Annotated in this window: 52 protein-coding genes, 1 tRNA gene and 3 rRNA genes (2 of these 56 only partly in view); 43 read left to right on the forward strand and 13 right to left on the reverse strand. The window is 66.6% G+C overall.

What is annotated here, in order from left to right; translation table 11 throughout:
- Together CLV29_RS03255 and CLV29_RS03260 are read right to left on the reverse strand one after the other, a co-directional pair.
- On the reverse strand, positions 1 to 671 hold the 5' portion of the coding sequence (locus CLV29_RS03255; protein WP_133753624.1) for a sensor histidine kinase. 553 nt of this gene lie to the left of the window's left edge; only the first 671 of its 1,224 coding nucleotides appear in the window; its start codon is at positions 669 to 671; its stop codon lies off the left edge, out of view.
- Positions 672 to 767: 96 nt separating this feature from the next.
- Positions 768 to 1,361, reverse strand: a complete 594-nt coding sequence (locus CLV29_RS03260) for a PaaI family thioesterase (RefSeq protein WP_133753625.1) — start codon at positions 1,359 to 1,361, stop codon at positions 768 to 770.
- A gap of 98 nt (positions 1,362 to 1,459) precedes the next feature.
- On the opposite strand from CLV29_RS03260, the gene CLV29_RS03265 reads away from it, so the two are divergent.
- Positions 1,460 to 2,197, forward strand: coding sequence for a YaaA family protein (locus tag CLV29_RS03265; protein WP_133753626.1), 738 nt, complete (start codon positions 1,460 to 1,462; stop codon positions 2,195 to 2,197).
- Positions 2,198 to 2,207: 10 nt separating this feature from the next.
- On the opposite strand, the gene CLV29_RS03270 is transcribed toward CLV29_RS03265, so the two are convergent.
- Positions 2,208 to 3,833 (reverse strand): acyl-CoA dehydrogenase family protein, encoded by a 1,626-nt coding sequence (locus CLV29_RS03270; RefSeq protein WP_133753627.1) that lies wholly within the window; start codon positions 3,831 to 3,833, stop codon positions 2,208 to 2,210.
- Positions 3,834 to 3,895: 62 nt separating this feature from the next.
- Between CLV29_RS03270 and CLV29_RS03275 the strand changes: the two genes are divergently transcribed.
- Entirely contained in the window at positions 3,896 to 4,603 is a 708-nt protein-coding gene (locus tag CLV29_RS03275; RefSeq protein ID WP_133753628.1) for a PaaX family transcriptional regulator C-terminal domain-containing protein, read from the forward strand.
- Positions 4,604 to 4,755: 152 nt separating this feature from the next.
- Here CLV29_RS03275 and CLV29_RS03280 read toward each other — a convergent pair.
- Positions 4,756 to 4,840: transfer RNA gene (locus CLV29_RS03280), tRNA-Leu, on the reverse strand.
- 661 nt (positions 4,841 to 5,501) lie between these two features.
- Here CLV29_RS03280 and CLV29_RS03285 point away from each other — a divergent pair.
- Positions 5,502 to 6,008, forward strand: a complete 507-nt coding sequence (locus CLV29_RS03285) for a hypothetical protein (RefSeq protein ID WP_133753629.1) — start codon at positions 5,502 to 5,504, stop codon at positions 6,006 to 6,008.
- A gap of 62 nt (positions 6,009 to 6,070) precedes the next feature.
- Positions 6,071 to 6,271, forward strand: coding sequence for a DUF5703 family protein (locus CLV29_RS03290; RefSeq protein ID WP_133753630.1), 201 nt, complete (start codon positions 6,071 to 6,073; stop codon positions 6,269 to 6,271).
- A gap of 195 nt (positions 6,272 to 6,466) precedes the next feature.
- On the opposite strand, the gene CLV29_RS03295 is transcribed toward CLV29_RS03290, so the two are convergent.
- Positions 6,467 to 7,432 (reverse strand): aldo/keto reductase, encoded by a 966-nt coding sequence (locus CLV29_RS03295; RefSeq protein ID WP_133753631.1) that lies wholly within the window; start codon positions 7,430 to 7,432, stop codon positions 6,467 to 6,469.
- A gap of 99 nt (positions 7,433 to 7,531) precedes the next feature.
- Here CLV29_RS03295 and CLV29_RS03300 point away from each other — a divergent pair, with 99 nt between their 5' ends.
- Positions 7,532 to 8,587 (forward strand): LLM class F420-dependent oxidoreductase, encoded by a 1,056-nt coding sequence (locus tag CLV29_RS03300; RefSeq protein WP_133753632.1) that lies wholly within the window; start codon positions 7,532 to 7,534, stop codon positions 8,585 to 8,587.
- Between the two features lie 21 nt (positions 8,588 to 8,608).
- Here the strand turns inward: CLV29_RS03300 and CLV29_RS03305 are convergent, their stop codons facing one another.
- The gene (locus CLV29_RS03305; RefSeq protein WP_133753633.1) at positions 8,609 to 9,436 is read right to left on the reverse strand and encodes an undecaprenyl-diphosphate phosphatase; all 828 of its coding nucleotides are present in this window, start codon (positions 9,434 to 9,436) and stop codon (positions 8,609 to 8,611) included.
- Between the two features lie 312 nt (positions 9,437 to 9,748).
- On the opposite strand from CLV29_RS03305, the gene CLV29_RS03310 reads away from it, so the two are divergent.
- The 8 genes from CLV29_RS03310 (at position 9,749) to CLV29_RS03345 (ending at position 15,534) form a co-directional block, all read left to right on the forward strand.
- Positions 9,749 to 10,267 (forward strand): flavin reductase family protein, encoded by a 519-nt coding sequence (locus CLV29_RS03310; RefSeq protein ID WP_133753634.1) that lies wholly within the window; start codon positions 9,749 to 9,751, stop codon positions 10,265 to 10,267.
- A gap of 9 nt (positions 10,268 to 10,276) precedes the next feature.
- Positions 10,277 to 11,029, forward strand: a complete 753-nt coding sequence (locus tag CLV29_RS03315) for an MSMEG_4193 family putative phosphomutase (protein ID WP_133753635.1) — start codon at positions 10,277 to 10,279, stop codon at positions 11,027 to 11,029.
- A 10-nt stretch (positions 11,030 to 11,039) separates the two neighbouring features.
- Positions 11,040 to 11,618 carry a DUF3090 domain-containing protein gene (locus CLV29_RS03320; RefSeq protein WP_133753636.1) on the forward strand — a complete coding sequence of 193 codons (579 nt, stop codon included), beginning with the start codon at positions 11,040 to 11,042 and terminating at the stop codon, positions 11,616 to 11,618.
- A gap of 28 nt (positions 11,619 to 11,646) precedes the next feature.
- A complete protein-coding gene (locus CLV29_RS03325) occupies positions 11,647 to 12,432 on the forward strand; it encodes an SCO1664 family protein (protein WP_133753637.1) in 786 nt (261 codons plus the stop codon).
- 124 nt (positions 12,433 to 12,556) lie between these two features.
- On the forward strand, positions 12,557 to 13,795 hold the full coding sequence (gene mshC, locus CLV29_RS03330; RefSeq protein WP_133753638.1) for a cysteine--1-D-myo-inosityl 2-amino-2-deoxy-alpha-D-glucopyranoside ligase: 1,239 nt from the start codon (positions 12,557 to 12,559) through the stop codon (positions 13,793 to 13,795).
- A 19-nt stretch (positions 13,796 to 13,814) separates the two neighbouring features.
- The gene (locus CLV29_RS03335) at positions 13,815 to 14,123 is read left to right on the forward strand and encodes a phosphoribosyl-ATP diphosphatase (protein ID WP_133753639.1); all 309 of its coding nucleotides are present in this window, start codon (positions 13,815 to 13,817) and stop codon (positions 14,121 to 14,123) included.
- Positions 14,124 to 14,200: 77 nt separating this feature from the next.
- On the forward strand, positions 14,201 to 15,088 hold the full coding sequence (gene hisG, locus CLV29_RS03340; protein ID WP_133754994.1) for an ATP phosphoribosyltransferase: 888 nt from the start codon (positions 14,201 to 14,203) through the stop codon (positions 15,086 to 15,088).
- Between the two features lie 8 nt (positions 15,089 to 15,096).
- Positions 15,097 to 15,534 (forward strand): PH domain-containing protein, encoded by a 438-nt coding sequence (locus CLV29_RS03345; RefSeq protein ID WP_166649114.1) that lies wholly within the window; start codon positions 15,097 to 15,099, stop codon positions 15,532 to 15,534.
- Between the two features lie 29 nt (positions 15,535 to 15,563).
- Here CLV29_RS03345 and CLV29_RS03350 read toward each other — a convergent pair whose 3' ends face one another.
- Positions 15,564 to 16,811, reverse strand: coding sequence for an SLC13 family permease (locus tag CLV29_RS03350; protein ID WP_133753641.1), 1,248 nt, complete (start codon positions 16,809 to 16,811; stop codon positions 15,564 to 15,566).
- A gap of 153 nt (positions 16,812 to 16,964) precedes the next feature.
- On the opposite strand from CLV29_RS03350, the gene CLV29_RS03355 reads away from it, so the two are divergent.
- The 9 genes from CLV29_RS03355 (at position 16,965) to pheT (ending at position 26,170) form a co-directional block, all read left to right on the forward strand.
- The gene (locus CLV29_RS03355) at positions 16,965 to 17,441 is read left to right on the forward strand and encodes a hypothetical protein (RefSeq protein WP_133753642.1); all 477 of its coding nucleotides are present in this window, start codon (positions 16,965 to 16,967) and stop codon (positions 17,439 to 17,441) included.
- The gene (locus CLV29_RS03360; RefSeq protein WP_133753643.1) at positions 17,438 to 17,929 is read left to right on the forward strand and encodes an SseB family protein; all 492 of its coding nucleotides are present in this window, start codon (positions 17,438 to 17,440) and stop codon (positions 17,927 to 17,929) included. The genes CLV29_RS03355 and CLV29_RS03360 overlap by 4 nt, the downstream gene beginning before the upstream one ends.
- A 318-nt stretch (positions 17,930 to 18,247) precedes the next feature.
- Positions 18,248 to 18,919: a translation initiation factor IF-3 gene (infC, locus tag CLV29_RS03365; protein ID WP_279586476.1), complete on the forward strand. Its 672-nt coding sequence runs from the start codon at positions 18,248 to 18,250 to the stop codon at positions 18,917 to 18,919.
- 145 nt (positions 18,920 to 19,064) lie between these two features.
- Entirely contained in the window at positions 19,065 to 19,259 is a 195-nt protein-coding gene (gene rpmI, locus CLV29_RS03370; protein ID WP_133753645.1) for a 50S ribosomal protein L35, read from the forward strand.
- 129 nt (positions 19,260 to 19,388) lie between these two features.
- Entirely contained in the window at positions 19,389 to 19,757 is a 369-nt protein-coding gene (gene rplT, locus CLV29_RS03375) for a 50S ribosomal protein L20 (RefSeq protein WP_133753646.1), read from the forward strand.
- Positions 19,750 to 20,574, forward strand: a complete 825-nt coding sequence (locus CLV29_RS03380) for a TrmH family RNA methyltransferase (RefSeq protein ID WP_133753647.1) — start codon at positions 19,750 to 19,752, stop codon at positions 20,572 to 20,574. The genes rplT and CLV29_RS03380 overlap by 8 nt, the downstream gene beginning before the upstream one ends.
- Positions 20,575 to 21,086: 512 nt before the next feature.
- A complete protein-coding gene (locus CLV29_RS03385) occupies positions 21,087 to 22,178 on the forward strand; it encodes a mechanosensitive ion channel family protein (protein WP_208292737.1) in 1,092 nt (363 codons plus the stop codon).
- A gap of 342 nt (positions 22,179 to 22,520) precedes the next feature.
- Positions 22,521 to 23,663 carry a phenylalanine--tRNA ligase subunit alpha gene (gene pheS / locus CLV29_RS03390; RefSeq protein ID WP_133754996.1) on the forward strand — a complete coding sequence of 381 codons (1,143 nt, stop codon included), beginning with the start codon at positions 22,521 to 22,523 and terminating at the stop codon, positions 23,661 to 23,663.
- On the forward strand, positions 23,660 to 26,170 hold the full coding sequence (pheT, locus tag CLV29_RS03395) for a phenylalanine--tRNA ligase subunit beta (protein ID WP_133753648.1): 2,511 nt from the start codon (positions 23,660 to 23,662) through the stop codon (positions 26,168 to 26,170). The genes pheS and pheT overlap by 4 nt, the downstream gene beginning before the upstream one ends.
- Here the strand turns inward: pheT and CLV29_RS03400 are convergent, their stop codons facing one another.
- Entirely contained in the window at positions 26,171 to 27,061 is an 891-nt protein-coding gene (locus CLV29_RS03400) for an amidohydrolase family protein (protein WP_243831698.1), read from the reverse strand.
- Positions 27,062 to 27,114: 53 nt separating this feature from the next.
- Here CLV29_RS03400 and argC point away from each other — a divergent pair, with 53 nt between their 5' ends.
- From argC to CLV29_RS03480, 16 genes are all read left to right on the forward strand, one after another.
- Positions 27,115 to 28,146: an N-acetyl-gamma-glutamyl-phosphate reductase gene (gene argC, locus CLV29_RS03405; RefSeq protein WP_133753650.1), complete on the forward strand. Its 1,032-nt coding sequence runs from the start codon at positions 27,115 to 27,117 to the stop codon at positions 28,144 to 28,146.
- Positions 28,143 to 29,294 (forward strand): bifunctional glutamate N-acetyltransferase/amino-acid acetyltransferase ArgJ, encoded by a 1,152-nt coding sequence (argJ, locus tag CLV29_RS03410; RefSeq protein WP_133753651.1) that lies wholly within the window; start codon positions 28,143 to 28,145, stop codon positions 29,292 to 29,294. Before argC ends, argJ begins: the two co-directional genes overlap by 4 nt.
- Complete coding sequence (gene argB / locus CLV29_RS03415) at positions 29,291 to 30,250, forward strand: acetylglutamate kinase (protein WP_133753652.1); 960 nt, start codon at positions 29,291 to 29,293, stop codon at positions 30,248 to 30,250. Before argJ ends, argB begins: the two co-directional genes overlap by 4 nt.
- On the forward strand, positions 30,247 to 31,467 hold the full coding sequence (locus tag CLV29_RS03420) for an acetylornithine transaminase (RefSeq protein ID WP_133753653.1): 1,221 nt from the start codon (positions 30,247 to 30,249) through the stop codon (positions 31,465 to 31,467). The genes argB and CLV29_RS03420 overlap by 4 nt, the downstream gene beginning before the upstream one ends.
- Positions 31,464 to 32,408 carry an ornithine carbamoyltransferase gene (gene argF / locus CLV29_RS03425; protein ID WP_133753654.1) on the forward strand — a complete coding sequence of 315 codons (945 nt, stop codon included), beginning with the start codon at positions 31,464 to 31,466 and terminating at the stop codon, positions 32,406 to 32,408. The genes CLV29_RS03420 and argF overlap by 4 nt, the downstream gene beginning before the upstream one ends.
- Positions 32,405 to 32,896: an arginine repressor gene (locus tag CLV29_RS03430; RefSeq protein WP_133753655.1), complete on the forward strand. Its 492-nt coding sequence runs from the start codon at positions 32,405 to 32,407 to the stop codon at positions 32,894 to 32,896. Before argF ends, CLV29_RS03430 begins: the two co-directional genes overlap by 4 nt.
- 10 nt (positions 32,897 to 32,906) lie before the next feature.
- Positions 32,907 to 33,695 (forward strand): GNAT family N-acetyltransferase, encoded by a 789-nt coding sequence (locus tag CLV29_RS03435; protein ID WP_133753656.1) that lies wholly within the window; start codon positions 32,907 to 32,909, stop codon positions 33,693 to 33,695.
- 123 nt (positions 33,696 to 33,818) lie between these two features.
- Complete coding sequence (argH, locus tag CLV29_RS03440) at positions 33,819 to 35,294, forward strand: argininosuccinate lyase (protein ID WP_133753657.1); 1,476 nt, start codon at positions 33,819 to 33,821, stop codon at positions 35,292 to 35,294.
- A gap of 27 nt (positions 35,295 to 35,321) precedes the next feature.
- Complete coding sequence (tyrS, locus tag CLV29_RS03445) at positions 35,322 to 36,593, forward strand: tyrosine--tRNA ligase (RefSeq protein WP_133753658.1); 1,272 nt, start codon at positions 35,322 to 35,324, stop codon at positions 36,591 to 36,593.
- 838 nt (positions 36,594 to 37,431) lie between these two features.
- Positions 37,432 to 38,950, forward strand: a 16S ribosomal RNA gene (locus CLV29_RS03450).
- A 327-nt stretch (positions 38,951 to 39,277) separates the two neighbouring features.
- A 23S ribosomal RNA gene (locus tag CLV29_RS03455) occupies positions 39,278 to 42,389 on the forward strand.
- 75 nt (positions 42,390 to 42,464) lie between these two features.
- A 5S ribosomal RNA gene (rrf, locus tag CLV29_RS03460) occupies positions 42,465 to 42,581 on the forward strand.
- Together the 16S, 23S and 5S rRNA genes form the textbook arrangement of a ribosomal RNA operon.
- A 923-nt stretch (positions 42,582 to 43,504) precedes the next feature.
- Positions 43,505 to 44,194 carry a hypothetical protein gene (locus tag CLV29_RS03465; RefSeq protein WP_133753659.1) on the forward strand — a complete coding sequence of 230 codons (690 nt, stop codon included), beginning with the start codon at positions 43,505 to 43,507 and terminating at the stop codon, positions 44,192 to 44,194.
- Positions 44,191 to 45,249, forward strand: a complete 1,059-nt coding sequence (locus CLV29_RS03470) for an HAD-IIA family hydrolase (RefSeq protein WP_208292739.1) — start codon at positions 44,191 to 44,193, stop codon at positions 45,247 to 45,249. The genes CLV29_RS03465 and CLV29_RS03470 overlap by 4 nt, the downstream gene beginning before the upstream one ends.
- Before the next feature lie 105 nt (positions 45,250 to 45,354).
- Positions 45,355 to 45,693, forward strand: a complete 339-nt coding sequence (locus CLV29_RS03475) for a hypothetical protein (RefSeq protein WP_133753660.1) — start codon at positions 45,355 to 45,357, stop codon at positions 45,691 to 45,693.
- A gap of 8 nt (positions 45,694 to 45,701) precedes the next feature.
- Positions 45,702 to 46,433 carry a TlyA family RNA methyltransferase gene (locus tag CLV29_RS03480; protein ID WP_133753661.1) on the forward strand — a complete coding sequence of 244 codons (732 nt, stop codon included), beginning with the start codon at positions 45,702 to 45,704 and terminating at the stop codon, positions 46,431 to 46,433.
- Positions 46,434 to 46,566: 133 nt separating this feature from the next.
- Here the strand turns inward: CLV29_RS03480 and CLV29_RS03485 are convergent, their stop codons facing one another.
- Positions 46,567 to 48,114: an amino acid permease gene (locus tag CLV29_RS03485; protein ID WP_133753662.1), complete on the reverse strand. Its 1,548-nt coding sequence runs from the start codon at positions 48,112 to 48,114 to the stop codon at positions 46,567 to 46,569.
- 189 nt (positions 48,115 to 48,303) lie between these two features.
- Between CLV29_RS03485 and CLV29_RS03490 the strand changes: the two genes are divergently transcribed.
- The 4 genes from CLV29_RS03490 to CLV29_RS03505 are packed head-to-tail and all read left to right on the forward strand — an operon-like array spanning position 48,304 to position 52,637.
- Complete coding sequence (locus CLV29_RS03490) at positions 48,304 to 49,620, forward strand: glutamine synthetase family protein (protein ID WP_279586448.1); 1,317 nt, start codon at positions 48,304 to 48,306, stop codon at positions 49,618 to 49,620.
- A 3-nt stretch (positions 49,621 to 49,623) separates the two neighbouring features.
- Entirely contained in the window at positions 49,624 to 50,397 is a 774-nt protein-coding gene (locus CLV29_RS03495) for a gamma-glutamyl-gamma-aminobutyrate hydrolase family protein (RefSeq protein WP_243831699.1), read from the forward strand.
- Between the two features lie 31 nt (positions 50,398 to 50,428).
- On the forward strand, positions 50,429 to 51,790 hold the full coding sequence (locus CLV29_RS03500; RefSeq protein ID WP_133753664.1) for an aldehyde dehydrogenase family protein: 1,362 nt from the start codon (positions 50,429 to 50,431) through the stop codon (positions 51,788 to 51,790).
- Between the two features lie 43 nt (positions 51,791 to 51,833).
- Positions 51,834 to 52,637, forward strand: coding sequence for a 3-oxoacyl-ACP reductase (locus CLV29_RS03505; RefSeq protein ID WP_243831700.1), 804 nt, complete (start codon positions 51,834 to 51,836; stop codon positions 52,635 to 52,637).
- A 255-nt stretch (positions 52,638 to 52,892) separates the two neighbouring features.
- Here CLV29_RS03505 and CLV29_RS03510 read toward each other — a convergent pair whose 3' ends face one another.
- Genes CLV29_RS03510 through CLV29_RS03525 form a run of 4 tightly spaced genes read right to left on the reverse strand, consistent with a single transcriptional unit; the run spans position 52,893 to position 57,254 of the window.
- Complete coding sequence (locus CLV29_RS03510) at positions 52,893 to 54,092, reverse strand: bifunctional 2-methylcitrate synthase/citrate synthase (RefSeq protein ID WP_133753665.1); 1,200 nt, start codon at positions 54,090 to 54,092, stop codon at positions 52,893 to 52,895.
- Positions 54,093 to 54,125: 33 nt separating this feature from the next.
- Complete coding sequence (prpB, locus tag CLV29_RS03515) at positions 54,126 to 55,025, reverse strand: methylisocitrate lyase (protein ID WP_133753666.1); 900 nt, start codon at positions 55,023 to 55,025, stop codon at positions 54,126 to 54,128.
- A 34-nt stretch (positions 55,026 to 55,059) separates the two neighbouring features.
- Positions 55,060 to 56,562 (reverse strand): MmgE/PrpD family protein, encoded by a 1,503-nt coding sequence (locus CLV29_RS03520; RefSeq protein WP_243831701.1) that lies wholly within the window; start codon positions 56,560 to 56,562, stop codon positions 55,060 to 55,062.
- Positions 56,563 to 56,582: 20 nt separating this feature from the next.
- A complete protein-coding gene (locus tag CLV29_RS03525; protein WP_133753668.1) occupies positions 56,583 to 57,254 on the reverse strand; it encodes a GntR family transcriptional regulator in 672 nt (223 codons plus the stop codon).
- A gap of 227 nt (positions 57,255 to 57,481) precedes the next feature.
- Between CLV29_RS03525 and CLV29_RS03530 the strand changes: the two genes are divergently transcribed.
- On the forward strand, positions 57,482 to 57,536 hold the beginning of the coding sequence (locus CLV29_RS03530; protein WP_133753669.1) for an NAD kinase. The gene runs 875 nt beyond the window's last position; 55 of the gene's 930 nt are visible here — the first part of the coding sequence; its start codon is at positions 57,482 to 57,484; the stop codon falls past the right edge of the window.

Consider the following 57,536-nt stretch of genomic DNA (forward strand, 5'->3'; position numbering starts at 1 on the left):
GCCAGTCCGGCAGCCAGTTCGCTCTTCACCGCCACCGAGGACAGGACGCGACCGAAGACATCGTGCAGGTCCCGGGAGAAGCGCAACCGTTCCTCGGCGACCGCCAATCGGGCCGCGGTCTGCCGGGCCGAATCGAGAGACCACACGACGCGCAAGGTCCACGCGCACAGCCAGACCGTGGAGATCATGACCACCACCATGAAGAGGATCGCGAACCGCGAAGCGGGTTCCAGTCCGGCGGTGCAGGCAACCGTCACCACCAGTGCGATGATCTGGATGCCGAGTGCCACCCGGAAGGTCGCGATCAGCACCAGCGGCGAGACGGTCATGATCAGGATCGCCGGGGCGGTCGACGGGGTGACCAGGACACCGCTGAGTGTGGTGGTGGTCACGGTGAAACCGGTCCAGACGGCCACCTGTTTCCCGTGCGCACGCATCGTCTGTTCCTCGAGCACGCTCAGTGCCCGGATCAGCGCCAGCAGCGAGGCCACACCGGCGAGGACGAACAGTACCCACAAGACCACCTGCTGCCACGGCGCAAGCGCGATCAGGTCGCGGATCACGAAGGCCAGGACCGCCAGACCGCCCAGTGGTACCGGGTAGAGCGACCACCGGAAGTACTGGTCGAGGCGCCGCGTGTTGGTGTGCAGCCAGCTCTGCGTGTCGCTCATGGGCCGATCCTGCCATCCACCGCGCGGTGGGGGTCGGTACCCGGTTCACCGGAAGCCGGTGACATCTGTCAGATCGACCCTCCGGTCGTGGACCGGTCAGTCGAGGTCGGGATCACGCGGGCCGACCCACAGCCCGCGGGCCCTGGCTGTGACCTGGCCGTCGACGGTGATCTCCCCGTTGAGCCACACCTTCCGGCCGGACGTCTCCTCGGCGCGGGCGGTGACCACCAGATTGGTGTAGAGGGGAGTGCCGGCCAGGTAGTCGATGGTCAGGGTACGGGTGAACCGCGCCCGGTCCCGCGGCTGGGCCCCGCCAAGGGTGTGGTCGAGCAGGGCCGCCAGCATCCCGCCGTGCACCCGGCCGGGTGGTCCTTGGTAGGCCAGGCCCAGGTTGGCCCGGGCCTCGGCGCTGCCATTGTGCTCGGCCTTCCGGACCGGGGGAGCGATCGGGTTCGCCGTGCCGGTGAGCATCGATCGGTCGTGATCCATCGTCTCCACGCTCTGCATGGTGGCTTCGTCCTCGGCGATCACCTCCTCTGCGGGGGCGGCCAGCGGGCGCAGCAACTCCTTCGCCTGCTCCAGCAGGCCCCGCAGCTCCGGCGGCGGTGCGGATTTCCCGGCCCGGACCACCAGGTCGGTCAGGTCACGCAGTTGCTGTGCGGGTTCGTCCCACGTCGTCGTCGGTTTCACGGCATGGACCTTAGCGCTCGTTCAGAGCCGCCGCGGCGGGTGTCCCATCGGGCCGGTGTGAGGCAGCTGGATCGGCCAGTGGTCGCTAGCCTGCACGGGTGCAGATCTTGTTGCCCCCCTCGGAAGGAAAACGTCGACCCGGTCGTGGTCGGCGGTTGGAACTCGAGGACCTGTCCTTCCCCGAGCTCGGTGCGAAGCGGGAGGAACTGATCGATGCCGTGGTCGCCGCGGCAGGATCACCGGAGGCGGCGACGACGTTCGGGGTGAGCGTCGGTCAGCTGGCGGCGGTCGCGGGGAACGCCGACCTGCCCAGCCTGCCGACCGCCCGGGCGGGCGAGATCTACGACGGTGTCCTCTACCAGGCACTGGACCTTCCGGGACTGGACGCCGGCGGCAAACGCCGCGCCGGCCGTAGCGTGTTGATCAGCTCGGCCCTGTTCGGGGTGCTTCGGCTGGGCGACCGGATCCCGCCGTACAAGCTGTCGATGGGAGCGAAGCTTCCCGGTGTCGGACCGCTGGCCAAGTACTGGCGCGCAGCGTTGGCCACGGCGTTGTCCGGTCGCGAGTTCGCCGGTCTGTTGGTCGATTGCCGTTCCGGCAGCTACGCCGCGGCCTGGCGGCCGGACTCGCCCGCCTGGGTGCAGGTGCTGGTCCCCGGCGCCACGCATCAGGCGAAGCACACCCGAGGGTTGGTCGCCCATGCGCTCTGCGCAGCCGCGCAGCAGCCGAGGAAACCCGCCGATCTCGCCGATCTGCTGACCGGTGACTTCGATGTCGACCTGCAACTGCCGGAGCGTCCCGGTGCTCCGTGGCGGTTGTCGGTCACCGCCCCTTGAGCGAGCGTTCTCAGGCCGCGACGGCGCGGTCGACGATGGCGCCGAAGTCGGTCCGGGCGGGCATGGTGCCGAAGGCGCCACCCCAGTCGCGGTCCAGCCGGGTGGCACAGAAGGCATCGGCCACGGCCGGGCTGGAGTACTGCAGCAACAACGATCCCTGGAAGACCAGGGCGAGTTGTTCCACGACGCGGCGGGCGCGGACCTCCAGGTCGGCGGGATCGGCGAACTCCTTCTTCAACCGCTGCAGGGCATCGTCGAAGCGCGGATCGGCACCGGTGGCGGCCTCCATCTCGGTGAAGTAGACCTCCAGCGGCTCGGGATCGCGGGCCAGGGCCCGCAGGGCGTCGAGGGCGGCGACATTGCCCGAGCCCTCCCAGATCGACAGCAACGGCTGTTCTCGGTAGATCTGCGGCATTCCGGAGTCCTCGATGTATCCGTTGCCACCCAGGCATTCCAGGGCCTCGGCGGCGTGGATCGGGCCCCGTTTGCAGATGTAGTACTTCGACGCCGCCAACGCCAGCCGGCGCAGTGCGGCCTCGGTCGGGTCACCGTTGACCGCCCGGTCGTGGGCCTCGGCCAGTCGCATCGCCGCCAGCGTGGATGCCTCGGCCTCCACCGCCAGGTCGGCGATCACCTGACGCATCAGCGGCTGGTCGATCAGGGCCTTGCCGAAGGTGTGTCGGTGGCGCACATGGTGGCCGGCCAGTTTCAGGGCGGTACGCATCCCGCCGGTGGAGCCCAGGACGCAGTCCAGCCGGGTCAGGTTGACCATTTCGACGATGGTCCGGACTCCGCGCCCCTGCTCACCGATCAGCCAGCCGATGGCGTGCTCGTACTCGATCTCGGAGGAGGCATTGGCCTTGTTGCCGAGTTTGTCCTTCAGTCGCATCAGCCGGATCTGGTTGCGCTCGCCTCCCGGCAGTACCCGGGGTACGAGGAAGCAGGACAGGCCGCGCGGAGCCTGGGCCAGGGTGAGGAAGAAGTCGCTCATTGGCGCCGAGGTGAACCACTTGTGCCCGGTCAGCGCGAAGCTTCCGTCGGCCAGTGGCTCGGCCCTGGTGGTGTTGGTCCGGACGTCGGAGCCGCCCTGCTTCTCGGTCATCGACATACCGGCGATCAGGCCCGGTTTCGTGGCGGGGTCGCGCAGTTCGGGGTCGTAGACGCGGCTGCTGAGCCTGGGCTCGAGGGAGGAGGCGATGCCGGGTGACATCCGCAGCGCGGGGACCACGGCATAGGACATGGAGATCGGGCAGGTGTGGCCGGGTTCGGGTGTCCAGACCAGCAGCTTGGCCGCCCGGGCGAGATGGACGCCGCGACGGTTCTCCGCCCACGGCGCGGCGGCGATGCCGTGCTCGACGGCGGTGGTCATCAACTGGTGGTACGCCGGGTCGTACTCCACCTCGTCGATCCGGTTGCCGTACCGATCGTGGGTGTGCAGCTGCGGCGGATGCGCCTGGGCCAGTTGGCCGAGCTTCCGCATGTGTTCGGAACCGGCCAGCCGGCCGACCGCGGAGACCTCGTCGACGGCCCATTCGGCGCCGCCCCGCACGAGGCTGTCGAGGAGTACCGGGTCGGCACTGGTGTCGTAATCGCCCAGCGGGGGCGCCTGATTGAGAACCTGATGCGTCGTTGCCACGATCACACGTTACGACGGCAGGTACGGATGTGTACACAAACGTAACCTGAGAAGATGATGACATGCAGGACCTGCTCCGCCCGCTCTCGGCCCGTTCGGTGGTCCTGAGCCTGTTGCTCGGGGCTCATCCGGATCCACTGCCACCGGCATCGTTCGCCCGGGTGGCCGAGCGGTTCGGTCTGTCGGGAGTGTCGATCCGGGTGGCGCTGACCCGGGCGGTCGCCGCCGGGGATGTCGTGCGTACCGAGGAGGGTTACCTGCCGGCACCGTCGCTGCTCGAGCGGCACATCGAACTGCTGGCGACCGAACAGGTGGGGGTGTGGGACCACGCCTGGGAGCTGGTCTCGGTGGTCACCACCGGTAGACCGAGTGCGGAACGCTCGCAGCTGCGTACCGAGTTGCGTCATGCGCGGCTGGCCGAACTCCGGGAGGGCTTCTGGCTCCGGCCGGCGAACCTGCATCGACCGGTCCCGGCACGGACCGAGCTGGAGCATTTCCGAGGCCGGCCGGCGAGTGATCCGTGCGTGCTCGTGAACAGATTGTGGGATCTCGAGGCGTGGCAGCGGCAGGGGAGCGGACTGCTGGAGCGGGTCCGGGCCGAACAGGAGCCGATGGCGCAACTGACAGTGGCGGCCGCACTGGCACGCCATCTGGGCACCGACCCGATGCTGCCGGCGGAGTTGCTGCCCGCGACCTGGGTGGGCCCTCGCCTGCGGGAGGGATACGACGACTACACCCGGGCGCTGCGTGGCGTACTGGCAGTCGGGTGAGTGGCGAGATCAACTCGCCATGACCGCTGCGGGGCTACTGTCGCGGCATGTCCAAGAGTGGAGCGGGCCTTGGCCCATGAAACGGCCCATGAAATGGAAATCCGCCTCTGACATCAGGTCGTTCGACCTGGTCAGAGACGGTTTCGTCGTTGTGTCCGAGGGGGGACTTGAACCCCCACGCCCTAAATCGGGCACTAGCACCTCAAGCTAGCGCGTCTACCATTCCGCCACCCGGACCGGGATCTCGGCGGCCAGCGCCGAAGCGGGAGCCAGCATAGCAAGCAGATGCCCCAGGCGCACTTCGTGCAGAAACCCGGGTAGACCGGGTCGGATCGGACGTCTGCAGAGCCCCCGTCGTCGGTGCCGGTCGCCGCAGACGCGCTCGATCGCGCATACGCCGGAGATGGAGACGGTTTCCCGACCCCGGCACCATCGACCCCAGCATCATCGACGAGACCGACTAGTTGACCGTCGGGGACTCCGAGCCCTGATGGATCGACGAGCGCTGCTTCTCCGGGGGTCTTCCTCAACGGGTTCATCGTCGACGTCTTCCTCGCCGTCGACTGAGTCGTCACCTGATCCGTCGAGCTCGGCGAGCCCGGGTGGCGAACTTCGCAGGAACAACAAAGATCGGGTTGCTCTCGGACTCAGGAAGCAGGCTGCATGGGTCGGTAAGAATCCTCCGGCGACGTTCAAGCTTGGGTTTGTGATCCATCTCCCCCTCACGGTATCGGGGTGAGTTTGTACCGCCGCTATGGCGCGGAAGGCGTCTCTGATGCACAGCTCGCTGCCGGGATCCGGGAGAATCTGACCCACCCCGACTGGAGCGACGTTGACCGCAATACGAGCAAAGTGAGGCCGTGGAATGACTTGGCGTAGGGCAGTTGCGGCTTCGAGCGTGGCACTTCTTGTCAGTGGCGTGATACTGACGGTATTGCCGCGGGGTTCTCCCCGTGGGGTTCCGACCGAGCAGGTGCTCGATCAGCTGATCAGTCAGGACCCGGACTATGACGGTATCCGTCGCTCAGAGCCCGGGTACAGGCAGTACTCGTCACGCCAGGAGGGTGTGATGAATATAGGTTTTCATGGGCCTTACAAAAATCCGATCCAGACCTGGAGTGCACTCCAAGCGATTGCCAGCGAGGGCCCGAACGGACCAGAGGTGAGCGAGTTCTCTGTCGTGAATGGTGTCGCTGGGTCAAGGGTCATCGGAGAATTTTGCAAGGACGGCCAGTGCGACACGTGGTTGATCTACAGCTCATTCGATGACGTGGTGTTTGATACCAACTACGTGACCTCCCCTGAACGGACATCGGCGGATGAGGCGGCGCAGCGGGTATGTGCTACGTGGCGGGCGTTGGAGCTGGTGCAGGAGTGTGACGATCTGGAGTTCGTGCCGAAGTAGGTCTTCCCTGTCAGGGAGCGAGAATCCACCCGGTCGGGGAAGGTGCTGAGTAGCCTGACCCCATGGAGGGCACAACCATCGAGTACGAGGTGCAGCGAGTCCGCCTCGATCGAACCCTGTCCCGCCGCGCGGTCAGCCGACTGTTGATCGACGAGGCCGAGTACAAGGGTTGGGAACTGCACCGGCTGCGTCGCTACCGTGACGGCACCAGGGATGCCTGGATGCGCCGCAAGATCATCAAGGCACGACGCACGATGCCATGAGCAGTCACGACTGCCGAAGCTCTGAACTGCCGAAGCTCTGAACTGCCGAAGCACTGAACTGCCGAAGCACTGACCCGTCACGACCGACTGGCGGGCCGGGTTTTTCCCGGTACGCCGCCTCGCGTTGCGGAGCCCACAGGGGGCGCCTCCCAACCGGCGCCCGATGGCACCGGTGCACCAGCGCCCCCCGATCGATCAGGGGCGTCCCTGCACCGGCCCGCCGGAGACGTCGTCCAGGGCGGCGGTGATCTCCGGCGGCAGGGTCAACTCCTCGGTCTGCAGACAGCAGGTCAACTGTTCGACCGTGCGCGCCCCGAGCAAGGGGGCGGTCACCCCCGGTGAGTCCCGGGTCCACAACAACGCCACCTGCGCTGGCTGCAGTTCCATTCCCTCGGCCGCCCGGGCGACCGCCTCCACCACACCGCGATAGCGATTGTCCAGGTACGGTTCGACGAACCAGGAGAAATGATCACTGGCGCCCCGCGAATCCCGCGGGGTCCCGTGCCGGTACTTGCCGCTCAGCACGCCCCGGCCCAACGGCGACCAGGGGAAGAACCCGGCACCCAGGCCGCGGACGGCCGGCAGTACCTCCATCTCAGCCCGCCGGGCCAGCAACGAGTACTCGACCTGCGCACTGGCCAGCGGGGTGCGTTGCGGGATCGCGCGTTGCCAGGCGGAGGCATAGGCGGTCTGCCAGCCGACGAAGTTCGAGACCCCGATGTAACGGACCCGGCCGGAGCTGACCGCGTAGTCCATCGCGGCCAGGGTCTCCTCGATCGGTGCATCACCCCAGGCGTGCACCTGCCACAGGTCGATCCAGTCCGTACCCAGTCGCTCCAGGGACTGGTCCAGGTCCCGCAACATGGCGGTACGGGAGGTGTCCACCACCCGGTGACCGTCACGCACCCCGAATCCGGCCTTGGTGGCGATGATCATGTCGTCGCGCGGTACCACCGAGTCGAGCAGCGTGCCCAGCAGCTGCTCGGCACCGCCACGGCCATAGGCGGCCGCGGTGTCGATCAGGGTGCCACCGGCACGGTGGAAGGTGAGCAACAGATCACGGGCGTCGGCTGCGGAGATGTTGCTGCCGCCCCATCCCATCGTGCCCAGACCGAGCCTGGAGACCTGCAGACCGGTGTGGCCGACGTGACGACGGATCATGGAGATGACCATACAATCGGCACCCGGAGAGCGCGCCAATCGGCGACTCCCGGCACGGTCGTGATCGACCGGCACCTGCTCGACCGACCGGAGGATCCAATGAAGTTGTCCGTCGCCATCGGCTACATGACCGCCCGCGACCGGCCGGCCGATGCCGCCACGCTGACCCAGCACGCCGAGGCCCTGGGATTCGACACGGTCTGGGCCTCCGAGGCCTACGGCTCGGACGCGGTCAGTGTGCTCGGTTATCTCGCCGGACGGACCGAGAAGATCAACATCGGTTCGGCGGTGCTGCAGATCCCCGGTCGTACGCCGGCGATGACGGCCATGACCGCGAGTGGCCTGGATGCGGTCAGCGACGGCCGATTCCGGCTCGGGTTGGGGGTGTCCGGTCCGCAGGTGGTGGAGGGATGGCACGGCCAGCCGTTCGCCAAACCGCTCGCGCGTACCCGCGAGTACGTCGGCCTGGTACGCCAGGCGCTGTCGGGTGAGATCGTCCGCAGCGACGGCCCGCACTATCCGCTGCCGTTGCCCGGAGGTGCCGGGAAGCCGTTGAAGCTGATGGCCCGTCCGGTCGCCGATCGGGTGCCGATCTATCTGGCCGCGGTCGGTCCGAAGAACCTCGAACTCACCGGTGAGATCGCCGACGGCTGGCAGGGACTGTTCTATGCCCCGGACCAGTCGGCGGAGACCACCGAGGCGCTGGCCCGCGGACGGGAGAAGTCAGGGCGCAGTGCCGATGATTTCGATGCCATGGTGTCGGTCGGTCTCGCCGCCGGTGACGACCTGACCACCTGTGCCGACGCCCTGCGCCCCTGGGTGGCGCTCTACATCGGCGGCATGGGCAGCCGGAAGCACAACTTCTACAACGCCCTGGCGGTCCGCATGGGTTATGCCGACGAGGCTGCCGAGATCCAGGACCTCTATCTCGCCGGCGATCAGCGGGCGGCTGCCAGGGCCGTACCGTCGGAGCTGATCGAGCGGGTCTCCCTGCTCGGCGACCAGACACGGCTACGGGATCAGCTGACCGCCTTCGCCGACAGCGGGATCACTCAGGTCGCGGTGATGCCGCAGGCCCGGAGCCTGCCGGCCAAGCTGGAGCAGCTGGACGCGATCGCCGCAGCACATGCCGAGACGAGCGCGCCGGGGGTCTGAGTCCGGGGTCTGAGTCCGGGCTCAGGCGCTGGTGTAGGGCGGCAGCAGTCCGGCCAGCAGCAGGATCGCCAGGCCGGCTGCCAGCACCACCCGGTAGATCACGAACGGCAGGAAGCTGTTGTGCGAGATGTAGCGCATCAGCCAATGGGTGACGGCCAGCCCGATCACGAAGGCGATCACCGTGGCGACCAGGATCATCGTCCAGTTCGGGTCGGGTTCCTCGGCGATGTTGGTGAGGCTGTAGAAACCGGATCCGAAGACCGCCGGGATCGCCAGCAGGAACGAGTACTCGGCGGCGTCCTTGCGCTTGTAGCCCATGAACAGGCCGGCGGTGATCGTGCCGCCGGAGCGGGAGACCCCGGGCACCAGCGCACATGCCTGGGCGAGTCCGAAGATGATGCCGTCGCGCCAGCCGATGTCATCCAGGGTCTTGGTGCCGGAGCTGAACCTGTCGCCGATGCCGATCAGCACACCGACGCCGGCAAGCATCGCGATCGTCACCCACAGGTTGCGGAACGGGCCCTCGATCAGCGGTTCCAGCACCAACCCCAGCACCACGATCGGGATCGAACCGACGATCACCAGCCAGCCCAGACGAACATCGGGGTCGGCCTGCGGGATCTTGCCGAACAGCGCCAGACACCACCGGCTGAGGATCCGCCAGATCTTCTTCCGGAAGTAGACGACCACGGCGGTCTCGGTGCCGATCTGCATGATCGCGGTGAAGGCGGCGCCCGGGTCGGCGCCGAAGACCTGACCGACGATCGAGACATGGGCACTGGAGGAGACCGGGAGGAACTCGGTGAGTCCCTGGACGATGCCCAGAATGATCGCTTCCAGCCAACTCATGGGTTCCCTCTCGGCGCGTCGACGATCCCGACCGCGGTGTTGCGTCCTGTTCGTACCGGCCCGCTCGGCTCCCGGTGTGGGCGAGCGAGCCCCGGCAACCATAGACGCGATCCCGGGGTACCCGCAGCATTCGCGCCTCGGTCCGCGGTCGTCGGTGGTTCGGACCGTGGTCCCCGCCGACGTCGAGCAGGTGGGCCGCGCCCTCGGTCCCGTGCCTTCGGGCCTCACCCTGGGGTATCAGCGGTCGGCGCCTCCCCGAAGGTACGAGCGGTCGCCGCGTCCCCCACCTGCCGGGACCGGCAAGATGGACCCGTGAGCATTCATCCCGAGCATCCCTTCGCCACCCCGGAGGGACTTCGCGACCCGATCCGGCGACTCCGTGGACGATTGGCCCAGCCGGTCAGCATCTGGTCGGTCGGTGAGCTCGGGGCCAGGCCGGAGGGATGGACCATCTCCTCAATGCTGGTCGCCGAGGGTGACCCGCCGGAGGTGATCGGCCTGCTGGACCCCGATTCGGACCTGGCCGACCTGCTCGGTGACGCCGATTCCGAGGTACGGGTGTGTGTCACTCTGCTCGCCGAGCCACAGGCGACCGTCGCCGAGGTCTTCGCCCGCCTCGCGCCTTCGCCCGGCGGCCCCTTCCGTACCGGCGACTGGACCGATTCACCCCACGGGCCACGGTTGGACGGGGCGGCCGGCTGGTTGGGTGTGCGGCTGCGGCGCGATGCGGTCACGGCCGGTTGGTCCCTGCTGCTGCGGGGAACGGTGGAAAGCGCCGAACTGGGCCCGGGGGTACCGCTGTTCCACCTGCGGGGTGCCTATCGGAGCTAGGGTGAGGCCATGACCACGGTGTTGCTGGTACGACATGGACGTTCCACCGCCAACACCGCTCGGGTGTTGGCCGGGCGCAGTCCCGGGGTGCATCTGGATGATCATGGACGGGCCCAGGCAGAAGCGCTCGGTGAGGCCCTGATCGGCATCGACCTGGCCGCAGCGGTCAGCTCGCCGATGGAGCGTTGCCGGGAGACCACCGAGTTGCTGTTGCGCGGCCGCGACGTCGAGCTGAGCATCGATGAGGACCTGACCGAATGCGACTACGGGCAGTGGACGAACCGGCTGCTGTCGGAGTTGAGCGGGGAACCGCTGTGGAAACGGGTGCAGTCGGCACCCTCGTCGGTCACCTTCCCCGAGGGGGAGGCGATGCAGGCCATGGCGGCGCGTGGGGTGCAGGCACTGCGGCGCCACGACCGGCGGATCGCCGCCGCCCACGGTGACCATGCGATCTGGCTGGCGGTCAGCCACGGTGACGTGATCAAGGCGATCCTGGCCGACGCGCTTGGGATGCATCTGGACCACTTCCAACGGATCTCGGTCGCACCGGCCGCGCTGTCGATCCTGGCGATCAACGACGGCAGCCTGCGAGTGCTGACCCTGAATGCCGGTACCGACCTGGCAGCCCTCGTACCCCGGGCGCCGGTCACCGAGGGAACACCCGGTGGCGATGTCGGTGCGGAAGCCGCCGGCGACACCCGGGCCCAGCCGTCGAGTTCACCGGCAGCGCAATCGGCCGATGCGGATCGGCCCCGGGCCTAGACTGGAACCCATGTCGATAGTCGAGCACCGTTACGACTCGCCCGACCGGTTCGTCGTCGGCACCGTCGGGGAGCCCGGTGACCGGGCGTTCTTCCTGCAGGCACGCCAGGGCAACCGGATCACCTCGGTCGGTTGCGAGAAGCAGCAGGTCTCGGTGCTGGCCGAGCACTTGAACCGGATCCTGGACGAGATCGTCAGCGCGCGGGCACCGATCCCCGCCGCCTACAGCCAACCCCGCGACACCCAGCCGCTCGATGCCCCGATCGACGAGGAATTCAAGGTCGGCACCATGACACTGGCCTGGGACCCCGAACAGCTGCGGGTGGTGATCGAGATGTTCCCGCAGTCCGACGAGACCGAGATGCCCGAACCGGATGCGCCCGCCGACGAGGTCTCGGCCGCCGAGGCCGCCCGGGCCAGTGAGGTCTTCGTCGTCCGGATCACCCCGGACGAGTGCCGCGAGTTCGCCGCCCGGGCCGAGGCGGTCGTCTCCGCCGGACGGCCGGCCTGCCCGTTCTGCGCTCAGCCGGTGGATCCCGAGGGGCACATCTGCCCACGCGCCAACGGCTACCGGCGCCCCCTGTTCTGATGCCGGCCGATCCGCTGGACCGTTCCTGATGGAGTTCTCGGGCGGGGACCCCGATCTGGTCCTGGATCCCGACTTCGACGGTGACTGGGACCTCAAGGGACGGCTCAGTGGCGCCTCCAATGCCACCTTCCTCGCCCAGGTGGGGGAGCGTCTGGGCGTCTACAAACCGGTACGCGGTGAGCGACCGCTGGGCGATTTCCCCGACGGCACCCTGGCCTGCCGGGAGGTGGCGGCCTACCGACTGTCGGCGGCGGCGGGCTACGACCTGGTCCCGGCCACGGTCCTGATCGACGGTCCGTTCGGCACCGGATCGCTGCAGGCCTGGGTCGACCCGGCCGAGGAGGATCCGGTGCAGGTGGTCGGTGACGGCGACGACCTGAGGGATCGGATCCCGGTGATCGAGGCCTACGGTCGTTTCGACGAACCGCTGTGGGTGGTCCACGACAACTCCGACCGGCTGCGGGAGCTGGCGCTGTTCGACCTGGTGGCCAACAATGCCGACCGCAAGGGCGGCCATGTGCTGGCCCAGGCCCGGCCGGACGGCCCGACCCGGATCTTCGGCATCGACCACGGCATCTGCTTCCACGCACTGGACAAGGTACGTACCGTGCTCTGGGGATTCGCCGAGGAGAAGTTCAGCGATCATCACCGTGAGCTGTTGCAGCGCAGCGGCGAGGTCGCCGGTGAGTTGTCCGAACTGCTCAGCATCACCGAGGTGATCGCCATCGAGCAGCGGGTGGAGAACCTGCTACGGCTGGGCAGATTCCCCGAACCGGTCGAGGATCGCTACCCGTTCCCCTGGCCGCCGCTGTGAGCCCGCGGCGCCCAGCGCGGTACGCCGACGGCCCTACCCGGGTGCCGACCGGTGAGGCTGCACGGTCGGGTGCCCGGCGTGGACCGTTAACGCCTTCGGCGACAACTGCCCTAGCATCGCGACCATGCAGGCGTGGCCCCATCCAGCGATCCCCTCGTTGTTGCCCGATCCGACGGCAGGGCCGGTCCGGATCTTCGACTCCCTCACCGATCAGGTGACCGAGGTCGGACCCAGCAGCGGTACAGCCCGGCTCTACGTCTGCGGGATCACTCCCTACGACGCCACCCATCTGGGTCACGCCGCGACCTATGTCGCCTTCGACCTGTTGCAACGGCAGTGGCGCGATGTCGGGCTGAACGTCAACTACGTGCAGAACATCACCGACGTCGACGACCCGCTGCTGGAGCGCGCCCGGGCGACGGGGGAGGACTGGCAGGAGCTGGCCGCCCGGGAGGTGCAGCTGTTCCGTACCGACATGGCGGCGCTGAACGTCATCCCGCCCGCCGATTACGTCGGTGTGGTCGAGGCGATCCCGCTGATCACCGAGTTGTTGGCGACCTACGGCGAGGACGCGATCTACCAGCTCGACGACGAGTACCCCGACTGGTACTTCCGGGCCGACCGGGCACCGCACCTGGGCGAGTTGTCCAAACTCGGCCCCGAGGAGTCGCTGCGACTGTTCGGAGAGCGTGGCGGTGATCCCGACCGGGCCGGCAAACAGAACCCGCTCGACTGGCTGGTCTGGCGTGCGGCCCGGCCGGACGAACCCGCCTGGGATTCCCCACTGGGACCGGGCCGGCCCGGATGGCACATCGAGTGCACCGCCATCGCGAATCGCTTCCTGGGACAGACCTTCGACGTCGAGGGCGGTGGATCGGATCTGATCTTCCCGCATCACGAGATGTCGGCCGCCGAGGCCGAGGTGGCCTTCGGTGTCCCCTTCGCGAAGGTCTATGCCCACGCCGGGATGGTCGGGTACGAGGGCGAGAAGATGAGCAAGTCGCTGGGCAATCTGGTGCTGGTCAGCAAGCTGCGGGAGGCCGGTGAGGATCCGATGGCGGTACGACTGGTACTGCTCTCCCACCACTGGCACGAGGACTGGAGCTACGACGACGCCCAGCTGCAGGCCGCGACCGAGCGGCTGACCCGCTGGCGGGAGGCCGCCGGCCGGGAGACCGTACCGGAGGTGAGCTCGGTGATCGCCGCGGTCCGCACCGCGATGCGGGACAACCTGGACAGCCCCAGCGCCCTGGCGGCGATCGACGAGTGGGCGGCGAGCGACGGTGAGGAACCCGGTGCCGGTGCCGCCGATCTGGTCGACGCCATCGATGCGCTGCTCGGCGTCCGCCTGGGCAACCGGTGAGCCGGTCTCATCCGACCCGATGACCATCGGTGCCGATGGGCACCAGACACAGGAGGAACCCGTGGCCAAGGACTTCGCCGCGCTCTACGCCGAGCTGGTCGACAAGGCCCGTACCCGTCCCGAAGGCTCGGGTACGGTCGCCCGTCTGGACGCCGGTGCGCACGAGATCGGCAAGAAGATCGTGGAGGAGGCGGCCGAGGTCTGGATGGCCGCCGAACACGAGGGCCGGGAGCGGGCAGCCGAGGAGATCAGCCAGTTGATCTACCACCTGCAGGTGATGATGCTGGCGCTCGACCTGGAACCGAAGGACATCTGGGAGCACCTGTGATCGATCGGATCGAGCGGGCCCGGGGCCTGCTGAACGCCGACCGGGAGGCTGTGGTCGAGGCAGTAGGCTCTTCGCCCGTGGACAACGCGCAGACGAACCCGCAGACCGATCGGCCCCGATTCCTCAAGGTGGCGGTGCCGAACAAGGGATCGTTGTCCGATGCCGCGATCCAGATGTTGCGGGAGGCGGGCTATCGCCAGCGGACCGACTCCAAGGAACTGACCCTCAGCGATCCGGCGACCCGTACCGAGTTCTACTACCTGCGGCCCCGCGACATCGCCGTCTATGTCGGCGAGGGGATCCTCGATGTCGGGATCACCGGCCGCGACATGTTGTTGGATTCGGCAGCCGAGGCCGATGAGGTGAAGGCGCTCGGATTCGGTGGCACCCGGTTCCGCTTCGCCGCACCGGCCGGACAGGACTGGACGATCGAGCGGCTCGACGGGGCGCGGATCGCCACCTCCTACCCGGGTCTGGTCGATGCCTGGCTGGCCGACCGTGGCGTGAAGGCACGCCTGATCAAACTCGACGGCGCGGTGGAGTCGGCGATCCGGCTCGGCGTGGCCGATGCCGTCGCCGACGTGGTGGAGACCGGGACCACCTTGCAGCGGGCCGGTCTGGAACTGTTCGGTGACCCGATCCTGGAATCGGAATCGGTGCTGATCACCCGCCGGGGTGGTCCCGAGCCCGAGGGTTTCGGCCACTTCGCACGTCGCCTGGACGGTGTCCTGGTCGCGCGCAACTGGGTGATGATGGACTACGACATCGACACCGCCTATGTCGAGCAGGCCTCCGCGCTCACCCCCGGTTTCGAGTCGCCGACGGTCTCACCGTTGGCCCGCGAAGGCTGGGTGGCGGTACGGGTGATGGTGCCGCGGGCCGATGCGCAGTTGCTGATGGACCGGCTCTACGACTTGGGTGCCCGGGCCATCCTGGTTACCGACATCGCCGCCTGCCGGATCTGAGGTCATCCGTGCCTGTCGTGTACCGCTCCCGGGTCTCGATCCTCTGGGCGCTGATCGGTACGATCACTGTCACCGCGGCCGCGATCTTCGGCTGGCTGGTCCTGCCGGAGGTCAACCGGGTGGCGTTCACCGTGCCGCAGGCGCTGACCCTGCTGCTGATCATCCTGGCGCTGGATGCGATCATCCTGGGTCTGGCCTTCTCCAGCGTCCGGGCCGACAGAGAAGGTGTGACCATCCGCAACGGTCTGCGCAAGCGGCACTACCCGTGGTCGGAGATATCGGCGATCAGCTACCGCCGCTCCGATCCGTGGGCGCATCTGGTGCCGAAGTCGATCGGCGAGACCGAACGGACCCGCCGCCCGATGGTCGGCATCCAGCGGGTCGACGGCGACCGGGCCGTGTCGGCGGTGGCGACTCTGCGGCAGCTGCTGCGCGAGGCCGCCTGACCGTCGGCAGGTGAGCCCGTCCCGGCGGTTCAGGCGAGCACGGTCGGTACGGCGGTGATCAGCCAGGCCAGGCCCGGTCCGATCAGGCACATCAGTCCGGCGTAGATCAACATCTGGCGGTAGTAGCGCTCGCGTACCCGTTCATCGACATTGGCCAGCAGCATCGCACCATTGGTGGAGAAGGGACTGATGTCGACGATCGTGGCTGCGATCGCCAACGCCACCACGAAACCGATCACGTTCACCTCACCGGAGGCCAGGAAGGGTCCAGCGAGCGCGATCACGAGACCGATGATCCCCAGCGACGAGGCCAGCGCGGAGACGAGACCGGCGACGTAGAACAACAACAAGGCAGCCACCAACGGCACACCGAGACCGGCGATGCCGGCCGAGACCCAGTCGACCGTGCCTGCCTCCTGGAGCATCGTGATGTAACACAGGACACCGCAGATCAGCACCACCACCGGCCAGGAGACCTTCGACAGCGCAGCGCGTCCCTCCTTGGGTTTCCACGCAGCCAGCACGATCGCCACAGCCAGCGCCGTGACGCCGATGTCGGCCCCGAACCCGATCACCGCCACCGCCATCACCAGCAGACCGATCAGGGTCAGGATCTGGTAGCGGTCCAGTGGGGTCCGGGTCGGTCCCGACTCGGCAAGCGCGACATCCTCGGCGACCTGCGGGCCCGGGCGGTTCCGGAGCACCAGCCAGACCACCGCGGCGAAGACCAGGTTGAAGATCAGCGGGATCACGAACAGCGCCGCGGCCGAGGTCGCGAAGCCGTTGCTGGTCAGGTAGTCGTTGATGAAGATGCCGTACACGCTGATCGGCGAGAACGCACCGGCAAGGGCACCGTGGACCACCAACAGACCGGTCATGAAGGAGTTCAACCGGTTGCGCCGGGCGAAGCGCAATGCCAATGGCGCGACGATCGCCACGGCGAACAGCGCACCGGCGGCGATCAACGCTGCCGTCAGCCAGAAGAAGATCCACGGGGCCAGGCCGACGCGCCCGCGCAGGGCCCGCAGGCACCAACCGACGATCACATCGATCACACCGTTGTTCTGCGCGAACCCGAACAGATAGGTCAGGCCGACCAGGGCGACGAAGAGGTCGACGGGGAAGCCGGCCAGGGAGTCCTCGATGTCGAGTCCGAGACCGAACATGCCGAAGCGCGCCGCCGCAACGAATCCGAGCAATCCCATGTTCACACCCCGCCAGGTGGCGAGAACGAACATGGCGGCCAGGATGATGATGCTGACGACTTGCAAGGTCATGGGCTCTCCCGCCTCGGCGTTGGGGACCGGGTGAGCTAGCACCCCCACCGCGGCGCTGGCACTCCCGTCCCCCTTGCGGGCAGTCCCCGAACGTACCCGTAGGTCGTGTGGGTTCGGGCCGGGTCGGCTGCGGGGTGTGGCAGCCTTGACCGCATGGATCCTCAGGCGTACCTGCTGCCACTGTGTGTCGGTCTGACCCTGCTCGGGGTGTTCGCGACCATCCTCACCTGGCAGTTCAGCAAGCGACGCGGCAAGGTCGTCCAGGTGATCGGGCTGACCCTGCTGCCGGTAGGCCTCTACCTCAGCGGCCTGTTGCTGATCGTCTGGAACTTCGTCGCCGCCGTGGTCGGCTGGGTCACCTCGGTGGCCTTCACCCCGATGATCTGGGCCGGTGTCGGTTTCCTCGGCCTGGCGGTCCTGCTGTGGGTGATCGGTGGGATCCTGGTGGCCCGGCGCACCAACCGGGCGCTGAAGGCGACCTCACCGGCAGCCGCCGGACGCCCGGCCAAGGAAGCCACACCGAAGTCGGTCAGCGGGCCGGGACAGCAGGCGGCGCCGAAGGGGGCGGCCACCGGCGATCCCGAGATGGATGAGATCGAGGAACTGTTGCGCCGACGGGGGATCGAATGAGTCTCGGCGGGTACGACGAACGCTTCGCCGACGATTCCGGTGAGGCCGATGCCCAGGTACGGTCCCGGGTCGCGGCGGCCGCTGACGGTACGCCGGAGAACTACCTGACCGCAGTGGTCGCGCTGTGCGGCAGCCGGCTGCTGGTGCCGGTACTGGCCGGTGGGGACGACTCGCTGACCGCCGACCCCGAACGGGCCGGCGAGGTCTCGGCGGTGCTGTTGCAACGCCCCGACGGGGCACGTGCTCTGCCCGTCTTCACCGGTGTCGACTCCGCCCACGAGTGGCATCCGGCCGCCCGGCCGATTCCGGCGACCCTGGACCGGGTGGCGCAGACCGCCCGGGCCGAGGGCGCCGACACGGTGCTGATCGACATCGCCGGCCCGAGCCCGCTGACCATCGAGGGGGAGTTGTTGGCACAACTCGCCCAAGGGCACCGACTCGTCCGATTGCCCGACGGGTTCGGCTGGATCGCCACCGGGACGTCCTGACCGTCCCTCGTCCCGGCCGCCTACACCGTCGATGTGATATTCGGTGCCGAAGCGGCTATCATGGACGGCGTTCATCCAGCGGCGACAGTCGCTGGAGACAGATTCCGAACAAGTGGGGACCTGATCTCCCACCCGTACGGCGCCCATCGAGGCAGCTGTCGGGTCAGCAACGGATACGGTCCACCGTATCCGGATCAGGCCTTCGCTCGTGCGGAGGCCTTCTTGTTGTTCCCGGCCCCGTCGGCCGACGGCGAGTGGGCACACAGAAGGCCGCAGACACATCGTCCATGAGGAGGACACATCAGCAGCGAACCGCGCATCAACGACCGCATCCGCGTACCCGAGGTCCGACTGGTCGGACCTGGCGGTGAGCAGGTGGGGATCGTACGTATTGAAGACGCCCTCCGGCTCGCCCGGGAGGCCGATCTCGATCTCGTCGAGGTTGCCGCCATGGCCAGGCCGCCAGTGGCCCGGTTGATGGACTACGGCAAGTTCAAGTACGAGAGTGCGCAGAAAGATCGCAACAGCCGCCGGAACCAGACGAACACGGTCATCAAGGAGATGAAGCTCCGACCGAAGATCGACAACCATGACTACGAGACCAAGAAGGGTCACGTGGTCCGGTTCCTGAAAGCCGGCGACAAGGTCAAGATCACCATCATGTTCCGTGGCCGCGAGCAGTCGCGTCCCGAGCTCGGTTTCAACCTGTTGAAGCGACTGGCCGACGATGTCGAGGAGTTCGGTTTCGTCGAGGCCAGCCCGAAGCAGGACGGTCGGAACATGTTGATGGTTCTCGGGCCGCACCGCAAGAAGTCCGAGGCGAAGGCGGATGTCGACGCCGAGCGCGACGCCAAGGCAGCTGCGCGTACCTCGGATGCCGAGGCCGAACAGGCCGAGCGTCGAGAGATGGCCGCAGCCAGCGCCGCGGCACCGAAGAAAAAGAAGAAGAAGGGTCCGGCCGACAACATGGACCCTGATATCGACCTGTGAGAACGGGTATCGACTTGTGAGAGCAGGCATCGACCTGTCCATCATGGATCGATCCGAGCAATCGGAACCGATCTGACCACCAGTGCTGATCAGCCGATCGGCGCAAGGCCGGGACCACCGGTCGAGCAAGCTTGAGGAGGGGCCAATGCCCAAGATGAAGACGCACTCCGGTGCGAAGAAGCGGTTCCGGATCACCGGTTCGGGCAAGGTCATGCACCGCAAGGCCGGCAAGATGCACCTGAACGAGCACAAGCCCAGCACCCGCACCCGCCGTCTGGACGGCGATGCCGTGCTGACCAAGGGCGATGCGAAGACCGCCAAGAAGTTGCTCGGCAAGTGAGCCCCGTCCCGGCCACCCGGTCGGGTCCCGGACCTGCCAGCCAGGTCGCGCGCCCTCGCGGCGCACACCACCACCGTTTCGGTGCTCATCGGGTGTGAGCGAGCACCACATCGCAAGGAGAAGATCGACATGGCACGCGTCAAGCGTTCCGTCAACGCGCACAAGAAGCGCCGGGAAATTCTGGATCAGGCATCGGGCTACCGCGGTCAGCGTTCGCGTCTGTACCGCAAGGCCAAGGAGCAGATCCTCCACTCCAACGTCTACGCCTACCGGGACCGCCGGGCCAAGAAGGGCGACTTCCGCAAGCTGTGGATCCAGCGGATCAACGCTGCGGTTCGCGCCGAGGGACTGACCTACAACCGGTTCATCGCCGGTCTGAAGGCCGCCGAGGTCGAGGTCGACCGGAAGATCCTGGCCGATCTGGCCGTCACCGACCCGAAGGCGTTCTCCGCCCTGGTCGCGGTCGCCAAGGCCAACCAGCAGGTGTCTGCTGCCTGAGCGCGCGCGCTCCGACAACTCCTCCGGGCCGATCCGGGCTGCCAGCACTGGTCAGCTCCGGTCGGCCCGGAAGTTGTTGCAGCGCAAACAACGCCTGGCCCGTGGGCAGTTCCTGGTGGAGGGACCGCAGGCGGTACGCGAAGCACTGGCCGCCGGACTGGTCGACACGGTCTTCGTCACCGAGGCCGCCGCGCAGCGCCATCCCGAACTCGTGGTCGACGACAGTTACCTGCTCGCCGCCGAACAGTTGCAGACGCTGGCCGACACCGACAGCCCGCAGGGCATCGTGGCGATCGCCAGGGCCGACGAGGTGAGCCTGGACCGGGCACTGGGGGAGGCGCCGCAGTTGGTCGTCATCTGCGCCCAGATCCGCGATCCGGGCAATGCGGGTACGGTCATCCGCTGCGCCGACGCCTTCGGGGCCGACGCGGTCGTGCTGACCGAATCTTCGGTGGAGCTGACCAATCCGAAGGTCGTCCGGGCCAGTGTGGGCAGCCTCTTCCATCTGCCGATCGTCACCGGCATCGACCTGGCCCGGGCCGTCGACGCCTGCCGTACCCGTGGGATGCAGATCCTCGCCGCCGACGGCGGATCGGCCGACCGGCTGGACCTGCTGCAGGCCAGCGGTGAGCTCGCCGCCCCGACCGCCTGGATCCTCGGCAACGAGGCCTGGGGGTTGCGGGCCGAGGCCGCGGCCCTGGCCGACAGATCCGTCGGCATCCCGATCTGGGGCCGCGCCGAGAGCCTGAACCTCGCGACCGCGGCCTCGGTCTGTCTCTACCAGAGTGCGGCTGCCCAGCGAGCCGCTCACGACTGACCTCCTGCGCCGGGCCCCGCGGTCTGAACCGGGCCCCGCGGTTTGCGCCGGGCCCCCGCGGTCTGAGCCGACCTTCACGGGGGCGCGCCTTCACGGCGGCGGACTTCCACGGCGGCGGACCTCCTTCTCCCTCGTCCGTACCCCTCCGTCTCTGTTCCGCAGCATTTGCGCTCATCCGGGTCGGATGGGTGCGTTTGCTGCGGAACGGATGGGGCGTGTGGGCGTACCTGTGGTCGTTCTTCGTCCGTACCCCTTCGCGTCTGTTCCGCAGGATTTGCGCTCATCCGGGTCGAATGGGTGCGTTTGCTGCGGAACGGATGAGGCGCGCAGCGTCGTCGCCCTGATGGTGAACCCGGTCCTGTGCCGAACCTGTGGGTGACATAGCTGACACCACTCGATCCTTCGGTGCGGCCGATCCGACACCTACGGTCGGAGACCGGGCCTGCTCGCGCCGGATCGGTCGATTCCGGCGCCGTGCCCTTCCCTGAAGATCGAAAGGAGCACACCACACCTTGGACGAGATCCTCGCTGTCGCACTGCCGATCGGCATTACCGTGCTGGTCGGCGCGCTCGGAGCCGTTGCCGTCACCCTGCTCTCCGGAGCGGTGATCAAGATGGCCAGTCGCCGGCCGAGAATCCAACAGGTGTTGCGGCGCCAACTGCGCTGGCCGGGCGCGACCTTCGCCTTCACCGTGGCCGCCACCATCGCCGGTACGGCCAGTGGTGCGATCTCCCTCGCCGGGGATCTCGGGCCGGGCATCCGGCAGACCTTGATCATCTGCTGCATCGCCGCCGGGGCCTGGTTGCTGACCAGGATCATCGCCGTCATCGGTGACAGCCTGGCCAGTGAGTTCACCACGACCACCAGCAGCGGACAGACCCGGCGGATCCGGACCCAGGTGATCCTGCTCCGACGGGTGGCGATCGCGGTGGTGGTGATCATCGCCATCGGTGCCGCACTGTTCACCTTCCCCGGTGCCCGGGCCATCGGCACCTCCCTGCTCGCCTCGGCCGGCCTGGCCTCGGTGATCGCCGGTCTGGCCGCACAATCGGTGCTCGGCAACGTGTTCGCCGGGATGCAACTCGCCTTCTCCGACGCCATCCGGGTCGACGATGTGGTCGTCGTGGAGGAGGAATGGGGAACCATCGAGGAGATCACCCTCACCTACGTCGTCGTCCGGATCTGGGACGACCGCCGGCTGGTGCTGCCGTCCACCTACTTCACCCAGACCCCGTTCACCAACTGGAGCCGGCGTACCCCGATGATCCTCGGCACCGTCGAGTTCGACCTCGACTGGGGTGTCGACATCGACCGGATGCGCGACGAACTCGACCGGATCCTGGCCGCCTCGAAGCTGTGGGACGGCCGCTCGCAGGGCCTGAACATCACCGAGGCGACCGGTGGTTGTCTGCGGGTACGGGTGGTGCTCAGCACCGACTCGACCGACAAGGTCTTCGACCTGCGCTGTGAGGTACGCGAGGCGCTCACCAAGTGGCTGCAGACCGAGCACGCCGACGCCCTGCCGGTGAACCGGCTCACCTTCGCCGATGCCGATCCGCTACGGGTACGCACCAGCGAGCGCGCCGACGTGAGCGTGGGCTGACCGTCTGCCCCGGCCCTGCCGCCTCAACCCATCCGGTCCCGGAAACAGATGGACGGCGCCCGCGGCACGCTGGGTATGCTGATCGGGTGAACCTCATGCGGCGATTCATCCGCCCCCGGCCGGAACAGGGCCGTGGGGGCTGGGTGATGCACGTGGCGGCACCTCTGTCCTGACGGTCCGGACCCGGCCGGGGGAGCGCCCACCGCCCCATCCCGAGAGCCGAGGAATTCATGAACCCCCACCCGTCAGCGCCGAACAGGCACAGCAACCGATCTGTCCCTAGACTGTCCCGCGCGGGTCGTCCGACCCGCAGCAACACCCCGTCGCCGAACGGGGTCGATGATGCAGGGAAGTGAGAAGATCGTGGCCGCCGAAACGGACGAGTCCAACGACGCACAGGCGATCCCGGCCGCGCCGGCGCTGGATGAGACGACCGTCAGCGGACTGGTCGAAGCAGCTCTGGCCGCCGTCGCCGAGGCCGCCGACAGTGCCTCGCTGAAACAGGTACGGATCGACCACACCGGTGAGCGGTCACCGCTCGCCCTGGCCAACCGTGCCATCGGTGGCCTGCCCGGTGCCGAGCGCAAGGACGCCGGCAAACGGATCGGCCAGGCCCGCGGCCGGGTCAACCAGGCACTGAAGGCGCGCGAGGGCGAGCTGGGCGAGGCCGAACTCGCCCATCGGCTGACCGAGGAGACCGTCGACGTCACCTTGCCGGTGAGCTTCGGCCCGGTCGGCGCACCGCATCCGATCACGGCCATGATCGAGCTGATGAGCGACACCTTCCTCTCCATGGGCTGGGCCGTCGCCGAGGGCCCGGAGGTGGAGACCGAATGGATGAACTTCGACGCCTTGAATCTGCACCCCGATCACCCCGCCCGGGCGGAGTCGGACACCTTGTTCGTCGCCCCCGCCTCCTCCCATGTGGTGCTGCGGACCCAGACCTCCCCGGTGCAGATCCGTTCGCTGCTGACCCGCGCCCTGCCGGTCTACGTGGTCTCCCCGGGCAAGGTGTTCCGCGCCGACGAGTACGACGCCACCCATCTGCCGGTCTTCCACCAGATCGAGGGACTGGTGGTTGACGAGGGGATCACCCTGGGGCACCTGAAGGGCGCCGTGGAACAGTTCGCCCGAGCCCTGTTCGGTGAGATCACCCTGCGGTGGCGGCCGAACTACTTCCCGTTCACCGAGCCGAGTGTCGAGGTCGACCTCGAATGCTTCGTCTGCCACGGCGAGTCGGTGGGCAATCCCGATCGCCCCTGCCGTACCTGCTCCTCGGAGGGGTGGATCGAGTGGGGCGGCAGCGGCGTGGTGAACCCGCGGGTACTGGCCGCCGCCGGGGTGGACACCGATCGGTACACCGGTTTCGCCTTCGGCATCGGTGTCGAGCGGGCGTTGATGTTCCGCAACGGCGTGAAGGACATGCGCGACATGAGTGACGGTGATGTGCGGTTCAGCCGCGCCCTGATGGGAGATGCACGATGAGGGCCCCGATCGGCTGGTTGGCCGAGTACGCAGCACTGGGTGATGATCTCGATCCGGTGACGCTGCGCGAGCAGTTGATCAACATCGGGTTGGAGGTCGAGCGGATCGACTCCGCCGGTGCCGATGTCAGCGGGCCGGTGGTGATCGGCAAGGTGGTCTCCTTCGAGGCCGAGCCGCAGAAGAACGGCAAGACCATCCGCTGGTGTGCCGTCGACGTCGGTGAGTACAACCAGACCTCGGAGATCACCGACGGTGGACCACGGGGCATCGTCTGCGGCGCGAGCAACTTCGCCGAAGGGGACCTCGTGGCAGTGGCGCTGCCCGGCGCGGTGCTGCCCGGCGATTTCGCGATCTCGGCCCGCAAGACCTACGGCCACGTCTCCGACGGCATGATCTGCTCGGCCCGCGAGCTGGGTCTGGGCGATGAGCACGACGGGATCCTGGTCCTGTCCCCGGTCGATGATCATGGCAATCCCCGCGAGCTCGGTACGCCGGTGGTCGATGCCCTCGGACTCCGCGAGGACGTGCTGGACATCGCCGTCACCCCCGACATGAGCTACTGCCTGTCGATCCGCGGGATCGCCCGGGAGTCGGCGCTGGCGAATTCGGTGGCCTTCACCGATCCGGCCGCCGAGGCGTTGCCCGCGCCGATCGCCGAGGGACAGTCGGTGGAGCTGCAGACACCGAAGGCGCCGCTCTACACGATGCTGAGCATCAGCGGAGTGGACCCGAGCCGTCCGAGCCCGCAGTTCATCACTCGCCGGCTGCAACTGGCCGGGGTACGCCCGATCTCGCTGATCGTCGATGTCACCAACTACGTGATGTTGGAGATCGGCGTACCGCTGCACGCCTTCGCCACCGATCGGGTGCAGGGCGGGATCGTCGTCCGGGAGGCGACCGAGGGGGAGACCCTGGTCACCCTCGACGACAAGCGGCGCACACTCGCCGCGGGCGACCTGCTGATCACCGACGACTCCGGCCCGATCGGGCTGGCCGGGGTGATGGGCGGTGCCAGCACCGAGATCGACGAGACCACCACCGAGGTGTTGTTGGAGGCGGCCTGGTTCGACCCGATCCAGATCGGTCGTACCTCACGACGCCTGAAACTGGTCTCCGAGGCGTCCAAGCGATTCGAACGGACCGTCGATCCGCGCGCCACCTATGCCGCGGCCGCACGTGCGGCCGAGTTGCTGACCCGCTACGGCGGCGGCACGGTCACCGGGACGACGATCGTCGGCCGGGCGCCGGAATCGCCACGACAGACGATGGATCCGCAGCTGCCCTCCCGGGTGCTCGGTGCCAAGATCGACGACCAGTGGGTGATCGACACCCTCACCGCCAGCGGGGTCGAGGTGACCGTCGGTGAGACGGGTCTGCAACTGCGGCCGCCGAGCTGGCGCCCCGACCTGGTCGACCCCTTCGACTACGTCGAAGAGGTCGGTGCGAAGTGGGGCGTCAACGACAAGATCGCCTCGGTCGTACCGCGGGCTCCCGGTGGACACGGGCTCAGTCCGGTGCAGCGGGCCCGGCGGGCGGTGAACCGGGCCGCCACCGCCGCGGGCTTCGTCGAGGTGTTGTCGTTCCCGTTCACCTCGGCCGCCGATCTGGACAAGCTCGGGATCGCCGCCGATGATCAACGACGTGACCAGGTCAGCTTGCTGAACCCGCTGTCGGAGCTGCAGGACAAGCTCCGGACCACGGTGCTGCCGGGGTTGTTCGCCGCCGTGGCGAAGAACACCTCCCGCAGCCAGGACGACCTCGCCCTGTTCGAGTTCGGCTCGGTCTACTTCGGTGCCCAGCGTCCGGATGCGCCCACCCCGGGAGTGCTGGACCGCCCAACCGATGCCGAACTGCTCGCCCTGGATGCGGCACTGCCGCGCCAGCCATGGCATTTCGGTGCCGTGCTCACCGGGCTCTGGCAGCCGAAGGGCTGGGACAACCCGGCGAAACCGGCCGGCTGGCAGCAGGCGCTGGCGCTGGTCGACGTGGTTGCCGCCTCGCTCGGGCTGCGGGTCACCCGACGCGCTGCTGAGTACGCACCCTGGCACCCGGGTCGGTGCGCGGCGATCTCGGTCGGCGACACGCTCATCGGGTACGCCGGTGAGCTGCATCCGAAGGTGGTCCAGGCGTTCGGGTTGCCTGAACGCACCGCTGCCGTGGAACTCGACTTCGATGCCCTGATCGCGCTGGTGCCCGGTCCCGGACAGGTGCCGCTGATCTCGCCGTACCCGGTGGTGAAGGAGGATGTCGCCCTGGTCGTCGACGAGGCGGTTCCGGTCGCCGATGTCGAACAGGCGCTGGTCCAGGGTGCCGGTGAGCTGCTGGAGAGCGTCCGGTTGTTCGACATCTACCGCTCCGAGCAGCTCGGCGAGCAGAAGAAGTCGCTGGCCTACTCCCTGCGGTTCCGGGCTGCCGACCGTACCCTCACCGAGGCAGAGGCCTCGACGGCACGCGATGCCGCGGTGCAGGCGGCTGCCGAGCGGTACGGAGCCGTGCAGCGCGCCTGATCATCCGACGCCCCGGTCGGTGAGTCCGAGCAGCCGGGCGCCGTTGTTCCACAGCACATCGCGCAGCCAGTCCTCACCGGGGCTGAGGCGTTGCAGCACCTCGATCTGGTGGGCGTAGGGGTAGGGGATGTTCGGGAAGTCGGTGCCGAGCACGACCTTGTCCTGCAGTGCGGCCAGCCGCTCGACATAACCCGGCGGCATCGGCCAGGCCGATTCGGTGAAGTCGGTGCCGACCATCGTGGTGTCGAGGTGGACCCGGGCGAACTGCTCGGCCAGGTCGGCGAAGGCGTCGTACTCGGGTAGGCCGGCATGGGCCACGACGAGGGTCAGTTCCGGCCAGCGCTGGAGCACCGCGCGTACCCGTTCGACGCCGGTGTACGGGCCGGGTTCGGGGCCCGATCCGGCATGGATCACCACCGGGACGCCACTGTCGCTCAGCAGTCGCCAGGCGTCGTCCAGCAATGGGTCGGTGGGGGAGTAGGCGCCGACCTGCACATGCAGTTTGAAGACCCGCGCCCCGGATTCCAGGGCTCGGGCGACGTAGTCGGTGACGCCGGGTTCGGGGTACAGGGTTGCGGAGTGGACGGCGTCGGGGACGCGGTCGGCGAACTCGGCACACCACTGGTTGAGCCAGGTCGCCATCCCGGGTTTGTGCGGGTAGGTCAGGGACGGGATGGCGCGTAGCCCGAGGCTGCGCAGGATCTGCAGCCGTTCCTCCTCGGGCAGTCGGTAGGTGATCGGCCAGCGTCCACCCGGTGTCTGCACCGCGTCGAAGTAGGCCCACACCTTGCGCAGCATCGGTTCGGGCAGGAAGTGGACATGGATGTCGGCCAGTCCGGGGATCCCCAGGTCACGCCACAGGTCGGGTACTTGCTCATCGGTGAGAGGCACGACGCGATGATAATCCATGGAATACATATTCCATGTGTGGCATACTCATGGCCATGACGATACGGGTAGGCGTTGCCGGGTGCACCGGTTACGCAGGCGGTGAGGCGCTACGCCTCCTGCTGGGGCATCCCGAGGTGGAGATCGGTACGTTGAGTGCCGGCGCCTCGGCAGGATCGACCTTGGGGACCCAACAGCCCCATCTGCGACCGTTGGCCGACCGACGAATCGCCGAGACCAGCGCTGCCGAACTGGCCACCAACGATGTGGTGATCATGGCCCTGCCGCACGCCACCTCCGGGCCGATCGCTGCCGAACTGCCCGACGATGTCGCGGTGATCGATTGCGGGGCCGACTTCCGTCTGGCCGATGCCGAGGACTGGGAGAAGTTCTACCGCACCCCGCACGCCGGGACCTGGCCCTATGGGCTGCCGGAACTGCCCGGACAACGGGAGAAGCTGACCGGCACTCGCCGGGTCGCCGTACCCGGCTGCTACCCGACCTCGGTGACCCTCGCGCTGCTGCCCGGGCTGGTGCACGGGGTGATCGACGGCTCCGATGTGGTCGTGGTGGCCGCGAGTGGTCCCTCCGGTGCCGGCAAGGCGGCCAAACCGCATCTGCTCGGTGCCGAACTCATGGGGTCGGCTTCGGCCTACGGCGTCGGTGGTGTGCACCGGCACGTACCGGAGATCCTGCAGAACTTCCGTACCCTCGGCGCGGTCGATCCCAGCGTGTCCTTCACCCCCGTCCTGGTGCCGATGCCGCGGGGGATCCTGGCCACCTGCACCGCACCGCTGGCGGCCGAGGTCGACGCCGCCGAGGTCCAGCGGATCTGGACCGAGACCTACGCCGACGAACCGTTCATCACGGTGCTGCCGCCCGACCAATGGCCGCAGACCCAGTACGTGACCGGGGCCAATGCCGCACACATCCAGGTGACCGTGGACACCGCTGCCCACCGGGTGGTGGCCGTCGCCGCGATCGACAACCTGACCAAGGGGACCGCCGGTGCGGCGGTCCAATGCCTGAACCTGGCCATGGGCCTGCCGGAGACCACCGGGCTGCCGGTCGTGGGGGTGGCGCCATGAGTGTCACCGCACCCCACGGCTTCACCGCTGCCGGGGGCACCGCCGGGTTGAAGCCCAGCGGCCGCCCGGACCTCGCGGTGGTCCACAATGTCGGGCCCCGGGCCAGTGCAGCGGCGGTCTACACCTCCAATCGTTTCCCCGCAGCACCGGTACAGGTCTCCCGGGAACACACCGCCGACGGGGAACTGCGCGCGGTGGTGCTCAACTCCGGCGGCGCCAACGCCTGCACCGGGGAAGCGGGCCTGAGCGCCGCCCGGACGATGGCAGCCACCGTTGCCGAGGCGATCGGGCTCCTCGAACAGCAGGTTGCGGTCTGTTCGACCGGTCTGATCGGGGTCGAGTTGCCGCTGGAGCTGGTGGTACCGGGGATCGTCGAGGTCACCGCTGCCCTGCATCCCGAAGGCGGTCAGGCAGCCGCGGAGGCGATCATGACCACCGACACCATGCCCAAACAGTCGGTCGTCGGTGGCAACGGCTGGGTGGTCGGGGGGATGGCCAAGGGTGCGGGGATGCTCGCCCCGGGTCTGGCGACGATGCTCGTGGTGATCACCACCGATGCCGAACTCGAACCCGCAGAACTGGACTCCCACCTGCGGGCGGCGACCAGGGTGACCTTCGACCGGGCCGATTCCGATGGATGCATGTCGACCAACGACACCGTGATCGCCATGGCCAATGGCGCCAGCGGGATCCGACCCGATCCGCAGACCTTCGGCGATGCGCTGACCGCGGTCTGCGCCGATCTCGCCCGGCAATTGATCGCCGATGCCGAGGGTGCCTCCCACGAGATCGCGATCACCGTGGCCGGAGCGGCAACCGAGGACCAGGCCGTCGCCGGCGCCCGTACCATCGCCCGTTCCAACCTCTTCAAATGTGCGGTCTTCGGCGGCGATCCCAACTGGGGCCGGGTGCTGTCGGCGATCGGCACCACCGACATCGCCTTCGAACCCTCCCGGGTCGATGTCACCTTCAACGACATCACCGTCTGCCGTGGCGGTGGTATCGGTGAGGACCGCAACCTGGTCGACCTCTCCGGCAGACAGGTCGAACTGTTGGTCGAACTGAACGCCGGCGATGCCCGGGCGACCGTGCTGACCAACGACCTGACCTATGACTACGTCAAGGAGAACGCGGAGTACTCCACATGAGTGATCATCTGACCCTGGTCGAGAAGGCATCCATCCTGACCGAGGCACTGCCCTGGCTGGACACCTACGCGGGCAAGCGAATCGTGATCAAGTACGGCGGCAACGCCATGATCAACGAGGACCTCAAGCGCGCCTTCGCCCAGGACATCGTCTTCATGCGGCGGTGCGGTCTCTACCCGGTGATCGTGCACGGCGGTGGTCCGCAGATCTCCTCGATGCTCGGTCGGCTCGGCATTCCCTCGGAGTTCAAGGGCGGTCTGCGGGTCACCACCCCGGAGGTGATGGAGATCGTCCGGATGGTCCTGGTCGGGCAGGTGGGAAGGGATCTGGTCGGATTGATCAACTCCCACTCCGCTCTCGCCGTGGGTATGTCCGGTGAGGACGGAGGCCTGTTCACCGCTCAGCGACGCGGTGCCGTCGTGGACGGGGTGGAGACCGACATCGGCCTGGTCGGCGACGTCACCGAGGTCAGCACCGAGGCGATCGAGGGGTTGTTGGCCGCCGGGCGGATCCCGGTCGTGGCCAGCATCGCCCCCGATGCCAACGGGGTGGTGCACAACGTCAATGCCGACACCGCCGCAGCCGCCTTGGCGGTGGGTCTGCAGGCCGAACGGCTGGTGGTGCTCACCGATGTCGAGGGGCTGTACGCCGACTGGCCCAACTCCACCGACATCGTCAAGGAGATGCCGGCCTCGGCACTGCGGGAGCTGTTGCCCACCCTGGAATCGGGCATGGTCCCGAAGATGGAGGCATGTCTGCGGGCGGTGGAGGGTGGACTCACCAGGGCGACGGTCAGTGACGGCCGGATCGCCCATGCACTGCTGTTGGAGATCTTCACCAATGCAGGCATCGGCACCATGATCACCCAGGATGGCATGATCCGCCTGGGCAGTCGGGTCTTCTCCGCCGAGTCGGGGATCCCGGAGAACGAGTACTACAACGGAGGCGCACCGTGACCGAACTGGTCTCACCGGCCAGTGGCAGCACCGAGGTGCTGCGGGCCTACAACGGATCGATGATCAACAGCTTCGGTCCACCCAAGCGGGTCTTCGTGCGGGGAGAGGGGGTGCACGTCTGGGATGCCGAGCAGAACAAGTACCTCGACCTGCTCTCCGGCCTGGCCGTGAACGCCCTGGGGCATGCGCATCCGACCGTCCTCGCCGCGGTCACCGGTCAGCTGAGCACGCTCGGTCATGTGTCCAACTTCTTCGCCACCCCGGCCCAGGTGACGCTGGCCCAGCGACTCAGCGCGCTGGCCGGAGGTGATGCGAAGGTGTTCTTCACCAACTCCGGGACGGAGGCGAACGAGGCTGCGCTGAAGATCACCCGGCTGACCGGTCGAGCGAAGATCATCGCTGCCGAGGGCGCATTCCACGGTCGCACGATGGGGGCCTTGTCGATCACCCACAAACCGAAGTACCGCGAACCGTTCGAGCCGTTGCCCGGTCCGGTCGAGTTCGTTCCCTACGGTGACGCCGAGGCCTTGGCGGCAGCGGTCGACGAAACGGTCGCGGCCGTGGTGCTGGAACCGATCCAGGGTGAGAACGGCATCGTCGTGCCCCCGCCGGGCTATCTCGCCGCTGCTCGCGCCATCACCGCCGAGCACGGTGCACTGCTGTGGTTCGACGAGGTGCAGACCGGGCTCGGCCGGGCCGGGGAATGGTTCGCCCACCAGGCCGAGGATGTCGTACCGGACCTGATCACCATCGCCAAGGGCCTGGGCAACGGTTTCCCCGTCGGCGCCTGTCTGGCCCTGGGTGCGACCGCCGACCTGATGTATCCCGGCTCCCACGGCACCACCTTCGGTGGCAACCCGGTGGCGGCAGTGGCGGCGCTGGCGGTGCTCGGCGTGATCGAACGCGACGGGTTGCTGGACCGGGCCCGGCGCAACGGTGATCAACTCGCCCGCGACATCGAGACACTTGATCACCCGCTGATCGCCGAGGTACGCGGACGCGGACTCCTGCGCGGAGTGGTGCTCACCGAGCCGGTGGCACCGGCGGTATCCGATGCCGCCCTGGACGCCGGATTCATCATCAACGCCCCACGACCGAATGTGCTCCGACTGGCGCCGCCGTTGATCATCGGAGCCGATGACCTGAGCTCCTTCGTCCAGGCCCTGCCCGGCCTGTTGGACACCGGTCGGGTGGCTGCAGGGGAGGCGCGGGTATGAGGCACTTCCTGGCCCCGAACGACTTCAGCCCTGCCGAACAGGCGCGGGCGATCGACCTGGCCGCCGAACTGACCCGGGACCGGTGGTCCCACCGTCCCTTCAACGGCCCACGGTCGGTGGCCATCATCTCCGACAAACCGACCCTGCGTACCCAACTCTCCTTCCAGGTCGGTATCGCCGATCTGGGCGGGAACGCGCTGATGGTCGATGGCAATCTCGCCGGCGTCGGAACCCGGGAGTCGATTCCGGATTCCGCGCGGGTGCTCGGACGGCAGGTGGCGCAGATCGTCTGGCGGACCGGGGCGCATGAACGGATCGAGGAGATGGCCCGTCATGCCGGGGTGCCGGTGATCAACGCCCTGACCGATGACCACCACCCGTGTCAGGTACTGGCCGACCTGCTCACCATCGCCCAGCATCAGGGGGACGGCACCGCGGGCTCGCTGCGGGGTCTGTCGATGACCTATCTCGGCGACGGGGCGAACAACATGTCCCACTCCTACCTGCTCGGTGCCGCGCTGGCCGGGATGCACATCACCATCGCCTCACCTGCGGGCTACCAACCCGATCCGGCCGTGGTCGAGTCGGCGAACCTGATCGCCGCCGACACCGGGGCCACGATCCGGATCACCGACGAACCTGGCGCCTTCGGTGCCGACGCGGTGATCACCGACACCTGGGTCTCGATGGGTCAGGACGGCGCCGAGGAACGGGCGCGGGTGTTCGCGCCCTATCGCGTGACCACCGAGCTCATGGAGACCGTGCCGCAGGCGATCGCGATGCACTGCCTGCCGGCCTACCGGGGCAAGGAGATCGACGCCGAGGTGATCGACGGACCGCGTTCGGTGGTCTGGGACGAGGCCGCCAACAGGCTGCCGGTGCAGAAGGCCGTGATGATCATGCTGGACGAATGGGCAGGTCAGGACGGCGAAGCCCGATGAGTGCGCCGACGACGAAGGCGGCCCGACAGAACCTGATCATCAGCCTGGTCGGGGGACAGGCGATCCGATCCCAGAGCGATCTGGCCGAGCTGTTGAACGTCCACGGGATCGAGGTGAGCCAGGGGACCCTGTCCAAGGACCTCCTGGAGATCGGTGCCATGCGTGTGCGGTCCAGCGACGGCCAGTTGATCTACGCCGTACCGGGGGAGGGCGGTGACCGCAGCGCCACCGCCGCGGAATCGGGGACCTTCGAGAAGCGCCTCACCCGGGTGTGTGAGGAACTGTTGGTCTCGGCCGAGGGGTCGGCGAACCTGGCGGTGCTGCGTACCCCACCCGGTGCGGCGCAGTACGTCGCCTCAGCCATCGACCGGGTTGCCTGGCCCGACATCCTCGGCACCATCGCCGGTGACGACACCGTGATGGTGATCAGTCGCGACGGTGCCGGTGGTGCCGCGCTCGCCGAACGATTCCTGTCGCTGAACGCATGATCGGACCGTCGTGATCGAGCTCGACCTCGATGACCGGTTACGCGCGGTACGCCACTGGTTGGGGACCTGGCCGGCCGCGGAGGTGGTCGAGACCTCCGGCTGGTTGCTGCAGGCCACCGAGGGGTTCACCAAACGTGCGAATGCCGCGCTCCGGTTGGCCCCGGATGCACCGATCGACCCGGTGATCGAGTTCTACACCGCCCGCGGCCTGCGCCCGAGTGTGGTCGACTATGCCGGGTTGGCCGACCCCTTGCCCGCTGAACTGCTCGGCGACGGTTGGCACGCCCTGGAGTTCGATCCGGTGCTGGCGATGCCGATCACCGGCCTGCGCCTGCCAGAGCTCCGCGGCACGGTGGAGGTGCAGTTGCATGGACAGACTCCGCCGGAGCGGTGGCTGGCCGGTTGGTTCGCCTCCGGCAGGCAGGACTCGGCGGTGGCCCGCGCACTGGTCACCGGGTCGGCGTGGCAGGCTTTCGCGCTGATCGACGATCCCGACGCCTCACCTGCGAACGAGCTTCCGGTGGCCGTCGGCCGGATCGCGGTGGACGGTGGATGGGCCGGGGTGAACGCGATGTGGACCCGTCCGGATCAGCGCGGACGCGGGTACGCCGGGATGGTGCTGCAGGCGCTCGCCGGCGCCGCACAGCAGATCGGTGCCGGGTATCTCCAACTGAGCGTCGAGCACGACAACCACGCCGCCCGGGCTGCCTATGCGAAGGCCGGTTTCGGCCAGGTCGATCGCTACCGCTATCTCTTCGCACCTGCCGACGGTCGTGAACGCAGTGGGCACCAAGGGTGAGCGTGCGGCAAGCTTGCCTACCGTGCGAGACCGTCGGTGCAGCCGCCGGCCTGCCGAGCACGGTGCATCAGGGCCGGACGGCACCGAGGCGCAACCCGTTGACGACCAGAAGTGAGAGGACATATGTCTAGCGAGCAGCCCGCAGGAGCCGCGAACGGCGGACAGGGACGACTCTGGGGTGGGCGTTTCGCCGGCGGACCGGCGGAGGCGATGTTCGCCTTGAGCAAGTCGACCCAGTTCGACTGGCGGTTGGCCCGGCACGATCTTGCAGGTTCACGTGCGCACGCCCGGGCGCTGTACCGAGCGGAACTGCTCACCGCCGACGAACTCAAGGAACTGTTGAACGGCATCGACCGGCTCGACGAGCAGGTGGCGAACGGTGAGTTCGTGCCGGCGGCCGGGGACGAGGATGTGCACGGCGCACTGGAACGCGGGCTGATCGAGTTGCTGGGGCCCGAACTCGGTGGTCGGCTGCGGGCAGGGCGTTCCCGCAACGATCAGATCGCCACCCTGATCCGCCTGTGGCTGCGCGAGGAGTTGCAGGTCATCGCTGACGGGGTGGCGCAGGTGGTCGGGGCCCTGCACGGTCAGGCGACCGAGCTGCTGGGCGTACCCATGCCAGGACGCACCCATCTGCAGCACGCCCAGCCGGTCCTGGTCTCCCACCACCTGCTGGCCCATGCCTGGCCGTTGCTGCGGGACCTCGACCGGATCGCCGATCTGCTGCGTCGACTCGACGAGAGCCCCTACGGTTCGGCAGCACTCGCCGGTACGTCCCTGGGCCTGGACCCGCAGGCTGTCGCGGCCGACCTCGGTTTCGGCACCTCGGTGGCGAACTCGATCGACGGTACGGCCGCTCGCGACCTGACAGCCGAAGCGGCCTTCGTACTGGCGCAGATCGGGATCGATCTGTCGCGGGTCAGCGAGGAGGTGATCCTCTGGAGCACCTACGAGTTCGGATTCGTCACCCTGGCCGACGAGTGGTCGACCGGGTCCAGTATCATGCCGCAGAAGAAGAACCCCGATGTGGCCGAACTCGCTCGCGGGAAGTCGGGGCGGTTGATCGGGAACCTGACGGGCCTTCTGGCCACCCTGAAGGGGCTCCCGTTGGCCTACAACCGTGATCTGCAGGAGGACAAGGAACCGGTCTTCGACAGTGTTGATCAACTCCGGATCCTGCTGCCGGCGGTTGCAGGCCTGCTCGGCACCTTGACCTTCCACACCGAACGGATGGCCGAGTTGGCGCCCCAAGGGTTCTCCCTGGCCACCGATGTCGCCGACTGGCTGGTACGTCAGCGCGTACCGTTCGCCCGTGCCCACGAGATCGCCGGCGCCGCGGTCCGCTACTGCGAGGAGCGGGGGGTCGAACTGCAGGATCTGACAGTCTCCGACATCGCACGGATCTCTCCCGAACTGGGCCCGGAGGTGTTGCAGGTACTCAGCGTCAGCGGTTCGATCGATGCCCGCGACGGGCGCGGCGGAACTGCCACAGCACGGGTGTCGGAGCAGTTGTCCGAGGCGGCCGAGCGGCTGCACGAGCTGCTGCCACGGATCGGCGATCATGGGGAGGCCGACGTGCCCGGGCCGGATGCGACGTGAGCGCGCCGATCGGGCAGGATTGGACCCGTGAATGTTTTCGATGAGCTGTCCTGGCGGGGTCTGATCGCCAATTCGACCGATCCGCAGGCACTGTCCTCGGCATTGGCCGGAAGGCTCACCTTCTACGTGGGGTTCGATCCGACTGCTCCCAGTCTGCACATGGGCAACCTGGTGCAACTGATGGTCGCGCGACGGCTCCAGGCCGCGGGCCACCGGCCGCTGCTGCTGGTCGGCGGATCGACCGGTCTGATCGGTGATCCGAAGGAATCGGGTGAGCGGACGATGAACCCGAAGGAGGTGGTTGCCGAGTGGGTTGCCCGGATCCAGGGCCAGGTTAGCGGATTGCTGGATCTGGACGGTGACAACCCCGCCACCCCGGTGAACAACCTCGACTGGACCGGGCCGATGTCGGTGATCGACTTCCTCCGCGACATCGGCAAGCACTTCCCGGTGAACCGGATGCTGGCCCGCGACGTGGTGCGCAACCGGCTCGAGGACGGGATCTCCTACAGCGAGTTCTCCTACGTGCTGCTGCAGTCCCTGGACTACCTGGAGCTCTTCCGACGCTACGACTGCACCCTGCAGTTCGGTGGCAGTGACCAGTGGGGCAACATCACCGCCGGTGCGGAGCTGATCCGGCGGGTGACGGGTGAGCGGGTGCATGCGATGGCCAGTCCGCTGCTGACCAAGGCCGATGGGACGAAGTTCGGCAAGACCGAATCCGGCACCGTCTGGCTGGACCCCGGGCTGACCAGTCCCTACGCCTTCCACCAGTTCTTCCTGAACGCCGAGGACGAGAAGGTGATCGACTACCTGAAGGTGTTCTCGCCGCGAGGGGAGGACGAGATCGCCCAACTCGCGGTGGAGACCGCCGAGCGCCCGCAGGCAAGGCGAGCCCAGCGCGTACTCGCCGACGACATCACCACCTTGGTCCATTCCGCGGCGGAGGCCGAAGCAGCCAATGCCGCCGGCCAGGCACTCTTCGGCAGAGGGGACCTGTCGACGATGGACGAGACCATGCTCCGCAATGCACTCACCGAGGTGGGGCTGACCGAGGTCGGCGGACCTGAACTGCCAACCGTGGCCGATGCCTTGGCTCTGTCCGGTGTGGTCGCCAGCAAGTCCGCCGGCCGGCGTGCAGTGGCCGAAGGTGGCGCGTACCTGAACAACGAACGAGTCACCGATGCCGATGAGCGTCTGCGGCCGGATCAGCTGTTGCACGGCCGCTACGTGGTGCTGCGCAGGGGCCGGAAGACGGTCGCCGGACTCCGATTTGAAACCTCGGCAGCAGGGGTCTAGTGTCTCTCCTCGTTGCCGGTTCCGGGGTCACTCGGAACAGCCGGGGAACGAGTTGACATCAGTTCGACGAAGGCCCTAGCTTTGGCAGCCGCCGCAGGTCCGAAAGACACTTCGAACCGCGCTGGGAGCGAGTTGACATCAGCTCGACGAAGCCCTAGCGTAGGCAGTCGCCGCAGGCCGAGGGTAACCGGAGCCAAAGAAGCGAGTTGACAACAAGTCAGCGAGCATCTAGAGTAGGCGAGGCCCAAGAGACGGCCTGACGAAAGTCAGGAGCCTGGGCAACCACCATCCAAAGGCGGGGTAAGGCTTGAGTCCAATACGGACCAGCTGAGGCCCTTCCTTCAGGTGCGTCTCCCGGACTTCGGTCCGGACCGGAGATTTGACGAGAGTCGGATCGAAGGGTAGAGTAGGCCAAGCCTTCTGGGGCAGAAAGCTTCGCAAGAAGCACAGCCCGAAGGCACCAACCTCAACCTTCACCGGGAGTGGTGCGCGTCCTAGTCGGACCCACTGAAGCTTCCGGAACTGGGTTGTCGGCTGGGCCGGCTCGAGAAAGCGGATTTGACTCCGCCGGATCGGATCGGTAAAGTAGTACGGGTTGCCCCAAGCGGAGGTCGAGAGGCCAAAGCGCGGAGCGCGAACGAAACTTGAGAACTCAACAGCGTGCTTAAAAGTCAATGCCAAGCAATGCATTAAAACCTCGTCGATCGAGGAAGCAGATCTTCGGATCTGGTGACTCGTGACGAAGTTCCTTTGATGAATGATATGGGTCCTATCCTTTGGACCCGGTCAGGCATCTCAAAGTTGACTTCCTGCCTACTTCGGTAGGCAGGGCAAGTTTTCAACGGAGAGTTTGATCCTGGCTCAGGACGAACGCTGGCGGCGTGCTTAACACATGCAAGTCGAACGGTAAGGCCCCTTCGGGGGTACACGAGTGGCGAACGGGTGAGTAACACGTGAGCAACCTGCCCTTGACACTGGGATAAGCGATGGAAACGTCGTCTAATACCGGATACCAGCTCGGTGGGCATCCACTGAGCTTGAAAGCTCCGGCGGTCAAGGATGGGCTCGCGGCCTATCAGCTTGTTGGTGAGGTAACGGCTCACCAAGGCTTCGACGGGTAGCCGGCCTGAGAGGGCGACCGGCCACACTGGGACTGAGATACGGCCCAGACTCCTACGGGAGGCAGCAGTGGGGAATATTGCACAATGGGCGAAAGCCTGATGCAGCAACGCCGCGTGCGGGATGACGGCCTTCGGGTTGTAAACCGCTTTCAGCAGGGACGAAGCTAACGTGACGGTACCTGCAGAAGAAGCACCGGCCAACTACGTGCCAGCAGCCGCGGTGATACGTAGGGTGCAAGCGTTGTCCGGAATTATTGGGCGTAAAGAGCTCGTAGGCGGTCTGTCGCGTCGGAAGTGAAAACTCAGGGCTTAACCCTGAGCCTGCTTCCGATACGGGCAGACTTGAGGAAGGTAGGGGAGAATGGAACTCCTGGTGGAGCGGTGGAATGCGCAGATATCAGGAAGAACACCAGTGGCGAAGGCGGTTCTCTGGACCTTTCCTGACGCTGAGGAGCGAAAGCGTGGGGAGCAAACAGGCTTAGATACCCTGGTAGTCCACGCCGTAAACGGTGGGCACTAGGTGTGGGACTCATTCCACGAGTTCCGTGCCGAAGCTAACGCATTAAGTGCCCCGCCTGGGGAGTACGGCCGCAAGGCTAAAACTCAAAGGAATTGACGGGGGCCCGCACAAGCGGCGGAGCATGTGGATTAATTCGATGCAACGCGAAGAACCTTACCTGGGTTTGACATATACCGGAAACATCTGGAGACAGGTGCCCCGCAAGGTCGGTATACAGGTGGTGCATGGCTGTCGTCAGCTCGTGTCGTGAGATGTTGGGTTAAGTCCCGCAACGAGCGCAACCCTCGTCCTATGTTGCCAGCGGGTAATGCCGGGGACTCATAGGAGACTGCCGGGGTCAACTCGGAGGAAGGTGGGGATGAGGTCAAGTCATCATGCCCCTTATGTCCAGGGCTTCACACATGCTACAATGGTTGGTACAGAGGGCTGCGAAACCGCAAGGTTTAGCGAATCCCAAAAAGCCAGTCTCAGTTCGGATTGGGGTCTGCAACTCGACCCCATGAAGTCGGAGTCGCTAGTAATCGCAGATCAGCAACGCTGCGGTGAATACGTTCCCGGGCCTTGTACACACCGCCCGTCAAGTCATGAAAGTCGGTAACACCCGAAGCCGGTGGCCCAACCCTTTTGGGAGGGAGCCGTCGAAGGTGGGACTGGTAATTAGGACTAAGTCGTAACAAGGTAGCCGTACCGGAAGGTGCGGCTGGATCACCTCCTTTCTAAGGAGCCCATTGGCAGCCATGAGCTGTCCAAGCGTTCCGATCCGAGACGTACGTTCTCGGCGGAACAGGCTAACTGAAGTGGAACATTGACCATTAAGCCGGCAGTCGGAATCGACGTCAGTACAACTCACACGTTCTCGAACGAGTGGGAGTGGAACCTCGAAGATCACCAGGCCGGCCCGGGCACGCTGTTGGGTCCTGAAGGGTCGATCGCGCAAGCATCACTCTTCTGCGGACCAGCGCTGAAGCTCCGAAAGGAGTGGAGGAACTGGTACCGCCCGTATCTTGAGAACTTCACAGTGGACGCGAGCATCTTTGTAGTAACAACAAGCTACTAAGGGCAATCGGTGGATGCCTTGGCACCAAGAGCCGATGAAGGACGTTGTAACCTGCGATAAGCCCCGGGGAGCTGGTAAACAAGCTTCGATCCGGGGATCTCCGAATAGGGAAACCTCGAAGGAAACCGGAGTCATGTCCGGCGACCCCTGCCTGAACACATAGGGCAGCGGGAGGGAACGTGGGAAAGTGAAACATCTCAGTACCCACAGGAAGAGAAAACAACAGTGATTCCGTAAGTAGTGGCGAGCGAACGCGGAAGAGGCCAAACCGCATCTGTGTGATAGCTGACAGGCGTTGCATTTGCGGTGTTGAGGGGCCATTCAGACCAGGCTGTCATCTGGTCAGAGAGTCATAAATGCTCACTGAAGACGAAGAACTCTGGGAAGGTTCGGCACAGAAGGTAATACCCCTGTAGTTGTAAAGTGTGCACTCTCGAATGTTACCCCAAGTAACACGGAACCCCTGAAATTCCGTGTGAATCTGGCGGGACCACCCGCTAAGCCTAAATACTCCTTGGTGACCGATAGCGGACAAGTACCGTGAGGGAAAGGTGAAAAGTACCCCGGGAGGGGAGTGAAATAGTACCTGAAACCGATTGCCTACAATCCGTCGGAGCCCTACGGGGTGACGGCGTGCCTTTTGAAGAATGAGCCTGCGAGTTAGTGGTATGTGGCGAGGTTAACCCGTGTGGGGAAGCCGTAGCGAAAGCAAGTCCGAACAGGGCGATCGAGTCGCATGCTCTAGACCCGAAGCGGAGTGATCTATCCATGGCCAGGGTGAAGCGACGGTAAGACGTCGTGGAGGCCCGAACCCACTTCAGTTGAAAATGGAGGGGATGAGCTGTGGATAGGGGTGAAAGGCCAATCAAACTCCGTGATAGCTGGTTCTCCCCGAAATGCATATAGGTGCAGCGTCGCGTGTTTCTTACCGGAGGTAGAGCACTGGATAGTCTAGGGGGCCCACAAGCTTACCGAAATTAACCAAACTCCGAATGCCGGTAAGTTAGAGCGCGGCAGTGAGACTGTGGGGGATAAGCTTCATAGTCGAGAGGGAAACAGCCCAGATCACCAGCTAAGGCCCCTAAGCGATGGCTAAGTGGAAAAGGATGTGGAGTTGCGCAGACAACCAGGAGGTTGGCTTGGAAGCAGCCACCCTTGAAAGAGTGCGTAATAGCTCACTGGTCAAGTGATTCCGCGCCGACAATTTAGCGGGGCTCAAGCCATCCGCCGAAGCTGTGGCATTCACATAATAGCCCGGTACCTAGTACCCAGGCATGTGGATGGGTAGGGGAGCGTCGTGTGCGCGAAGAAGCGGCGGGGTGACCCAGCCGTGGAGAGCACACGAGTGAGAATGCAGGCATGAGTAGCGAATGACGGGTGAGAAACCCGTCCGCCGAATATCCAAGGGTTCCAGGGTCAAGCTAATCTGCCCTGGGTGAGCCGGGACCTAAGGCGAGGCCGACAGGCGTAGTCGATGGACAACGGGTTGATATTCCCGTAGCCGGTTTTTGAACGACCCTGCCGAGGCAGGTAATGCTAAGCACGGAAGTTGACGGGACGTCTTCGGACTGAACGTCAATGACTCTGCGACCCAAACTTGTATTAGGCAAGCTGCGGAGTGACGCAGGAAGGTAGCCCATCCCGGGCGATGGTAGTCCCGGGCTAAGTGTGTAGGACGAGGTGTAGGCAAATCCGCACCTCATACGTCTGAGACAGGATGGCTCGATGGTACGGTTTCCGTACTCATCGTGTGGGTGATCCTATGCTGCCTAGAAAAACTTCGTGAGCGAGTTCACTAGCCGCCCGTACCCCAAACCGACACAGGTGGATAGGTAGAGAATACCAAGGCGATCGAGATAATCATGGTTAAGGAACTCGGCAAAATCCCCCCGTAACTTCGGAAGAAGGGGGGCCGGATACGTGTAGGGATTTACTCCCGAAGCGTTGATGGCCGCAGAGACCTGGCCCAAGCGACTGTTTACCAAAAACACAGGTCCGTGCTAAGTCGTAAGACGATGTATACGGACTGACTCCTGCCCGGTGCTGGAAGGTTAAGGGGAAGTGTTAGCTTCGGCGAAGCACTGAACTTAAGCCCCAGTAAACGGCGGTGGTAACTATAACCATCCTAAGGTAGCGAAATTCCTTGTCGGGTAAGTTCCGACCTGCACGAATGGAGTAACGACTTGGGCGCTGTCTCAACCATGAACTCGGTGAAATTGCACTACGAGTAAAGATGCTCGTTACGCGCAGCAGGACGGAAAGACCCCGGGACCTTTACTACAATTTGGTATTGGTGATCGGTGCAACTTGTGTAGGATAGGTGGGAGACTTTGAAGCAGCCACGCCAGTGGTTGTGGAGTCAATGTTGAAATACCACTCTGGTTGTTCTGGTTATCTAACTTTGGTCCGTTATCCGGATCAGGGACAGTGCCTGATGGGTAGTTTGACTGGGGCGGTCGCCTCCCAAATGGTAACGGAGGCGCCCAAAGGTTCCCTCAGCCTGGTTGGTAATCAGGTTTCGAGTGTAAGTGCACAAGGGAGCTTGACTGTGAGAGAGACATCTCAAGCAGGGACGAAAGTCGGGACTAGTGATCTGACGGTGGCATGTGGAAGCGCCGTCACTCAACGGATAAAAGGTACCCCGGGGATAACAGGCTGATCTTGCCCGAGCGTCCATAGCGACGGCATGGTTTGGCACCTCGATGTCGGCTCGTCGCATCCTGGGGCTGGAGTCGGTCCCAAGGGTTGGGCTGTTCGCCCATTAAAGCGGCACGCGAGCTGGGTTCAGAACGTCGTGAGACAGTTCGGTCCCTATCCGCTGCGCGCGTAGGAGTCTTGAGAAGAGCTGTCCTTAGTACGAGAGGACCGGGACGGACTAACCTCTGGTGTGCCAGTTGTTCTGCCAAGAGCACGGCTGGTTGGCTACGTTGGGAAGTGATAACCGCTGAAAGCATCTAAGCGGGAAGCACGCTTCAAGATGAGGGCTCCCACTCCTTGTGAGTTAAGGTCCCCGGAAGATCACCGGGTTGATAGGTCGGACGTGGAAGTGCAGAAATGCATGGAGCTGACCGATACTAATAGACCGAAGGCTTGTCATTACAAAGATGCTACGCGTCCACTGTGGGGTTCCCGAGATACGGTCGGGAACCACCTGATCGAAATCTCAATAGAGTTTCGGTGATCATTGCGAGAGGGAAACACCCGGTCCCATTCCGAACCCGGAAGTTAAGCCTCTCAGCGCCGATGGTACTGCACGGGGGACCGTGTGGGAGACTAGGACGTCGCCGGACATCACAACAACCCCCGGGTCGCATCGCGACCGCGGGGGTTGTTTTATTTCTGGGCCCTTTCGTGTCTTGGCTTGCCTTGTGGGCTGCAGCATTGGTCATCGTGGCCATCGGCCATCGGCCGTCTGCCTCGGCAAGGCCGTGCATGAACGGGCCGGCACCTGGGGTGATCCTGCTTCGGTTTGTTCGGTCGTCCGACCTGTTGCTTTCCGGGGTTGCACCGGCTTCAGCGGGCCACCGGTTGGGCGAGTGGCCCGTCGGGCTGGTGCCGTTGTTCCCGGCATGGCCCAGACCGCGCAGGAACGCAGTTTGCAGCCGACACCGATATGAACAACGATGTAGCGGTGAAGGATTCTGAGCAGAACGAACCCGAGGATCGCCGCCGTCGACCAGGTAACGGCGAGGATTCGGGCCGTGGTGGTGAGCGTGGAGGCTCGGGACGCAGTGGGTCCAGGGGGCCGAAGAATGGCGGTGGCTCGCGCCGTACCGGTGACGATTCCTCACGCTCCGGCAACCGGCGTTCCAGTGACGGCGGTCGACGTCCCGCCGGCGAGCGCCGCGGTCGCTCCACCGACAGCCGTGACCAACGGTCGGCCGATCGGCGGCCCGGGCAGTCCCGCAGCTCCAGTGGGCGCGACAGCAATCGCGCCGATGAAGCCTCGCAGGACCGGGCACGCGGTCGTGGTGGTGACCGTGGCAGGTCCGGGGCCCGGGCCGAGCGGTCGGATGGTCGGGATCGGCAGGGGGCTGGCCGCGGTGATCGTCGTGATCGCCGCAGTGAGGGTTCCCGGCCCCGCGGTGGTGACTCGCGTCCAGGCCGCGATGGCAACGGACGTCCGCAGCGTGCCGGTGACCGACCCCCGCGCTCCTTTTCTCGAGACGACGACCGGCGTTCCTCGCGCGAGGTTCACCCCGACGATCCACAATTGCCGGCTGATCTCGACCTGTCCCCGTTGCCGAGGGCGGTCAAGGCCGAGCTCCGGGGACTTCCTGCGGATCTGGCCGAGAAGGTCGGTGGTCATCTGCTGATGGCTGGGCAGCTGATCGACACCGACCCGGTCGAGGCGCAGCGTTACGCCGCGGTTGCTCGGCGGCACGCCGCCCGGCTTCCGGTAGTACGCGAGGCAGCCGCCGAGACGGCGTATGCGGCCGAGGACTTCGCTGCAGCCCTGCAGGACTTCCGTACCCTACGGCGGATGACCGGCTCCGATGAATACCTACCGGTGATCGCGGACTGTCTTCGCGCCCTGGGCAAACCCGATGAAGCGCTGGCCACGGCACGCGAGGGCAGTGGCGGGCGGCTTCCGGTGGCGACCCGGGTGGAACTTCGTATCGTCGAGGCCGGCGCCCGCGAGGACCTCGGGCAGGTGGCCGAGGCGAAGCGGCTGCTGCGCAAGGCCTGGGACGCCGAGCACAATTCGCCCGCGGAGGTACGGGCGCGGCTGGCCTATGCCTACGCGGCCGTGCTCGAACGAGAGGGCAACACCGCCGACTCGCGGGCCTGGTTCGCCCGGGCGGCAGATGCAGATCCGGAGGCCACTGACGCCGCCGACCACCTCAGGGTCGACCGTACCGACGACATCGAGGTGGAGTTCGACGCCGAAGGTGAGGAGTGAGCGTGGGAGGTTCGGCCGAGGTGGTCGATCGTCGTACCGATGAGGAGGGCTCACTGGTCGAAGGGCTGGACGCCGTGCTCTTCGACCTCGACGGGGTGATCTACCGAGGTCCGGAGCTGGTACCCGGTGCCGATGATGCTGTCGGCAGACTGCGCGCTGCCGGCAAGCAGGCGCTCTTCGTGACCAACAATGCCGCCCGGACCCCGGACGCCGTGGCGGCCCATCTGACCGAGATCGGCGTCCGAGCGGTCGGGTCCGATGTCGTCACCTCCGCCCAGGCGGCGGCGAAACTCCTCGCCTCCCGGGTGGCGCCGGGTTCGAAGGTGCTGGTGGCCGGGTCGGCGCACCTGCGCGAGGAGGTGACGGCGAACGGTCTGCAGGTCGTCGCTGCTGCGGCCGAAGAGCCGGTTGCCGCGGTCCAGGGTTACACCCCGGACCTGACCATGGCGCAACTGGCCGAGGTGGCCTATGCGGTACAGGACGGAGCGTTGTGGGTGGCCACGAACACCGATCCCACCCGGCCCACCGAATCCGGCCTCGCCCCCGGTGCGGGCACCATGGTCGATGCCGTGGCGACGACCCTGCCGGGCAGGTTCCCCGAGGTCGCCGGGAAGCCCGAGCCGGCGTTGTTGGCCGAGACCCTGGAACGGGTCGGCAGCGATCGGGCAGTCTTCGTCGGTGACCGTCTGGACACCGACATCGCCGGTGCCCACTCCGTCTCCATCCCCGGCGTCCTGGTCCTGACCGGGTCACATGGCAAGGCCGATCTTGTGGCGGCCCCGCCGGCCCAACGGCCGGCGCAGGTCATCGCCGACCTCGGCGGCCTGTTCGCACCAGCCCGGGAAGCGGTCGGTGACCATCACCGGGTGCAGGTCAACGCAGTGACCGCAGTGATCGACGGTGACACCGTGACGCTGGACGGCCCGCTCGAGGGGACCGCGGAGCAACTCGACGCGCTCTGGGCACTGCTGAGCCTGGTCTGGGCGCGGACCGATGCAGGGCTGCCAGTTCCGGACACCGACCGGATGCTCGCCGGTCTCGATCAGATTCACTAGGGGCGGATTCACTAGAGGCGGATTCACCAGGGGCGACCCGTGCCCGATGTCCGACCGGGTTCGGCTGCTGGCCCGGTGTGGGTGACAGATCAACAGGAGGTGGAGATGAACGATTCGAGCGGACCCGATCGCGGGGAACGTACACCAGGCGAGGGCGGACACCGGATGACCGGTACGCCGACGCCTGCTTCCCTCGCCGGCCCAAGGAGCACCGGCGCCGCGGCACCACGAGTGGAGGCCGAGCCGGAGACCACGGGTGCGTCCCGCAACGGTGACCCCCAGGACGCACCTCGGCTCACCGACCCGCCGCACACCGGCGAGCCCGAGGTCGACGCCGTACTCGCCGAGCTGGGTGAACTCGCCACCGACCCTGCCCAGGTGCAGGCCCAGCTCAGCCGCGCCCACGAGGCGCTGCAAGAGATCATCAACCGCCGCGGTCAGTAGGTGGGTGGGTGAGCGAACGGCTCGACGTCGCCCTGGCAGCCAGGGGATTGGCACGTTCTCGTACCGCTGCGGCAGCGATGATCCGGGCCGGTGAGGTCACCGTCGACGGGACAGTGGTCACCCGGCCGGGCATCACCGTCTCCCCGGATGCCCGGATCGGCGTCGCCGAGGCCGCCCGGTGGGTCTCTCGGGCCGCGGACAAGCTCATCGGTGCACTGGACGCGTTCGACCTGCAGGTCGGCGGCCGGGCGCTGGACGCCGGTGCGTCGACCGGCGGTTTCAGCCAGGTGCTGTTGGATCGCGGCTGCCGGGAGGTCTACGCCGTCGACGTCGGGCACGACCAGCTCGCCGCACCCCTGCGCCAGGATCCCCGGGTGCACAACCTGGAAGGGCTGCACCTGCGCGATCTCGAGCTCGACCGCCACCTGGCCGGCCGCCGGGTGGACCTGGCCGTGGGGGATGTCTCGTTCATCTCCCTGACCAAACTGCTGGCTCCGATCCTCGATGTCGTCGATCCGGCCGGTTGGGCACTGCTGCTGGTGAAGCCGCAGTTCGAGGTGGGCCGCTCAGGGTTGGACAAACATGGTGTGGTCGCCAATCCGGGCCTGCGGCAGCAAGCAGTGGACAGGGTCGTCGCCTGTGCGGATGCGCTGGGATGGCACTGCCGGGGGACGATGCAGAGCCCGCTGCCCGGGACGACCGGAAACCTCGAACACTTCGTCCACCTGACCGGGAGCTGACCAAGCTTCCACCGATGCCGTGCTCCGACGTACCCCTCGGTCGGACGAGGCCGAGGACGCAAGACGGGATCACCAGCCTGTCGAAGCACCGGCGAGCGGCTGCTCACGGACGGTGGCTGCTCACGGGCGGAGGTCAGGTCCGCGGTTCGTCCTGTTCGGCGATCTGCTGCTCCAGGTCGCTCAGTTCCCCCTCCTGCATGTCGTCGGGGTCACCGCGGAGTCCGCCGCTGTTGGCGTACTCCTCCTCCGGCGACAGGACCAGCCGATGGCGCCCGTAGACGGCGAACACGGCGAAGATCAACACATAGATCACGATGATCGCGATGATCGCCGGGCGGAACGTCTCGTTCAGCAGGAACCCGACGAAGACGAATGCGGCGATCACCGCTGCCGAGGCGGCACCGAACCGTCCCATCGGCGAACGGTACGGGCGCTTGGCGTCGGGGAACTTCTTGCGCAGCAGCAGGAACGAGACCATCTGCATGAAGTAGGCCAGCACCGCACCCCAGACCGCGATGTTCAACACGATCGCACCGGCCGGGCTGGAGTCACCACCGCTGGCCTGCACGATCACCAGCGCCAGGAAACCGATCACCGCTCCGACCAGCAGCGCCACCCACGGCGTCTGCCGCTTGCCGGTCAGGGACAGGAAGCGCGGGTAGTAACCGGCCCGCGACAGCGAGTACATGTTCCGGCCGTAGGCGAACATGATGCCCATCAGCGAGGCGAACAGGCCGACCAGTGCGAGCAGCGAGAAGACCGCCGCGGCCTGATCGCCGACGATCGCGGCGAATCCCTCCAACAACGGCTCGGTGGAGACACCGGTCGCCTCCGAACCGAGCACACCGGTGTTCAGGAAGAGCACGATCAGTCCGGTGACGATCAAGGTTCCGCGGGCCCACAGACCGGCCCGCGGGATGTCCTTGGTCGGGTTGCGCGACTCCTCGGCTGCCAGGGGGAGCTCCTCGATCCCAAGGAAGAACCACATTGCGAAGGGCAGGGCGAAGAGGATCGGGAAGACCCCGTGGGGCAGGAAGGACGAGCTGCCGACCGCCGCGGCATCGACCTCGATGTCCCACAGCGAGGCCCAGCTGAACGCGCCCGAGGCCAGCGCCATCACCCCGAAGACCACCAGGATGCCGATGGAGATCACCGAGACCACGATCGCGAAGGTGAAGGAGACATTCGCACCGGCCGCGTTCAAGGCGATGAAGACCGCGTACAACAGGGCCCACCACACCGGCGCGGGCAGACTCACCCCGAGCAGCGTGGAGGTGATGCCGTCGGCGTAACTGGCCGAGAAGTACACCACCACCGCGGTGGTCGCGACGTACTCCACGGTCTCGGCCAGGCCCGTCGCCAGGCCTCCCCAGGGACCCATCGCCGAGCGGGCGAAGGAGTACGCGCCACCGGTGTGCGGCATCGCCGCGGCCATCTCACCGATGGAGAAGGTCAGCCCGTAGTACATGACCACCAAGATCACGAAGGCGATCAACATCCCACCGAAGCCGGCGAAGTCGATGCCGAAGTTCCACCCCGAGAAATCCCCGGAGATGACGGCCGCCACGGCCAGCCCCCACAGTCCCCAGACCCCGGCGCTGCGCTTCAGCTGCCGGTTCTTGAAGTACTCGGTGTCCGCAGTGGTGTAGGTGACCCCTTGGGTACGCGACGACTCGGCCATGCTGCTCCTCACTCGGAACTGATCTGCCGCGGGTGGGAACCCGCTCAGAAGAGAATGCTCCTGAATGCCGGGGTGCACTACCGTTGTAACCGAATTGGTCCCGAACTGTGCGCTCGGCGACCACGGACCCGGGAGGTACGCATGGCTGATGGGCATGGGCTGTTGACGCCGGAGGATCTTGCCACGGCCGTGACTGAGCGCGAAGTCGACACGGTGGTTGTCGCCTTCGCCGATATGCAGGGTCGGCTGGTCGGCAAACGGGTCAGTGCGCGACTGTTCGTCGAGGAGGTTTCCGATCACGGTGCCGAGGCCTGCAACTACCTGCTGGCCGTCGACGTCGACATGAACACCGTCGACGGGTATGCCCTGTCCAGTTGGGAATCCGGGTATGGCGACATGGTCCTGCGACCCGACCTGTCGACCCTGCGCCGACTCCCGTGGCAGCCGGGCGCAGCGTTGGTGATGGCCGATCTGGAGTTCGTCGACGGGGGAGCGGTCGGACCGAGCCCACGGGCGATCCTGAAGCGCCAACTCGATCGGCTGGCCGAGCGGGGATTGACCGCCCATGTCGGGACCGAGTTGGAGTTCCTGGTCTTCGACGAGACCTATCGCGACGCCTGGGCCAAGGGTTACCGGGAGCTGCGGTACGCGACCGACTACAACGTCGACTACGACCTGCTCGCCTCCGGTCGACTGGAGCCGTTGTTGCGCGACATCCGCAACGGCATGGACGCAGCCGGGATGTACTGCGAGGGCGTGAAGGGCGAGTGCAACTTCGGCCAGCAGGAGATCGGCTTCCGTTTCGACGAGGCCTTGATCACCTGTGACAACCACAGCATCTACAAGAACGGTGCAAAGACGATCGCCGATGCCCATGGCAAGGCCCTGACCTTCATGGCCAAGTACAACGAGCGGGAGGGCAACTCCTGCCACATCCACCTGTCGGTCCGGGGTGTCGAGGGGGAACCGGTGATGGCCGGTGATCAGCCCCATGGCTTCTCCCCGCTGATGCAGCACTGGATCGGCGGGCTGCTGGGCAGTATGCGGGAACTGACGCTGTTCAGCGCCCCGAACATCAACTCCTACAAGCGATACGTCGACGGCAGCTTCGCTCCGACCGCCATCGCCTGGGGTGTCGACAACCGCACCTGTGCCCTGCGGGTGGTCGGTCACGGGCCGTCCCTGCGGGTGGAGAACCGGGTCCCGGGAGGTGACGTCAACCCGTACCTCGCGACCGCCGCGATCATCGCCGGCGGGCTGTACGGCATCGACCACGAATCCGAGCTGCCGGAGCTGACCAGCGGCAATGCCTATCACTCCGATGCACCCCGGGTGCCGACCACGCTGAGCGAAGCGGCGCAGCTGTTCGCGAACTCGGTGATCGCCCGCGAGGCCTTCGGCGACGAGGTGGTCGATCACTACCTCAACTACGCCGCCGTGGAGATCAGGGCATTCGAGTCCGCAGTCACCGACTGGGAGAAGTTCCGCGGATTCGAGAGGTTGTGAGCGGTGACCGACTCCATCCGGGGTGACCGCCCAGCACCGCTGATCGGCCTGACCACCTACCTCGAACAGTCCCAGACCGGTGTGTGGGATGTCCGCGCCTCGTTCCTGCCGAAGGTCTACCTCGACGGCGTCACCGACGCCGGAGGGGTGGCGATGCTCCTGGCACCGCAGCCGGTGGATGCCATGATCGCCCGTCGGGTCGTCTCCGCGCTCGATGCGCTGATCCTCACCGGCGGCCGCGATGTCGACCCTGCCCGCTACGGGCAGGAGCGATTGGCGACGACCGATCAGCCGCGGTTGGACCGCGATGCCTGGGAGGCCGCGCTGCTGGAGGCGGCGATCGACATCGATCTTCCCGTGCTCGGGATCTGTCGCGGTCTGCAGATGATCAACGTCTGCCTCGGAGGTACCCTGCACCAGCACCTGCCGGAGGTCATCGGTGGTGATCACTACAGCGGTGGTCAGGGTACGTTCACCGTCAACCCGGTCCGGGTGGAACAGGGCACGCGGCTGTCGGAGGTACTGGCCGATGTCGACGCCATCTCGGTGATGAGCCATCACCACCAGGCCGTCGACATGGTGGCCGACGGCCTGGTGGTCAGTGCGCGTGGGGAGGACGGGGTGATCCAGGGACTGGACCTGCCACAACTGAGCTACGGTCTGGCCGTGCAATGGCATCCGGAGGAGACGATCGAGGACCGCCGCCTCTTCCGCAGCATCGTCGAAGCGGCCGAACGCCGGATGGCCCGCCGGGCCGCGAGCGGGGATCGCGCGTGAACGGCCACGTACCCGGCCGAGAAGGAGAGTCATGAGCAGCATCACCTTGATCAATCCCGCCGACGAATCGGTGATCACCGAACTCTCGTTCAGCACCGTCGCCGACGTCGACGCTGCGGTGGAGCGTGCCCTGGGCGCCCAGCGGGTATGGGCCGAACTGGCTCCGTCGGACCGGGCCAAGGCATTGCGTACCTTCGCCGAGGCGGTCGACAACCACACCGAGGAACTGGCCCAGCTGGAGGTGCGCAACTCCGGGCACCCGATCGGCAACGCCCGCTGGGAGGCCGGCCACGTCCGCGACGTCCTGCACTACTACGCCGCGGTGCCCGAACGGCTGATCGGCAAGCAGATCCCGGTGGCCGGTGGCCTCGACGTCACCTTGTTGGAGCCCTTCGGCGTGGTCGGGGTGATCGTCCCCTGGAACTTCCCGATGACCATCGCCACCTGGGGCTTCGCGCCGGCCCTGGCCGCCGGCAATGCGGTGGTGCTGAAACCTGCGGAGTGGACCCCGCTGACAGCACTGCGGCTGGCCGAACTCGGGCTGCAGGCAGGACTGCCGGAGGGGCTGTTCCAGGTGCTTCCGGGGGAGGGATCGGTCGTCGGTTCCCGACTGGTCGAACATCCCGCGGTACGCAAGATCGTCTTCACCGGATCCACCGTCACCGGGGAGAAGGTGATGGCCGGGGCGGCCAGGCAGATCAAGCCGGTGACACTCGAACTCGGTGGAAAGAGTGCCAACATCGTCTTCGCCGATGCCGACCTCGAAGCGGCGGCGGCCGCCGCACCGGGAGGTGTCTTCGACAACACCGGTCAGGACTGTTGCGCCCGCAGCCGGCTGCTGGTGCAGAACTCGGTGCTCGACCGGTTCCTGGAACTGCTCGAGCCTGCGGTGAAGTCCTTCCGGGTGGGGGATCCCCACGACGAGGCGACCGAGATGGGTCCGCTGGTGTCGAAGCCGCATCTGGAGCGAGTACGGGCGATGTTGGCCGATCCCGGTCGCGTCGCCTTCCGCGGGCAGGAGCCGCAGGGACCCGGCTACTGGTTCGCCCCGACCGTGCTCCTGCCCAGCTCGCCGGCCGATCGACTCTCCCGGGAGGAGATCTTCGGCCCCGTCGTCTCCGTGATCGGATTCGATGACGAGGCCGACGCGATCCGATTGGCCAATGACTCCGACTACGGTCTGGCCGGATCCATCTGGACCCGTGATCTCGGTCGGGGACTGCGCCTGGCGAAGTCCGTGCAGGCGGGCAACCTGTCGGTGAACTCCAACTCCGCGGTCCGTTACGCGACGCCCTTCGGCGGGTTCAAGCACAGCGGTATCGGCCGCGAGCTCGGGCCGGACGCCGCACTGGCCTTCACCGAGACCAAGAACGTCTTCTTCGCCTCCACCTGAGCGGCGACTCACCGCCCGAACGAACTGATCAAGGAGAACAGCAGTGTCCGAATCCGCCCGTCCAGGACCCTCGATCGACCTCACCCAGCGTCTGGCCGGGAAGGTCGCGGTGATCACCGGCGGTGCCAGTGGCATCGGCTTGGCCACCGCCCGACGCCTGGCCGCCGAAGGAGCCAAGGTGGTGATCGGCGACCTGTCGGTCGAGGCCGGTGAGCGCGCCGCCGCGGAGGTCGGCGGCGCCTTCGTCGTCGTCGACGTCACCAACCAGGCACAGGTCGATCATCTCTTCGACAGCACCGCGGAGCTCTTCGGCTCGGTGGACATCGCGTTCAACAACGCAGGCATCTCACCCGACGACGACGATTCGATCGAGACCACCGAGTTGCCTGCCTGGGAGAAGGTGCAGGACGTCAACCTGAAGAGCGTCTATCTGTGTTGTCGAGCCGCTCTGCGGCACATGACCCAACAGGGGTCAGGGTCGATCATCAACACCGCCTCCTTCGTTGCGCTACTGGGATCTGCCACCTCGCAGATCTCCTACACCGCCTCCAAGGGTGGGGTGTTGGCGATGAGTCGGGAGCTCGGCGTGCAGTTCGCCCGGCAGGGCATCCGGGTGAACGCGCTGTGCCCGGGACCGGTGGACACCCCGTTGCTGCGGGAGCTGTTCGCCGCCGACCCCGAGCGGGCACAACGGCGGCTGATCCACGTACCGATCGGCCGGTTCGCCCAGCCCGAGGAACTGGCGGCAGCCGTGGCCTTCCTGGCCAGCGACGACGCCTCCTTCGTCACCGCCTCCAGTTTCGTGGTCGACGGCGGCATCTCCGGCGCCTACGTGACACCGCTCTGAGGGACTCGCCGGCCAGCCAGCAGCCGGTCGCGTCTGGAACACGTGCGCCGAGTCCGGTGAGCCGTGAGAGAACCGTCCGTGGGAGGTCGTAGGACCGTCGTCCCTTGAATCTGTTCCGCAGGATTCGCACTCAAGATTCTCTTTGAGCTGCGTTTCCTGCGGAACGGATGCAGGCGGGATCGCTGTGAAAATGCCCGGACAGACATGACCTCGGTCGAGGACCGGGGTCATGTCTGTCCGAATCGGGCCTTCCGATCAGGCGCTCTCCTCCGGGCGTTCGAGTGCTTCCTTCTCGGTCTCGGTGGCGACATAACCTTCGATGTGTCGCTCATCCGGGCCGTTGTAGGCCGACAGCGGACGGATCAGCGCATTCGAGGCCGCCTGCTCCAGCACGTGGGCGCTCCAGCCGGTCACCCGGGAGGCGACGAACAGCGGGGTGAAGGTCAACGTGTCGAAACCGATCAGGTTGTAGGCCGGGCCCGAGGGGTAGTCCAGGTTCGGATAGATCCCCTTGCGCTCGACGAACTCGCTCTCCAGCGCGGTGTAGAGCTCCAGAACGTCCTGTCGGTCGTAGTGCTCGACCAGCGAGTCCAGCGCATCCTTCATCGTCGGTACGCGGGAGTCGCCGCGCTTGTAGACGCGGTGGCCGAAGCCCATGATCTTGCGCTTCTCCGCCAGCGCCTTGTCCAACCACGGCTTCACGTTCTCGGCGCTGCCGATCTCGTCGAAGACGTGCAGCACGGCCTCGTTCGCCCCGCCGTGCAACGGGCCCTTCAAGGCGCCGATGGCGGCGGTGATCGCCGAGTACAGGTCGCTCATGGTGGAGGTGACCACGCGGGCGGTGAAGGTGGAGGCGTTGAAGGAGTGCTCGGCATACAGGATCATCGAACGGTTGAAGGCATCGACCACCAGCGGATCGGCCTCCTCGCCGAAGGTCATCCACAAGAAGTTCGCCGCATAGTCAAGATCATCACGCGGCTCGACGACCTCCTCACCGCGACGCCGACGCTGGCCGTAGGCGACGATCGCCGGCAGTGCGGCATAGAGCCGGATGCTGCGGGCCAGATTGTCCTCGGCCGTACCACCGGCTTCCATCACCGACTTGGCGCCGCTGGTGTCGTTCGCACCGATGGCGCTCACCGCAGTGCGGACCTCGTCCATCGGGTGGGCGTCGGTCGGCAGCAGGTCGATCACGGCCTTCACGTTGTCGGCCAGAGGACGATTCTCCCGCTCCACCTTGCGCAACTCCGCCAGTTGCTCCGCGGTCGGCAGCTCGCCGTTCCAGAGCAGGTAGGCCACGGCCTCGAACGGCTGGGTGGCGGCCAGCTCCTGCACCGGGTAGCCGCGGTAGAGCAGGCTGTTGGTCTCCGGGTTCACCTTCGAGACCGCGGTGTAGTCGACGACGACACCGGCGAGTCCCTTCTTGATGTCCTCGGGCTTGATCTCATCTGACATGGTCGTGCTCCTTTGCGACGTGCGGGATCGGGATCACTTGGTGATCTGGAAGTTGAAGATCGAGGAGTCGAAGCTGTTGTACTCCTCGTAGTCGAGCAGGTCGTACAGATCGGCCCGGTGTTGCATGGCGCCCAACTGGCTGGTCAGGTTGCCCTCGGAGAGCAGGGTGTCCAGTGCCCGCTCGGTGGCCCCCATCGCCATCCGCAGGGTCGACACCGGCCAGATCACCATCCGTACCCCGACATCGCGGAGTTGATCGACGGTGAACAGCTCGCTCTTGCCGAACTCGGTCATGTTCGCCAGCACCGGTACGTCCAGCGCGGCGGCGAGCTGCTCGAACTCCGACAGGTCACGCATCGCCTCACCGAAGATGGCATCGGCGCCGGCGTCGACCAGGGCCTTGGATCGGTCGATCGCCGCGTCCAGACCTTCCAACGCCCGGATGTCGGTCCGGGCCATGATCAGGAAGTTGTCGTCGCGGCGGGCATCGGCGGCCGAACGGATCCGCTGGACCGCGGTGGAAGTCCCGACGACCTCCTTGCCGTCCAGGTGACCACAACGCTTCGGGTTCACCTGGTCCTCGATGTGACAACCGGCCAGACCGGCGTCCTCCAGGGTCTGCACGGTACGGGCGACATTCATCGCCTCACCGAAACCGGTGTCGGCGTCGACGATCGACGGCAGGTCGGTCACCCGGGCGATCTGCCCGGCGCGCTGGGCCACCTCGGTCAGCGTGGTCAACCCGATGTCGGGCAGACCCAGATCGGCCGACAGCACCGCGCCGGAGATGTAGACCCCGTCGAAGCCCTTGCGCTCGATCAGCTTCGCCGACAGCGGATTGAACGCACCGGGGAAGCACAGCAGCTCACCGGTGGCGAGTCGCTCACGGAACAGGCGGCGCTTCTCGTGGGCCGGTGTCTTCGCGTACAACATCAGCGCACTCCCTTCCTGGGTGATGACGGTTGCATCAGAACAAGCCCTTCGGGGCACTGACTGAGTCGAGCAGACCGGGCTTGGCGATGATCGTCAACTGCGCGACCTCTTCGGCGCTCAGCTCCGGCAGACGCTGCACCAACTCCAGGAAGCGATCGATCTCGGACTGTTCCAACATCGGCTCGGCGAGCAGCTTGAACTTGTTGATGTAGTTCTCCCGGACGAACGGGCGGGCGCCCAGCGGATGCGCATCGGCGACCGCGATCTCCTCGGTGATCGTGGAGCCGTCGGTGAGCTTGATCTCCACCCGGCCGCCGAAGGCCTTCTCGTCGGGATCCTCGGAGTGGTAGCGACGGGTCCACTCCGGGTCCTCGGCGGTGGTGATCTTGTTCCACAGCTCGACGGTGTCAGGACGTGCCGCCCGCTCGGGGGCGTAGGAGTCGACGTGGTGCCAGCCACCGTCCTGCAGGGCGACGGCGAAGATGTAGGGGATCGAGTGGTCCAGGGTCTCCCGCGAGGCCGACGGATCGTACTTCTGCGGATCACCGGAACCCGAACCGATCACATAGTGCGTGTGGTGACTGGTGTGCAGGACGATCGAATCGATCTTGCTCGGATCCTTCAGCTCCGGGTGCTCGTTGCCCAGCCGTCGGGCCAGATCGATCCAGGCCTGTGCCTGGTACTCCGCGGAGTGCTCCTTGGTGTAGGAGTCGAGGATCGCCCGCTTCGCCTCACCCGGTGCCGGCAGCGGCACCTCGTAGCGGCCCTCGGGTCCGTCGAGCAGCCAGGCGATCACGCCGTCCTCACCCTCGTAGATCGGCGACGGGCTGGTCTGCCCGCGCATGGCCCGGTCGACGGCCTCGACCGCCAGCTTGCCGGCGAAGGCCGGGGCGTGTGCCTTCCAGGTGGAGATCTCGCCCTTGCGGGACTGCCGGGTGGCGGTGGTGGTGTGCAGGGCCTGACCGACGGCCTGGTAGATCACCTCGGTGGGCAGACCCAGCATGGTGCCGATGCCGGCGGCGGCCGACGGGCCGAGGTGGGCGACATGGTCGATCTTGTGCTTGTGCAGGCTGATCGCGCGGACCAGATCCATCTGGATCTCGTACCCGGTGGCGATGCCGCGCAGCAGGGCGGCACCGTCGGAGCCGACGTGCTGGGCGACGGCGACGATCGGCGGGATGTTGTCACCGGGGTGGGAGTACTCGGCGGCCAGGAAGGTGTCGTGGTAGTCCAGCTCGCGGACCGCCACACCGTTGGCCCAGGCAGCCCACTCCGGGCTGGAACGGACATCGAGCTGGCAGCCGAAGGTGGTCGAGCCGTTGCCGTTGCGGGTGACCGGATGGTCGAGGGCCTGGGAGCGGGCGGAGACGATCGGTCCGCGCAGCAGCGAGGCGGCGGCGACCGAGGCATTGTCGATGATCCGGTTGATCACCATCTCGGTGACCTCGGGGTCGACCGGCACCGGATCGGTGGCGACCTCGGCGATCTTCCAAGCGAGCTGGTCCTCACGTGCGAGGTTCTCGTCGCTGCGGTACATGCGGACGGGATGGTTGATTGTCATCGATGACCTTCCGGGAGTGTGTCGAGGATACTTGTCAGGGCGTTGTGCAGATGGACATGGGTGGCATGGGCCGCCAGGTCGGAGTCACCGGCGGCGATCGCCGAGGCGATCAACCGGTGCTCGGTGACCGAGGCGGCCAGACGGTCGGGTTTGTCCCGGGCGAGCCGGCGTACCCGCACCAGGTGGGTACGGACTCCGCGCAGCGCCGAGGTGAGGAAGTCGTTGCCGACAGCAGCATCGATCGCCGCGTCGAAGCGGGCGATGCAGGAGTAGTAGACGTCGCGCCCAGCCTTCTCCGCCAGCCGCAGTCGCGCCGGGTCGAACTCCTCGGCCAGGGCTGCGAAGACCTCGGGGTCACCACGCCGAGCCGCCGCGCGGGCCGCAGCCTCCTCCAGGGCACGACGCAGTTCGAACAGCGAACGGATGTCCTCGGCGCCGATGGCCGAGACCACGGTCACCCGCGGGGACTGCTGGACCACCAGGCCATCGGCGACCAGGCGACGGATCGCCTCTCGCAGCGGGGTCCGGCTGACACCCAGTCGCGCGGCCTGTTCCACCTCGCCGAGCACGGCTCCGGGTGGGAGCGTCCCGGCCTGGATGTCGGACAGCAACGTCGCGTAGGCCCGGTCACTGGCCCGCGTCTGCGGTCGCTCGTCCAACGTTGACATCAGTCAATGTATACACTGCCGCGGAATCGATTGGCAATGCTTCCTTCCACCCCTGGTCAATGTGTACCTAAAGTGAAGCGGTGGTGTCGCTCAGCGGTCTCCGGGGTATCGCCTGTGGATGCCACGGCATCGATCGGCTGTCCGGTCGGCGGCCGGGTCGCCCGACGCGGCAGGTGTCTCGGCGCGGGCTGGGCAAGAGGCGGCGGACGGCCCCTAAGCTGGGAGCCGTGACTTCTGCCCAGCCGACATCCCCTCGCCGGGTGGCTCTGTTGACCCATGTCG

The sequence above is a fragment of the Naumannella halotolerans genome (assembly GCF_004364645.1).
GTDB lineage: Bacteria > Actinomycetota > Actinomycetes > Propionibacteriales > Propionibacteriaceae > Naumannella > Naumannella halotolerans.

Excerpts from the sequence above, each read along its gene's own strand:
- pheS (WP_133754996.1), top strand. The coding sequence starts at position 22,521 with ATGCAGGGAAGTGAGAAGATCGTGGCCGCCGAAACGGACGAGTCCAAC.
- CLV29_RS03500 (WP_133753664.1), top strand. The coding sequence starts at position 50,429 with ATGAGCAGCATCACCTTGATCAATCCCGCCGACGAATCGGTGATCACC.
- CLV29_RS03335 (WP_133753639.1), top strand. The coding sequence starts at position 13,815 with ATGACCATCGGTGCCGATGGGCACCAGACACAGGAGGAACCCGTGGCC.
- CLV29_RS03510 (WP_133753665.1), bottom strand. The coding sequence starts at position 54,092 with ATGTCAGATGAGATCAAGCCCGAGGACATCAAGAAGGGACTCGCCGGT.
- CLV29_RS03485 (WP_133753662.1), bottom strand. The coding sequence starts at position 48,114 with ATGGCCGAGTCGTCGCGTACCCAAGGGGTCACCTACACCACTGCGGAC.
- CLV29_RS03360 (WP_133753643.1), top strand. The coding sequence starts at position 17,438 with ATGAGTCTCGGCGGGTACGACGAACGCTTCGCCGACGATTCCGGTGAG.
- CLV29_RS03325 (WP_133753637.1), top strand. The coding sequence starts at position 11,647 with ATGGAGTTCTCGGGCGGGGACCCCGATCTGGTCCTGGATCCCGACTTC.
- argC (WP_133753650.1), top strand. The coding sequence starts at position 27,115 with ATGACGATACGGGTAGGCGTTGCCGGGTGCACCGGTTACGCAGGCGGT.
- CLV29_RS03315 (WP_133753635.1), top strand. The coding sequence starts at position 10,277 with ATGACCACGGTGTTGCTGGTACGACATGGACGTTCCACCGCCAACACC.
- CLV29_RS03350 (WP_133753641.1), bottom strand. The coding sequence starts at position 16,811 with ATGACCTTGCAAGTCGTCAGCATCATCATCCTGGCCGCCATGTTCGTT.
- rplT (WP_133753646.1), top strand. The coding sequence starts at position 19,389 with ATGGCACGCGTCAAGCGTTCCGTCAACGCGCACAAGAAGCGCCGGGAA.
- CLV29_RS03320 (WP_133753636.1), top strand. The coding sequence starts at position 11,040 with ATGTCGATAGTCGAGCACCGTTACGACTCGCCCGACCGGTTCGTCGTC.
- CLV29_RS03300 (WP_133753632.1), top strand. The coding sequence starts at position 7,532 with ATGAAGTTGTCCGTCGCCATCGGCTACATGACCGCCCGCGACCGGCCG.
- mshC (WP_133753638.1), top strand. The coding sequence starts at position 12,557 with ATGCAGGCGTGGCCCCATCCAGCGATCCCCTCGTTGTTGCCCGATCCG.
- rpmI (WP_133753645.1), top strand. The coding sequence starts at position 19,065 with ATGCCCAAGATGAAGACGCACTCCGGTGCGAAGAAGCGGTTCCGGATC.
- CLV29_RS03520 (WP_243831701.1), bottom strand. The coding sequence starts at position 56,562 with ATGTACCGCAGCGACGAGAACCTCGCACGTGAGGACCAGCTCGCTTGG.
- CLV29_RS03295 (WP_133753631.1), bottom strand. The coding sequence starts at position 7,432 with ATGATCCGTCGTCACGTCGGCCACACCGGTCTGCAGGTCTCCAGGCTC.
- pheT (WP_133753648.1), top strand. The coding sequence starts at position 23,660 with ATGAGGGCCCCGATCGGCTGGTTGGCCGAGTACGCAGCACTGGGTGAT.
- CLV29_RS03355 (WP_133753642.1), top strand. The coding sequence starts at position 16,965 with ATGGATCCTCAGGCGTACCTGCTGCCACTGTGTGTCGGTCTGACCCTG.
- argJ (WP_133753651.1), top strand. The coding sequence starts at position 28,143 with ATGAGTGTCACCGCACCCCACGGCTTCACCGCTGCCGGGGGCACCGCC.
- argH (WP_133753657.1), top strand. The coding sequence starts at position 33,819 with ATGTCTAGCGAGCAGCCCGCAGGAGCCGCGAACGGCGGACAGGGACGA.
- CLV29_RS03525 (WP_133753668.1), bottom strand. The coding sequence starts at position 57,254 with ATGTCAACGTTGGACGAGCGACCGCAGACGCGGGCCAGTGACCGGGCC.
- argB (WP_133753652.1), top strand. The coding sequence starts at position 29,291 with ATGAGTGATCATCTGACCCTGGTCGAGAAGGCATCCATCCTGACCGAG.
- prpB (WP_133753666.1), bottom strand. The coding sequence starts at position 55,025 with ATGTTGTACGCGAAGACACCGGCCCACGAGAAGCGCCGCCTGTTCCGT.
- CLV29_RS03475 (WP_133753660.1), top strand. The coding sequence starts at position 45,355 with ATGAACGATTCGAGCGGACCCGATCGCGGGGAACGTACACCAGGCGAG.
- argF (WP_133753654.1), top strand. The coding sequence starts at position 31,464 with ATGAGGCACTTCCTGGCCCCGAACGACTTCAGCCCTGCCGAACAGGCG.
- CLV29_RS03275 (WP_133753628.1), top strand. The coding sequence starts at position 3,896 with ATGCAGGACCTGCTCCGCCCGCTCTCGGCCCGTTCGGTGGTCCTGAGC.
- CLV29_RS03290 (WP_133753630.1), top strand. The coding sequence starts at position 6,071 with ATGGAGGGCACAACCATCGAGTACGAGGTGCAGCGAGTCCGCCTCGAT.
- CLV29_RS03430 (WP_133753655.1), top strand. The coding sequence starts at position 32,405 with ATGAGTGCGCCGACGACGAAGGCGGCCCGACAGAACCTGATCATCAGC.
- CLV29_RS03305 (WP_133753633.1), bottom strand. The coding sequence starts at position 9,436 with ATGAGTTGGCTGGAAGCGATCATTCTGGGCATCGTCCAGGGACTCACC.